Genomic DNA, 56,832 nt, shown 5'->3' on the forward strand with positions numbered 1-56,832 from the left:
GCGGGTGGTCCGCGATCTCGGTGACGACCTTTCCACCCTCGAAGTGATCAAGGACGAGGGGGTGTTCCGGTTTGATGACATCGATTGGACGGTCGGCAGCAAAACCCTGGAATGGTACTCCTACCAGGGCGATGATTTTGACTCGGTCCGGGGAGAGACCCTCTGGCAGCGCAGCTTTACCCGGGGCGACTGGGGTGTGCGGACTACCACCCGCACCGTACTGACATCCACCGAGAGCCATTTTGTCCTGCATGCCGAACTCGATGCCTGGGAAAACGACGAGCGGGTATTTTCCCGCAACTGGAAATACGAGATCCCCCGGGATCACGTATAATTGTGCGAAAATACCAACAGGAGCAGACCCGTGGCCGCAAAATACACCCTTTTGATCCATGCCGGCTGTGAAGGCATCACCCGGCAATATTACGGCCCCGAAGCCGAACAGGAGCATTTGTTGTTTCTGCGCAAAAGTCTTGCAGCGGGACGGGCGGTGCTGGACGTCGGCGGCCGGGGGTTGGATGCGGTCTGCGCCGCGGTCAAAGTCCTGGAAGACTGCCCTTTGTTCAACGCCGGACGCGGGTCCGTGTTTACCCATGGCGGAAAAATCGAGATGGATGCATCCGTTATGCGCGGCGAGGACCTTGCCGCCGGGGCCGTGGCCGGGGTCACCGGCATCAAAAATCCGGTGCGCGCCGCGGCCTTTGTGCTGGAAAAATCTCCCCATGTCCTGCTCATTGGCCCGGGTGCGGAGCGATTTGCCGAAATCCAGGGCCTGGAAACAGCGGATCCCGAGTATTTCCAAACCGCCAGGCGCCGGGAAGAATACCTTGCAGCCCAAAAGCCGGCCGGGGAGCAGTTCGGCACGGTGGGGGCGGTCTGCCTCGACAGGGCGGGAAACCTCTTTGCAGCTTCGTCCACGGGGGGGATCACCGGCAAGGAGTACGGCCGCGTTGGGGATTCGCCGGTGATCGGGGCGGGTGTTTACGCGGACAACGCTTCCTGCGCTGTCAGCTGCACGGGCGAGGGGGAATTTTTTCTGCGCCGGGCGGCGGCCAAGCGGATCGCCGCCCTGGTGGAGTTCGGCGGGTTTTCCCTGGAAGCAGCCGCTGCGGCGGTCCTGGAAAACATCCGAACGCTCGGGGGAAAAGGCGGTCTCATTGCCGTGGATGCGGCCGGCCGGGCCGCCATCTCCTTTACCACCCGGGGGATGTTCCGCGGCCTGGCCCGGCAGGACGAAGCCGACCGGGTGGCTATGTTCGGCCCGCCGCTCAATTGGCAGTAGGTCGGGCGCGCATGCGCGCCCCGAACAAAAACCAAAATAAGATAAATGAACCAGGAAATACCTGCATATCCGTCACGGCCTGGTCATATCCTGCACCCCGCCTGTCAACGGCGTGGACTCTTTCACCGGCAGCTCCACGGGAGAACTCAGCACCTGGATGGCGATCTGCGGGTCGGTTTCCGGCATAATCTGCTGGGCTTTTTCCGGCAAAAGCACCGGTATGGTAAGATCCTCGTAGGAAAACCGCAGCATCTCCCGAACCTTTCGGTATTTGTCCAGAAGCTCCTTCTGGCTGTCCGCGCCCAGGTAGATAAAGGCGGTGGCATAGCTGTAGCTGTCCTGCTCCGGAATCTCCGAGAGCCTCATCCCGACTTTGCCCTGGATATCGATCAGCATGCCCGGCACTTCTTCGTTGATTTGAAGGATATTTTCTTTGGTTGGGATCCCGGTGATCCGCTTGTCCTGGTATTCCCGAAGGAAAAATTTTCCGGACACCCGGAATTTCCCCTGCCGCTTCGGAAACGCAGGCTCCCGGTTGAGCGCCACGTCGAGCATGATCTGGTGGTTTGAGGCGCCGTCCACCTTCATGAAAAGATCGGAATGCGACTGGGGAATGCGGGTGTTGATCTCCAGAAACCAGATTTTGTCCCGTTTTTCATCCCAGAAAAATTCGAGGTTGAAGGCGGATTGGTCAAAACCGATGTATGTCATAACCTTTTCGGTGATTTCTGTCATTTTTTTTCGCACGCGTCCGGGCAGCGCCGATGGGTACTGATACCGGGAAAAAGTGGTCCGGTTGGAATCCCGGATGGAATCGATAATGCCGTATGTATGCACTGCACCGTTTCGGACGTAGCCTTCCAGGGTACACTGGTGCCCGGATATGATCTGCTCGGCCACGCAAAAGGAGGAATTCACCCGGGCCACTTCCTCGGGCAGCACCACCATGTCCAGCAGGTAGTCAAAAGGCTTGAATAACCCGATTTTCTCCCGCAGGATTCCGACAGCCCGTTTAAAGGCCCTTTTATTGTTGATCCGGAATCCCAGCTGGGAGGCGGTGGATTTGACCGGCTTGATCCAGAAGGGAAAATCAAGGGAGATTTTTTCAAGGGCGTTGTCGTCAAACGGGTCGAACGTGCAAAATCGGGGGATGTGCTCGGGTATGACCTGTTTTTGCTCCAGGCGGCTCCAGTACTTGTGTTCAGATTTCAGGACGCTTTCGAGACTCGGGCCGGGAACATTGAACTTTGCGCACAGAATCGGTGTCATGGTGCTTACCGGGAAATCCGTGTATCCGACAATGGCGTCAACCGGGCCGTCAAAGTTTTGCAGCTCCTTCTCGGCCAGCGCCAGCATGTCGGCCAGCCGGTACTGGCCGCTGTCGATTAAGTCATGAATATCAAGTAAGCCGATAAAGTTGCATTCATCGGCATGTTTAAGGGATTGCAGCATCTGCAGGTTGAAATCATCAAGGCCGATAATAAATACGTTTTTCTTCATTTTCTTCGAATTTTCTCCGATCCATTGTAAAAGACTCGTCAGCCGGTCCGGTACGGAACCAGTTTCCGCTCGGACAGGTAAAATACATCACCGGGTACCAGAACATGCAAGCTTAAATTTTCTATGGAGATGAGCTCTCCTTCGCTGATGGAGGCCAAATTGGTGTGCCGGATGCCCGAGCCGTCCACCACGATGATCAGGCCTGAACCGACGGTCTCCTGGATGTCGCCCTTCCGGATCAGCAGGCCCGTGTCTTCGCCCAGCCCGATGCCCAGGTAGGACGGATTGGCGGCAACCGCCTGGAACAGGCGCCCGATCCGGCTGCGTTTTACAAAGTGGGTGTCGATAATCACTTTTTGAATAAACCCGAAACCGCTGCTCAGCTTGACCTCTCCCTTTCTCAGCGCCTCGTGGCTGCTCCCCTCGTAGATCATGGTATCGGACATGGCCATGGCCCCGGCGCTGGTTCCGGCAATCACCACAGGCTCGTGGATATAGCGTTCATGGATGACATCCAGAAATTCCGTGCCGCCTAAAATCGTGGTCAGCCGCAGCTGGTTTCCGCCGGTGAACAGAAATCCTTCGGCTTCCCGGGCCCGCTGAACCATCTCTTCATGCAGCGCATCTTCCCGTTCCCGGATATCCATCACCCCGACGTTGTCAAACCCCAGGTTTTTAAATGCCTTGATGTACTGCTTCCCGGCTTTTTCCGGGATGCCCGATGCAGTGGGAATGATTTCGATGCGATGGGTGGCGCCGGTTAGCGACTCACAGAACCTCGTAATAATGGCGGATTCAATTTCTGGAATCTCTCCGTTGCCGATTTCCTCTTTGCCGTTGGTTTCGGAAGGAAGATAGAGATCGCCGCCGATAATGAGTAAAATGCCTTTTGTTTTTTTCATAAACTGATTATAATTACTTGTGTGGAGTAAGGCAAGAAAGTATTTTTTTATTTTTGGCCTTCCAAATGGCAGTTTAGGGGTTGAATTTGTATTAATCAATAAGGACAGTTGCAACAAAAGGAAAAGTCGTAATCATGAAAATTTTGGAAACAAGGGTCCTGCGCGGCCCTAATTACTGGTCCAATTGGCGGCACAACCTCATCGTCATGCGCGTTGACTTAGAAGAGATGGAACACTACCCCTCCAACACCATCCCCGGTTTTGCGGAGAGGCTTGAGAAGCTCCTTCCGTCCCTTTATGAGCACCGGTGCTCCCGGGGGTATGAAGGCGGCTTTCTGGAGCGATTGAAAGAGGGAACCTGGATGGGGCATGTAATGGAGCACGTGGCGCTGGAAATCCAGATCCTGGTCGGCATGCAGTGCGGGTTCGGGCGTACCCAGACCGATGTGCCGGAAGGGATCTACAATGTGGCCTTTGACTACGAAGTGGAGCCGGCGGGATTATATGCGGCGCAAGCCGCCTTTGACATTGTCCGGGCCATAATCGCCAAAGAGCCTTATGACGTGGAAAAGGACATCCTGCGCTTGCGCGAAATCCGGGAGGAGGAGCGGTTCGGGCCGAGCACCCAGTCGATTGTCGATGCGGCGAAAAAACGCAATATTCCGCTGCTTAGGCTCAATAATTACTCGCTGGTCCAGTTGGGCTGGGGGGTTTATCAGCAGCGGATTCAGGCCACCGTTACGGGCCGCACCAGCAGCATCGGGCTTGAAATCGCCTACGACAAGGAAGAAACCAAGAACATGCTCTACAACAACGCCTGCCCGGTTCCATACGGGTATGTGGTCTATTCCGTCGAGGAAATGGAAAAGGCCGTCTACCGGCTCGGCTTTCCCGTGGTCATTAAACCCGTGGACAGCCACCACGGCAAGGGCGCCACCATCAACATCCGGAACAAAGACGATGCGAAAACGGCCTTTGAAGCGGCCCGGTATCATTCCAGCCGGGTGATTGTCGAAAAATATATCCACGGAAACGACTATCGGCTGCTGGTGATCGACAACCGGTTCGTCGCAGCGGCCCGCCGCATTCCGGCCCATGTCACCGGCGACGGGAAATCCACTATCCGGGAGCTGATCGACGAAGTCAACAGCGACCCGCGCCGGGGGTACGGGCATGAAAAGATGCTGACCGAAATCACCGTGGACGCCATGACCCTGCGCCTTCTGGAGCAGGCGGGCTATACCGCGGAAACCGTGCTGCCGGAAGGAGAAATTTTCTACCTCAAGACAACGGCCAACCTGAGCACCGGCGGCGTCTCCGAGGATGTAACCGATACGGTGCATTCCTACAACATCTTCATGGCCGAGCGGGTAGCCCGGATTATCGGCATCGACATCTGCGGCATCGACGTGATTGCCCCGTCGCTTACCGAGCCCATCAGCGAAAACAAGGGGGCGATCATCGAAGTCAACGGCGCACCGGGATTTCGCATGCATCTTTCCCCAAACGCCGGCCAGCCGAGAAACGTGGCGGAACCGGTGCTGGACATGCTTTTCCCCGGCGGGCATCCGGCCCGGATTCCCATCATTTCTGTGACCGGCACCAACGGCAAGACGACCACGGTCCGCCTGATCGCCCATATTATGCGAATGAGCGGCAAAAATATCGGCTGCACCACCACAGACGGCATCTACATCCAAAACCAGCTGCTATACAAAGGAGACTGTTCCGGTCCGGAAAGCGCCCGGTTTGTGCTGCGGGATCCCACGGTGGACTGCGCAGTTTTCGAAACCGCCCGCGGCGGAATCCTTCGCTCCGGCTTAGGCTATGACATGGGCGATGTCGGTGTTGTCACTAACGTGACCTCGGACCACCTGGGTCTGAGCGGTATTCATTCCATAGAGCAGCTGACGCGGCTCAAATCAATCGTGGTGGAAAACATCGACCCGGCGGGATATGCGATTTTGAATGCCGATGACGAGCATGTATATTCCATGCGGGAAAATATTGGCTGCAATGCGGCTCTTTTCAGCATGGATCCGGACAATCCCCGGATATATGAGCACTGCGCCGCCGGCGGCCTTGCAGCCGTATACCTGGACGGGAGCATTGTCTTGCGCAAAGGGGACTGGGAAATTATCGTGGACAGGGTGATCAACATCCCCTTGACGTATTCCGGCAAGGCCGTCTTTCAAATTCAAAACGTCCTGGCCGCATGCCTGGCCGCCTTTGTCCGGGACGTGAAGACCGAGGATCTGCGCGCCGCCCTGCAGACGTTTTTTCCGTCATCAGCCCAGCTTCCCGGCCGGATGAATATTTTCGAATTGGAAGGCTTCCGGGTGCTCATCGACTATGCACATAATCCGGCGAGCATGGAAGCGATCGGCCGGTTTGTCGGCACGCTGGGCGTATCTTCCAGCGTGGGCATCGTGGCGGGAACCGGAGACCGGCGGGACGAGGATCTGCGGGCATATGGCCTGGTCGCAGCCCGGCACTTCGACCGGGTCATTGTCTGGGAGGACCACGACTATGCACGGGGGCGCGATAGCCGCGAAATCATGGATCTGGTGATAGAAGGCGCCCGAAGCGTCCAGCCGGAAACCGACCCGCAGATAATATTTGACGAGGATGACGCCGTCGACCACGCCCTCGGGCAAGCCGCCCCCGGTTCGATCATTTGCATTTTCACCGGCCGAATCGAAGAGATGACCGCCAAAATAAAAGCACTAAAGGAGCAGGAAGTGGATTTGACCATCACCCAGGCAGAAATCCCCAATATCGGATTTCAGTCGGAATATCGGCAGTAACTCTTTTGGGCCGCTTCGGTAAACGGTCGGCAAAATTTGCTTTCATAAAAATATAACCAATAAAAGGCGGCTTTACCATTATTTTAAAAAGAACAATGGTTTGTCTATCAAAAACCCCGGGAACCCAAAGAGTTCTTCATGTTCGGGGAACGGGGCATGGTGAAAAAGCATCTTGACCATTTAATCCAGCAGGGGCGTGCCGCCCGTTCCGGAGACCATTATTACCTGATATAGACGCCTGTAACTTCAATTTGCCTTTTGCCTGTCAAAACGATAGGGTAGGCAAAATGCCCTTTTCTGTGCTATACTATTTTTATGTCAATCGGTTTGGAAAGAAACAGCAATGCATGAACTGCCGGTAACCGAACGTATACTCAATATTGTGCTCAAACACGCCGAGCGCAACCGGGTCAGCCAAATTGTCTCGATCACCCTGACCGTCGGCGAGCTGAGTGAACTCGAAGATGAATGGATACAGCATTATTTCGATTACCTGAGCAAGGATACGATCGCCGCCGGCGCAAAACTGAAAATTGAACGCACGCCGATCGTGATTCGCTGTAATGCCTGCGGCCGGAGCGAATCCGTCAGCAAAGCGCAGCTGGGCGAAGTGGTTTGTCCGCAATGCGGGGCGAGTGCCGATTTTACCCTGGTCTCCGGCCGCGAGTACTATATCAAAGAAATGGAGGCCCAGTAATGGATAAGATCAAACTGATTGAGATTAAGGAAGACATTCAAGCAGACAATGCATTGGTGGCCCAGGAACTAAGGGATCGGCTGCTGCGGGAGCAGACCCTGATGATCAATCTCATGTCTTCCCCGGGCTCCGGAAAAACGAGTCTTTTGCTGCGCACCATTGAAGCCCTGAAAGATGAAATCAGCATCGGGGTCATTGAGGCCGACATCGATTCAGTGGTGGATTCCGAAAAAATCGCCGAAACCGGTATCCCCAGTGTTCAGCTGCGAACCGGCGGCTTCTGCCACCTGGATGCCACCATGGTAAAAAAGGGGCTGGATGGCCTGGACAACCCATCCCTGGACCTGGTATTCATCGAAAACGTGGGCAACCTGGTCTGCCCGGCCGAGTTTGACACCGGGGCCATTAAAGATGCGATGATACTGAGCGTTCCGGAGGGTGATGACAAACCGCTTAAATACCCGCTGATGTTTACCAAGGCCAATGCGCTGGTGGTTAACAAAATTGATTATATGCAGCTCTCGGATTTCGATACAACGCGTTTAAAATCCCATGTAAACCGGCTCAACCCGGATATAGCGCTTTTTGAAGTGTCCTGTAAGACCGGAGAGGGCATCAGCCAATGGACGGACTGGCTGAAAAAAACCATAGCCGAGTTCAACGGCACGGCCGGATAAGGGATAGAAAATACGTCGAATTTAAAGGTGTCGGCGGGGGTTGTCAGTGCAGCCCCTACATTGTTTGCATTTTCAATAGGATACTTGTTGTTCCGGACAGAAATTTACCTTGACAAACGGCTTGAGTTCATCTTTAATGCGCGGTAATAATTATAGATTCTTGAGAATCCGACGCATCTTCGCCCAAAACCCGAATTAAGATCAGGGGCCTTGCATGGATCAAAACAGCAATAATGACCGCAATGAATTGGAATTCGGCATCCATCTGGACAATCTGAGCGAATCCGAAACAGAATCCGACCGCCCTGCTGAAGCCACGGAACCGGCTGAGGCGGCGATCAGCCATACCGAATCGACGGAGCCGCACACCGCAGACACAACCGGAGCCAAAGATGCCCCGGATGCCCCTTATGAGCCCCCGGAAAAGGGTGTGGAACAACTGTTTCCGGCAATCAAGGGGATTGAGCAGCAGCTTGAAAATCTGGCCGACGCCTTTGAGAGCAAAATCAAATATGACGAGCACAAGAACAAGGTCATTGATGACCTGCACCAATCCCTTCAGGATTATCGGAACGGGCTTCTTAAAAAATATTTGCAACGAATTTTTACCGATGTCATAAAAATCATTGATGATGCGCGGAAACTGATCGGTCACTATCGGGAGCAGCCCCTTTCCGAGGAAAACAATGCCAAACTGCTCCAGTATTTGGAAGATATGGCCCAGGAACTGGAAGATATGTTTGCCTGGGAAGGCGTGGAGGCGTTTACCACGGAAGGCGATACGCTTGAACCCACCCGCCAGCGCGTGGTGAATAAAATTGAAACCGATGATCCGTTAAAGGATAAAACGATCGCCCAGCGGCTTCGCCCGGGGTATGAATGGGACGGCAAGGTGATCCGCCCGGAGATTGTTTCAATCTATATCTGCAATCGTGAATCCACGGCTGATAATGCTGATAACAAGGAGATCTGATGGAGAAAAAAGGTAAACGCATTTTCGGAATCGACTTGGGCACCACCTATTCTTCCATTTCTTACGTGGATGAGTTCGGAAAGGCAGTGATCATTCCCAATGCCGAAAATGAACGGATTACGCCCTCGGTGGTATTTTTTGACGGGGATTCCGTTGTGGTCGGGGATGTGGCCAAGGAAAGCTCCAAACTATACCCCAATGAAGTGGTCAGCTTTGTCAAGCGGGCCATGGGCGAGCCGAATTTTGTATTTGAATACAATAATGAAGATTACCGGGCGGAAGAAATTTCCGCCTATATACTGAAAAAGCTGGCCCAGGATGCGGAGCAATATCTTGGCGAGAAAGTCACGGACGTGGTCATCACCTGTCCGGCCTATTTCGGCATTAATGAGCGGGAGGCCACCCGGAAAGCCGGCGAGATCGCCGGATTCAATGTCCGTCAGATTATCAACGAACCCACGGCCGCGGCCATCGCCTATGGCACGCTGGACACGCACGAAAGCCGCGTGGTGCTGGTCTATGACCTGGGCGGCGGCACATTTGACGTCACCATGATCGACATTCAAAAGGATTCGGTGGAGGTCGTCTGCACGGGCGGGGATCACAATCTGGGCGGCAAGGATTGGGATGATCGGATCGTCGCCTATATGGTGGAAAAGTACCAGGAAGAGACCCAGAGCCAGGAGGATATCCTGGAGGACCCGGACACCTGGCAGGACCTGCAGCTTTCGGCGGAAAAGGCCAAAAAGATATTAAGTCAGCGGAGCAAGACCCCGATTTCGGTCACCCACGGGGGCGAGCGGGTAAAAATCGTTCTGGAACGGGAAAAATTCGAGGAAGTCACTGCGGACCTTCTGGAGCGGACCATTGATTTTACCCGGGATATGCTAAGCGCCGCCCGGGATAAAGGCCATGAAAAATTTGACGAAATCATCCTGGTCGGCGGCTCCACCCGGATGCCCCAGATTCAGGAGCAGATCAAGCAGGCATTCGAGGTTACCCCGAAGGTGTTTGATCCGGATGAGGCGGTGGCCAAGGGGGCGGCCATTTATGGCTGGAAACTCAGCCTAAACGACGGCCTGATCCAGCGCCTGGCGGAAAAGACCCAGAAATCGGTGGAGGAATTTGCCAATCTCTCGGAAATGATTGAAACCAAGCAGGTCAAACCGGAGGACTTCAAGGCTGCGGCCCAGCAAGTGGCCGATGATACCGGCTACACGCTGCCCACCATTCAAAGCGCCATGCTAAAGGTCAAAAATGTGACCAGCAAAAGCTTCGGCGTGGTCGCGCATAACCCGAAGAACGAAGAAATCATATTCAATCTGGTATTGCGAAATACGGCCGTTCCCATAAGCCGCAAAAAGAACTTCTTTACAGCGGTGGAAAACCAGCAGACCGTTCTCATCCGGATCATGGAGAGCGAAACCAGCAGCGTGGAAATTCCGCTGGACCATGCGGTTGAAATCAAAACCGCGGTATTGAATCTCCCGCCCGAGCTGCCGGCGGATCTGCCGATTGAAATCACCTTCAGCTTAAACGAGGAAGGGCGCCTGCATATCACCGCCCTGGAAACCAGTGAAACCCGGCAGGTGGAGGTGGTGCTGGATACGGCCTCGGTCATTCAGGGTGAGGCTCTGGAAAAGGCCAAGGCCCGCTCCCAGAGCCTGGTGGTTCATTAACGCCGCCCGCCTGTCTTGCAGGCAGATTTAAAATTAAACCTAAACACTAGAAACATTTCATGGAACGTGAAAATTTTTATATCCTGTTAGACCTCTCCATCGAACCGCCGGAGACTGATCCTGAAGTTATCAAGCAGCGGATCAAAAAGAAACAGACGGAATGGAGCAAGCTGCGCAACCACCCCACCAAGGGACTCCAGGCCCAGAAAAACATCAGCCTGATCCCTGAGATGGAAAAAGTGATGCTGGACCCGCAGCTGCGGGCCGAAGAGCTGGAAGCCGCCAAACAGGTCATCAAGCAGGGAAAAGAAAGCAAATATCCGGAGATCGACCGGCACATCGACATCCTGATGGGCAAGGGCTTTCTCTCACAGGAAGAAGTGATCAAGCTGGCCACTGTGCATGGCCTGTCCCAAAACGAGATCCAGGACCGGATCAATGCCAAGAAACAGGAAAAATTCGGCCATATCGACCGGGCCATCAGCCTTCGCATGGATAAAGGCTATATCACCGAGGCGGAGATCGCCAAAATCGCCAAACGGCATTCCCTGAGCGAGGATGATCTCCGCCGCCGGGTCCGGTGCCCGATAAAAAAAGACGACAAGGAACAAAACGACGTCAAGCCGCGCCACATTGATAAATCCCTTGAGAAAACCATCAATGATAACCTGAAAATCCTGGGCAAATCCTCACTCTATGATTTTCTGGGGCTGCCGGAAAGCGCCGACCTTGAATCCCTGCACGCCCAGGCCAACCGGAAAAAGAAAGAACTGGCCAACATCAGCCGGAAAGATGCCACAGTGACCGCCAGCAACACCCTGGCCGGGCATTGCATGACCATTTTCAAATCCGATGAAAGCCGGAATGCCTACGACATTTCACTGGCCCGCTCCCGGCTGGCCGCGCTTGACTCGGACATCGATATTGCCGCCACCAACGGCAAAGTCCGGCCGGAATACTATGATGTGCTGGTCCAGAAAGCCATGGAGTTCGGCATGGACCAGCAGGAAGCCAACTCCTATATCCAAAGCTACTGCAGCCGCAAAGGCTATAAAATTGACAAGGCCCCGAATAAACGCAAAAAACAGCTGATTATCGGCGGGGCTGCGGCCGCGGCAATCATCGTGGCGATTGTCGCGGGACTGTTTTTTTCGCACATGCATCAGACACAGGTTGAGGAAACCGAATTTCAGTCAATGATGGCCAATGTCCGCCAGCAGCAGAATCCTGAGGAAAAACTGAAGCGGCTGGGTAATTATCTGGACGCCAATCCATCCAGTGAATACCTGGAAAGGGTTCGGCAGGAAATACAAAAGGTACAGGACCAGATCAAAAAACAACAATACGTTGCGGCCCTGGAAAAGGCGGAGCCGCACAAGGCCGCAGAAGAATATGAAAAAGCAACCGCGGTCTACGAGACATTTATTGAGCGCCATCCCAACAATCCCCACGTCAGTCAGGCCAAAAAACAAATCAGTAAAATGGAATCACTTGCCGAAGCGCGGGATTACGAGGCCTTGGAGTCCGTCATGGTCAACGGGGCGCCGGATGAGAAGATCGCCGCGGCCCGGGACTATATCGAGAAGCATCCGAACGGGACGCATAGGGAAGAAATCGAGCAGCTGATCGATGACATGAGCAGCGAATATTTCATATTCGTCAAAAACCGGCTGAATGAATGCGAAAAAGCGGAAAACTGGGAAACATGCATCCGGCTATGCGAAACCTATATTGAATTGTATGATAACAGCCACACGGATCAGCTCAAGCAGTTGCTGCCCAAATATGAAAAACGTCACAGGGATGAACAAATTCTTGCGAATCTAAAGGATAAGGCGGCACAAAAAGGGAATGATTTCAGCGCGGCCAGGCAGGTCTTTCTGGATTACTTAGAAGCCTATCCGGACACCACGGTAAAGGAAGACATTCGCCAGGAATTGGCCCGGCTTGACCAGCGCATCCGGGAAAAACACATAAACGATGCCAAGGAAAAAATCCGTTCCGATCTGAGCCAGGCCGATGACCGGTTTGTTGAAAAAACTGAAGGGGTCGTTCTGGATAAAGAAACCGGACTGATGTGGACCCTGGTGGATTCCGGCATTAGCCGGCCGGATCAGTGCCTTACCTATGACATGGCCCGGCAATACGTCAAAGACCTGTCAACCGGCGGATATTCGGACTGGCGGCTGCCCACGCCAAAAGAGCTGACCGAGATCTATAAAAAAGAGCCATTTTTCCCTTCCAATAAAAACAAATGGTACTGGAGTTCGGAGAATTACTCCCGCTATTCAGATGGATGGCATAAGATCGTTGACACGGTGACCGGCCAAAACAAAACGAATGGGGAGGTTGTTCGCCGGGATGCTGCTGAATGCGGAACCGTTCGAGCAGTCAGAGCCCCCGATTAACAGGAAAGCTGCCCGGATTAGGCTATCCGTTGCCTGATTCGCGGTTTACCGCCTGCCATAGAAGCTCGATCAAGGGTTGCAGAAAATCGATGGCCTGCCCTTCCCGGATCATCTTTAACTCCTCCATCTCATTGGCCGTATTGATTTTATCCGCCTCAACCCCGACTGTGGCCGCCAGCTCCTCCGCATCTATGGCGCTGCGATAGAGCCGGGTGAGCACCAGACGCACGTTGCTGGAGCGCGGCAGGGACAATTTGTCCAAGGCCTGCCGCAGGGTTTTGGCATCCACGGCTTCCAGCCGGCGCACCGCATCTTCAGGTTCAGGCGGCCCGGTTTCTTCGCTTTCCAGAAAATCCGTGAGATCGATCTGTGCTTCATCCGCCTGGGCTTCGGGCGTTTCTGCCTCAGCCGTCTCCTCTTCCTGAGGTTCAGCCGGCAATGTCTCTGGTTCATCCGGTTGAATTTCCGCATCCTCCTCAACCTCAACGGAAACCTCTGATACCTCATAGGCTTCCGGCTCAGCCGCCGCTTCAGCCGACCCTCCGATCAAAATGGTCTCCTGATAAGCCGGGGTTTCGGATAAATCTACATGCGCATAATAAACATACGCCTCACCCATATCCTTGGTCAGCTTGAACCGATTGACTACAGCGATCTGGCGGGTGCTGTCTGAGAGCATTCGATAAATTTTTTCAATTTTTTCGCTGCGGGCCGCTTCCTCACCGAGGGTCGTTCGAACACGCGCCCGGACATGTGAGGGATTGGATTTAAGCGTATACACATCCACGTCATGGCCGTTTTCCAACTTTATCCGAAAGCCGTTTTGAATGCCTTTTAAAATAAAGCCCTGGGCTCTTAGCGTCTCGATCAGGCTTCGCAGTTTGGGATCAATTTTCGGCTTCTTCATAAGCGAAACATCATCAACAGTGGGTTCAGACGGATGCCATGCGGATTTCGCCTGTTACTCAAAATCAATACCCGCCGGCCAGAGATAGTAAAAACCGGAGCGCCCCAATTTAGCAGATTGGGGAAGGCCCAGGTCAATTAAGGATTGCCCGCCCGCCTGAAAGCGGGTTTGCGTATTATAAATATTGTCATTGGGGTATTCGCTCCGGCGGTAGACCACGAGCTTTGCATCTTCCGGCAGACCCGCCATGGCCCGGGTTTTTTCGAATGCATCGTTCAAATAGCCGATTTCATCCACCAGCCCGATTTCAAGCGCCTCATCCGCCAGGAAAATCCGCGCGGTCTCAACTTCGGCCAGGGCCGAATCAGAGAAATCCCGATGCTTTTTAACCAAATCGACAAAACGGCTCCCCAAACTCTCAGCCAGTCCCTGAAAGATCTGCGCCTCTTCTTCAGAGGCCTCCCTGAAGGGAGAGCCCATATCCTTATGCGTACCCGAAGTATGGGTAATGACATCCACACCGATTTTCTCCATCAGGCCGTTTACTTTCGGCCGAAGGAAAATAACCCCCACCGAGCCCGTAATTGATGTGGGATGGGCCATGATCATATCCGCCGGAAGCGCCATGTAATAGCCGCCGGAAGCGGCCACGTTCATCAATACGACGGAAACGGCTTTGCCGGTTTTCTCCTTAAACGCCTGGATCTCATGATATAAGACATCACTGGCTGTCACCGAGCCGCCCGGGGAATCGATCTTAAAGAGCACCGCCTTGATCTCCGGATCTTCTGCCGCCATATTCAGTTGAGAGACGACCTCCTGGACCATGCTCGGTTCTGTCCGCAACAGGCCTTTATGCGAAAAGTCGGATATCATACCGTTTACCGGAATCAAAAGCACCTTTGTATCCGCCCGGCCCTGTAAAGTAAACTCTTTCAAAGGATCCGTGGCATCCGTGAAAAGCTTGACTTGCGGGGACATACAGCCTGCCGCGCAGACAAATAAAACCATTAAGATCAGAATTTTTTTCAAAATCACCTCCATACCCGCCTCCCCCGGCTGAAACAACGGCCCTTTTTAATGAATAAACCGGTTACACCCAAATTGCGTTTAGTTTTAATTTATACTACATTCAGAATAGTCATGTCCATATCCAAAATCGAATAGCGGAGCAAACCATGCGCCTGCTCTTTCTTGAGCCCTTTTACGGGGGCTCGCATCGGGACTTTGCCGATAGCTTTATAAAACACACCAAGCATGATGCGGATCTGTATGCCCTGCCCGCCCGTTTCTGGAAATGGCGGATGCGGGGGGCCGCCCTGCACTTTATTCGTCAAATAAAAGAAATTTCCGCCTATGACGCCCTTATCTGCTCAGACTTAATGGCTCTGACTGACTTTAAAGCCCTTTGCCCCGGCAAATGCCCGCCGGTAATGGTCTATTTTCACGAAAATCAGTTAACTTATCCGGTTCAGCCGGGAGAAGTCCGGGATGCGCATTTCGGATTTACGGATATAACCACGGCCCTTGCGGCTGACCGCGTGGTTTTTAATTCAAACACGCATTTTAATGATTTTTTTGATCATCTGTCCGGATTTATCCGAATGATGCCGGATTACCGACCCGCCTGGGCCATTGAAAAAATCCGGGCCAAATCCGCTGTGTGTTATCCGGGCTGTGATTTCTCCATGGCGGCGGCACCAACGGGGCCGAAAACAGAAAACCCCCCGCTTGTGATCTGGAACCATCGATGGGAGTTTGATAAACAGCCGGACATCTTCTTCAGTGCGCTGGAAACAGTGGCGAAAAAAGGCATTGACTTCCGCCTTGCTGTGCTGGGGGAGTCATATGGCAGCATGCCCCCTGTATTTAAAAGCGTGGAAACCCGATTTAATAAAAAATTGGTTCACTTCGGATATGTCAAGGACAAGGCCGCCTATTTTAAGTGGCTTAGGGCGGGAACAGTGGTGGTAAGCACGGCCATTCAGGAAAATTTCGGCATCGCAATTGTTGAGGCCACACGTTTTGGGTGCCTCCCACTGGTGCCGAACCGCCTGGTCTACCCTGAACTCATTCCGGATGAAATGCACCATCTGTGCCTATACAACACGTTTGAGCAACTCACGGCCAAACTCTCGGGTATTCTAACGGCGCCCCAGGACTATGCAGCCATCCGCCGGCAGCTGGCCGGCAGCATGGCGAAATATGACTGGCGGGAGCGGATCTCCGAATTTGATCAAGCACTGGAAAAAATAGCCGGATAAACGCGTCAAGATAACCCTGGCGGGTCAACGGCCAATAAAAACAAAAACCGGCCACCTTTTCAGACAGCCGGTTTATGAAAAACTTTTTTGGTGGAGCTGAGGGGAATCGAACCCCTGACCTCTTGAATGCCATTCAAGCGCTCTCCCAACTGAGCTACAGCCCCGTTTGAAATAATCCCGGAATTTAATAAAACGTACGTGGGCTGTCAAGCCTTATTTTGAACCCCTATAATATATTGACAAAAAATCAGATAGCCATTAGAAATACAGGAAACCTACCCGGCCCTGGACTGCCGGGCGGGAACGTCTGAAACCTATCGAAATATCTAATCAAAATAAAAAAATTATATATAGTTGGGAGATTGTTAAATGCTTAACAAAATGCGGGAAAGCGCCGGCTCTTGGATGATCAAAGTTCTTCTGGGCATTATTGTGCTGGCGTTTGTTTTCATGGGGGCCGGCAGCTTTAATTCGGGCCGGACTACCAAAGCCGCCAATGTCAACGGCGAACCGATTTCCATTCGCGAATATCAACAGGCATACCAGCGAATGATTGAACGGCTCCGCCAGCAGTTCGGGGACCGGTTTAACAATGAGATGATTGAAATGTTCGATCTCAAGCAGCAGGCCATGAATCAGGTTATTGAAACCGAGCTTCTGCGGCAGACCGCCCGGAAATACAACCTTCAGGTGGTCCCTACTGAATTGGCCGAGACCATCACCCGTATTCCGGCGTTTCAGAAAAACGGGCAATTCAATCAGCAGCAGTATAAAATGGTTTTAAATCAGAACCGCCTGTCTCCGGAGTCTTTTGAGGCCCTCCAGCGGGAATCCATGCTTATCCAGAAATTCCGTTCCATTGTGTCCAGCGGCATCCAGGTTTCCCCGGCCGAAGCCCGGCAATGGTACAACTGGAAAAATGCAGAGATCAAAATCGATTATGCCCTGTTTAAGCCCGCCAATTTTTCTGATATCCCCATTGATGAGGCGGCAGTGAAAGCCTATTACGAGGCGCACAAGGAGCAATACAAAACCCAGCCCCAAATTAAGGCCAGATACCTCAAATTTTCGCCGGAGGATTATTTATCAAAGGTCGAGGTCTCAGAAGCGGAAATCGAGGCCTATTACCGCAATAACAAGAAAAAATATCAGCAGCCGGCAACCGTCCACGCCCGGCACATCCTCCTCAAACTCGATAAAACGGCCAGCCCGGAAGAGGTCGCCAAACGGCGGGAAAAAGCCGTGGAAATCATGGAAAAGGCCAGGTCGGGAAAAGATTTTGCCGGGTTGGCGCAAAAATACTCTGAAGGCCCGAGCAAGGAAAAAGGCGGGGATATCGGCACATTTGAACGCGGGGATATGGTCAAACCCTTCTCTGACAAGGCGTTTTCCATGGAACCCGGCGAAATCAGCGACCCCGTCCGGACCGAGTTCGGCTGGCACATCATAAAGGTCGAAGAAAAAACCGAAAAAAGCATCAACCCGCTGGCCGAAGTCAAGGATCAGATCCGCCAAACCCTTGCCATGGAAAAGGCCAAAAACAAGGCCTATGATGATGCGTTTTCCATGTACAACATCTCATTTGCCGGCGACGATCTGGTTAAGAACACCGAGTCCCGCGAGGACCTCTCGGTTCAGACGACCGATTTTTTCACGCGGGAGAAAGGCCCGGCCGGTGTTTCCGAATCCAAGGCCTTTGCCGAAGCCGCCTTTAAACTGCCTCTGATGGATGTCAGCGATGTCAAGGAACTGGGCAATGCATTTTTCCTGATACAGATCCTTGAAAAAAAGGAGGCACAAATCCCTGAATTTGAAACGGTTCGCGAGCAGGTAATCACGGACTGGAAAAAACAGGAGCGAAAAAAAGCGGCCAAAAATGCCGCCAAAGCATTCCTGACTGATGTCAAATCCGCAGATTCGATTCAAACCGCAGCAAGAGAGGCGGGCATTGAAATCCATACCACGGACTTTTTTACGCGCAACCAATCCATCCCTGAAATCGGCAGGGATCAGGCGCTGATGGATGCGGCGTTTAACCTGTCGGCGTCAGAGCCGCTACCGGATACGCCGATAGATGGCCAAAAGGGTTTTTACATTATTGCGTTTGCTGATAAGCAGATGCCGGATCCGGAAAACTTTGAAACAGAAAAAGAACAGGTGGTGCAACAGCTGCTGAACCAGAAAAAATCCCGCTACATGGATGCCTGGATCGCGCAGCTAAGGGAAAAAAGCGAAATCGAAATATCCGAACAGATAATAAACTAAGGGCCGCGGCCTAATCAACTCCAAGGCCACCCCCGCAACGTTAAAGGGGCACTGTTAACATCATTTAAATAGAGAACCCAGGAACTCGCCAATGGCGAAAATATTCGGCAAAAAAGCCGCAAAGACTGGGAGTCAGATCAACAAGAATCTTCTGGTCAAACGATGTCCCGAGTGCTTCATCAATCTGCCCATGGATGCCAGAGAATGTTTCTCCTGCCACACCAAGGTAGGCAGGGCGGATAAACATGGCAAGGCCAGAAAACGGGGGATGTGGGTTTCCTATGTGACCTGCCTCATCGCATGGGCCATCTTTATCGGCTACCTGAAGTGGGCGTTTTTTTAAGCTAAACGCCGCATTCACATTATTTGGCAAGCATGGCCCGCATCATGTCGGAGGCGTTTTCCGCGTGGTCGGCGATACTGCCGATGGTCTCGGCCAGCCTCACCAGATGAAAAACCGAGATCGGATCGGTTTCGTTGGCAAAAATTTTCTCGATCAGGGCATGTTCGAGCTGGTCCGCATCATGTTCCATCTGGCGGAGATTGCGGATAATTTCCTTCACTTTCCGGCGCTGCTTTTCTGAAAAAGTTTTAAAATATTTCCGTGCCTCGTCCACCATGTGGGCAAGCTCTTCGATGGGCTCGATCACCGCATCCACGAGCAAAAACAGCTCTTTTTCCACGGCCTCCGGAATGCCCGCATCTGAACGGAATGAAAGCCACTTCAACGACTCATGGACCGCATCCAACACGCCATCCTGCTCCCTCAGATAGCGAAACAACTGAAATTTCTCTATGGGCAGCATCACGCCTTTGGGCAGATGCCCGCGTATCCGGCGCTTGATCTCATCCGCCTCGTGTTCGAACCGGATGACTTCCTGGTGATGCTCGTCAAAGGTGTCGCATCGCGTGGATGCATAGCATTCCATAGCCTGCTGAAAGGCCCAGGAACATTCTTTTACTTTTTCAGCATGCTCCTGCAGCGCATCAAACGGGGAAGCAATAAACATATTAAAAAACGGAATTCGCATTCTGTATCTCCTTATATCAAAACAACCAGGCGAGGAATTTAAAGATGCCGACACAGGTAATGGCGGCTATGGGTACTGTAAGAACCCAATATAGCATAATTTTAAATATAATGCTAAAATTGACCGCTTCAAAGCCTCTGGCCATCCCCACACCCAAGACCCCGCCGACCGCCGCATGTGTGGTAGAGACCGGCAGGCCCAGCTTGGAGGCGACCAAAACGGTAGTGGCGGCTGAAAAATCAACCGAAAATCCCCGCGTATTGCTAAGGGTGGTAATCCGGCTGCCCACGGTTTGGATCACCCGGGCCCCGCCCATGGAAATGCCCAGTGCGATCCCCACGCCGCCGAACAAAAGCAGAAAAAAAGGCACCGGCACGGTAGCGCCAATCGTCCCCTTTTTCACCAAAAAATAGATGACCGCCAACGGGCCGATGGCATTGGCCACATCATTGGCTCCCTGGGCCAGAGCCACATAACAGGAGGTGCCGATCTGAATGCGGCGGAAAATGGCTTCCGCGCCCAGTCTAAGCTTCTTTTCTTCATCCAGCTTGTACACAATCAGGCGCCTTCCAAGAAATCCGAGGCTTAAGGCAATAATCAGCGAGATCAGGGCGGCAGCCGGTGTGCTCAAAGCAAGGTTCTTACCCAGCGGGGTTTTAAACAGAAACGACATGGCGATGATAAACACTGTAATGCTGATAAACCACGGCGCCCGCTTCAGGGCGATCACATAGGGATCGGGTTTGGACAACACCGCGCGCACGATCAGCTTGAACATCACAAACCCGATGATCAGACTGAATACCGGGGAAATCACCCAGCTTGCCACCACTGCCCCGAGCACCGGCCAGTGAATGACGGAAACTCCGCCCATGGCAATGCCAAAGCCCACCATGGCGCCCACAATAGAATGGGTCGTGGAGACCGGCAGGGACCGCCAGGTGGCAAATGAAACCCACAGGGAAGCGGCAAGCAGGGCGGAAAGGGCGCCCAGCAGGGCAATATGAGGATCGCTCATTACATCCGGCGATACAATCCCCTTTCGAATGGTGTCGGTCACATGGGACCCGATAAAGGCCGCCCCAACAATATTTAATATGCCGGCGATGAAGATGGCCTGGCGAAGGGTAATCGCCTTGGCGCCAACAGCCGAGGCCATGGAATTGGCCACATCATTGGCCCCGATATTCCAGGCCATGTAAAACCCCACCATAAAACCGACTGTAAGAACAACAATTTCAGTTGGCACGCTGTTCACCGTTTTTGGTCTGAATGGTTACAGTTATGTGACGGCTTAACACACCGACCCGAGCAGCGCAAGGCAAAATCAATGAATCGACTTTTCCCGGACAATCGCGGCAATTTCCCGCTCTCAGGGGGTTGACTCTTTATCATTTGTCAAAACCGATAGAATGTCTTAATTTAAGAATTCTAAAAATTTTTAGCCGGTTTGTATGTCTAACTGAAAAAGGATTGGAAATGCGATATAAACGAATGATTCAAAACCTGACGATCATCATTGGCCTCTCTGTTTGGCTCCTTATAGGCTCCTTGCTGCCCGCAGCGGTCACTACGGCACTGGCAAAAAGCCCCTCAAGCGATGAGACCGCTATTTTCAACCCCAGCAAAACGCTTGCGCACCGCCAGTCAGATCTTAAACCTGATCCGAATGTGACTTTTGGTGAATTCAAAAACGGATTCCGCTACATCCTGATGCCCAACCTAAAGCCCGAAGACCGGGTCAGCATGCATCTTTATATTCAGGCCGGCGCCATGCATGAAACGGATACCGAACGCGGCATTGCCCATTATCTGGAGCATATGCTGTTTAACGGCACGGAAAACTTTAAAGCCGGAGAGCTGGTGAAATACTTTCAAAGCCTGGGCATGCGTTTTGGTCCGGATGTTAACGGCCGCACCGGATTCTACAACACGGTATATGACATTGATCTGCCCGAGGGGGATAAAAAAAGCCTGGACAAGGGCCTGCTGGTGCTTCGCGATTACGCAGCCGGCGCCCTGATCGCCGCTGATGAGGTGGAAAAAGAGCGCTCCGTGATACTGGCGGAAAAACGGACCCGCGATTCGGTCGATTACCGAACATTTGTTGAAACCTTAAAATTTGAATTTCCGGAAGCACTGATTTCCAGCCGACTGCCCATCGGGACCGAAGAAGTCATAAAATCCGCGGACCGGCAACTCCTTAAATCCTTCTATGACAGCTGGTACCGGCCGGCGCGCATGCTTGTCATCATGGTGGGCGACTTTGATGTGAATACGGCGGCATCGCTTATCAAGAACAAATTTGCCGATCTTTCCGCCCGGGGCCCTTTGCGCGACTATCCGGATCCCGGAAAAATAGAGCATAACGGCACTCAGGTCTTCTATCATCATGAGTCTGAGGCGGGCGGCACCACGGCAAGCATTGAAGTGGTGCGCAAACAACCCCAGCCGCTGGATTCAAAGTCCATCCGGCGCAAGCGCCTGCTTTCCAACATGGCCAGCCGGATCATCAATTACCGGCTGGATGAACTGCTTGATCAGCCGGACACCCCGTTTACCTCGGCAAGCATCCATGCCGGCAACTATCTCAATTACGTCCAGGCTGCCGAAATCCGGGCGGACTGCCCGCCGGACAAATGGCAGCCCACGATAGAAACCCTTGAGCAGACCCTGCGAAAAGCTTTGGAATATGGATTTACAAAAAGCGAAATCGAACGGGCGCAAAAGGAATTGACGGCGGAACTGGACCGCCGGGTCAAATCCGCCCCCACCCGGGAAAGCAGCCGACTGGCCCGTCAGATTATAAACGCGCTAAACAGCCGCCGGGTGTTCCAATCCCCGGAACAGGAAAAGCAGCTTCTCGCCCCTATGATCGAGGCGGCGGATGCGGAAGGCATACATGCGGCTTTGAAAAAGGACTGGTCCCCGGAGCACCGGCTGGTATTAGTCACCGGCAATGCGAATTTAACCGGCAAGGATACAGAACCCGAACAACAGATCCGCGAAGTGTTTAATGCCAGCCGCAAAACCCCGGTTCATGCACCGGAAGAACAGGCCATCCTTGAATTTCCCTATCTGGATGCCCCTGCACGGGATCGTAAAATTGCAAAAAAAGAGGAGATCCAGGCCCCTGAGATGATTCGGGTGGAATTTGAAAACAATGTGACCCTTAATATTAAAAAAACCGATTTTAAGGCCAACCAGGTCAAGGCCGCCTTGGTTTTCGGCCACGGCAACAAGGCGGAGCCCTCGGATAAACCGGGGCTCTCCCAGCTTGCCCAAAAGGTGGTCAATTTAAGCGGCACCGGCCGCCTCACCCGGGACCAGCTCAAACGAGCGCTTGCCGGCAAAAACACAAGCACAAGCTTTCAGGTGGAAGAAGATAAGTTTGTGTTTAAAGGCCAGTCGGTTTCCGAAGAAATCCCCCTGCTCTTTTCTCTTTTATACACGCGCATAATGGATCCGGGATTCCGGGAGGATGCCTATAATCTGGCCATGCGCCAGTTCAAACAAAAATATGAATCCTGGCAGCATTCCATCCACGGCGCCCTGATCCTTGAGGGGCGGCGCTTTCTGGCCGGGGGGGACAGCCGGTTCGGATATCCAGATTTAGAAACATTTCAGCAAAATTCCCTGCTCGATGTCAAAGAATGGGTGGGCGGGGCCATGGCCGAAGCCCCGATTGAAATTTCAGTGGTGGGCGATCTGGATGTGGATGCTGTGATTGAAAATGCCCAAAAATACTTCGGCGCCCTGGGATCGCGGAAAGAGTCGTCCGCCTCTGCTGAAGAGGTGAGCGGGCCGATTTTTCCGGCCGGCAAATCCCGGCATATCGAGGTGGCCACCAAAATTAATAAGGGACTTGTCGATATTGCCTACCCCACGGATGATTTCTGGAATATCCACAAGACCCGACGGCTCTCCGTGCTCTCGGCGGTCATGTCTGACCGGATGCGGATTAAAATCCGCGAGAAAATGGGGGCCGCCTACTCGTATCAGGCCTACAACCATCCCAGCCGGGCATTTCCGGGCTTCGGCATATATCATGCGGTGGTTGAAATCGCCCCTGATGATGCGGAATCGATCATTTCAGCTGTTAAAGACATATCGACAAGCCTTGCCGAACAGGGGGTTGATAAAGAGGAACGCGACCGCGCGGTCAAGCCGATTCTAACCAGCATCAAGGAGCGCCAGAAGACCAACGAATACTGGCTCAATAGCGTGCTCAAGGGCTCATCCCGGCATCCGGAACAAATCGAGTGGAGCCGGACGTTTTTTGAGGACTACCAATCGATTACCCCTGAGGAACTGTCCAAACTTGCGAAGCAGTACCTCAAAAATAAAAAAGCCGCTGAATTGATTATCGCCCCGGCACAGATGAGTGTTGAGCCGTCGTTAACCACCCAAAGCGAGCCATCAAGCGCGAAGGATATGTGATGGCGCCGCAAACCGTTACTTTTTCAAACTTTGAGCAATCCGTGCCGGCTGTGCTGGATGCCGTGGGCGCCGGGGCGCACCTGGCCAAACAAGAAAAAATCCTTCTCAAGCCGAATCTGGTCACCTCCATGCCCCATCCGGTGACCACATCCGCGGCATGCTGCCGGGCGGTCATTGAATACATCCGCGCATGCAGTGCGGCGGATATTATTATCGCCGAAGGCACGGGTGATCCCTGCGAAACCACCTATGAGGTGTTTGACAAACTGGGATATACCCGGCTTTCAAATGAACTTGACGTGCCCCTGGTGGATTTGAATGCCGAACCGGTTGAGCAGCACACAAATCCGGATTGCCCGCGCCTCCCTGAGTTGTTTCTGCCAGCCATTGCCTTTACCCATTTTATTATTTCCCTGCCGGTTTTAAAAGTCCACACGCTATCCCAATTTACCGGCAGCTTGAAAAACATGATGGGGTTTGCCCCGCCATCGCACTATGCCGGCGCCGGCGGCATCTGGAACAAGGCCGCGTTTCATCAGGGCCTCCAGCAGGCGATTATCGACCTTAACCGATACCGGAGCCCGGACTTAACCCTAATGGACGCAAGCGTCGGTATGCCGGACCAGCATCTGGGCGGCCGCACTTGTGAGCCGCCTGTGGGAAAACTTGTGGCGGGCTTTGATTCTCTCTCCGTTGACCGCACATCCGCCGGGCTGCTAGGGCTGGACTGGCAAAAGATCGTTCATTTGAAGGATTTTGTGACCGCACAGGGGTAAGTAGCGTTACTTAATTGTTACCTATACGTTACCAAACCACCCCTGTAACGCTTGCCAGCGGCTCCCCCCAGATTTTATAACATATTAAAATAACTTCAAATTAAATGAATCCGACAAGGTTGGCATCCAGCTTGAATAGACACTACCGAGACAATTTTTTCGAGTATCCGATCAAACGCTTAAATAAGGAAAGGAGTGGTACAATGCGTCATCTGGTATGGATGTTTTTGGCGGTTATTTTCATATCAAGCCCGGCAGCGGCGGTGGATCATGGAAATTTCATGGTTGATGAATATGCGGATGGCCCTGCCGTGACCCAAGCCTGCCTGCAATGCCATCATGAGCAGGGCCAGGACTTTATAGAGACCGCCCACTGGCGCTGGAAGGGGCCAGCCCCCCATGTTAGCGGGATTAAAGCCGATAAAGAACTGGGCAAACGAATGCTGATGAACAACTTCTGAGTGAGCATCGAGTCGAACTGGTGCAGTTGCACCAAATGTCATGCCGGCTATGGCTGGCAGGATGAAGCGTTTGATGCTTGTGGAAAGGAAGACGGTTTCTGCTTCGATGACCCGTCAAGGGCCGATTGCCTGGTCTGCCATGACACCACCGGCACCTATGATAAAAAGAAAAATACCTGCGGCTATCCAAACGAATCCGTGGATCTCGGTAAAGTGGCCCGAAATGTCGGCATGCCGGATCGTTCCAATTGCGGGACCTGCCACTGGTATGGCGGCGGCGGCAATAATGTAAAACACGGGGATATGGGCGACGCCCTGGCTGATCCGTCTCCGGATCTTGACTTCCATATGGGGGCGCTTGATTTTACCTGCCAGGAATGCCACACCACCGAGAACCATCGCATCGCCGGCAGAAGCACCACGTCTTCCGTGAGTGAAGGCAAGGTGACGTGCACGGACTGCCACGCCCCTGCCCCCCACGATTCGGATTCCCCGGTGCTGGAGCAACTTAATTCCCACTGCGATGCCATCGCCTGCCAGACATGCCACATTCCGAAATATGCCAAGCAGACGAAGACCACAACGCGCTGGGATTGGTCCAGGAGCGGCGAGCCCGGCAAGATGCTGGAAGAGACTGATCAAAAAACAAAAAAGATAAACAAGAAAAAGGGATTTCTGATCAAAGAAAAAGGGCTAATTCCGTCCTATGACTGGTACAACGGCAAACACCGGCGCTATCTAAAAGGCGATCCGGTTAACATAGCCGGCGTTACGTATTTGAATCCGCCCATGGGCGACATCAATGATCCAGCGGCAAAAATCACGCCCTACAAATTAATGAAAAGTAAAGTGCCGGCGGATAAAAACCTCGAACACCTGATCGTCCCGAAACTCCATAACGGCTATTTCACCAATTATGACTGGCAGGAAGCGGCCCGAAAAGGAATGAAGACCGCCGGTTTGGATTTCAGCGGGGAGATCACATTCGTGGAAACCGTCATGCACTGGCGGCTCAATCACGAAATCGCCCCGAAGCAGGAGGCGCTCTCCTGCCTGGACTGCCATGGCACAGAAGGCGTCATGGATTTCAAGGCCCTGGGCTACAAGGGCGATCCGGCGGTTACCGGCGGCAGAAGCTTAAAATAGTTATTCGGGCCATTTTTGAGGGCATCAAAATCCGTCCATACTGTCATTTCGAGCGTCAGCGAGAAATCTTTACAATAAGATTCCTCGTCGCTGGCGCTTCTCGGAATGACAGTGGCGGAACGGCTTGGAATAACGACTTATATAACTGCAGCTGTGAAAAGAACGGTTTAATTCGTGCTCGTAATCGCCTTAAAATTGCCGCGCACGATTACGAGCACGAAACCCCCTACCTTACTTACACCTAATACCCTACACCCTACACCTTATACCTTATACCTTATACCCAACACCCTACACCTATATTCTATGCCACCTTCCGATCCCGGCCTTTCCATTCCTTGTCGCGCAGTTTGAACTTCTGGATTTTGCCGGTGGCGGTTTTTGGCAGATCACAGAACTCCACGATCTTGGGCGCCTTAAACCGGGCCAGGTGCTCTTTACAGAAGGCGATAATGTCTTCGGCCGCGGCGCTGCTTCCGGGCTTTAAGGTCACAAAGGCCTTGGGCACCTCCCCCCATTTTTCATGGGGCGTTGAGACCACGGCCGCCTCCAGGACTTCCGGATGCTTGTAAAGGGTGTTCTCCACCTCCACGGTGGAAATATTTTCACCGCCGCTGATAATGATATCTTTTTTCCGGTCCATGATCTGGATATAGCCGTCCGGGTGCCTTACCGCCAAATCTCCGCTGTGAAACCATCCGCCGTCAAACGCCTCCCGGGTGGCCGCCTCATCCTTATAGTAGCCCAGCATCACATTGTTTCCCCGCATCACGATCTCGCCGATGGTTTGCCCGTCCCGGGGCACCGGTTCATAGGTTTTGGGATCTACCACATCCGCATACATGGCATTGATATAGGGCACCCCCTGCCGGGCTTTGATGGTGGCCCGCTCTTCTGCTGACCGCTCATTCCACCTGGGCTGCCAGGTACAGATGGTGTGCGGCCCGTAAACTTCGGTCAGCCCGTAGCACTGAATCACCTCGGCGCCGGAGGCCTCCATATTCTGAATCACCTGGGGGGCGGGGGGCGCACCGGCCGTATTGATATTAAGCCTGTGGCTCAGCTTGATATCGTTCTCCTCCAAATAGCCGGACAGACCGATCAGAACAGTGGGCGCAGCGCACAGGTGGGTGACCTGCTCCTTTTCGATGAGATCATAAATCACCGCCGGCTCGACTTTGCGCAGACATACATTTGTCGCCCCCACAGCCGCCACGGCCCATGTATAGCACCACCCGTTGCAGTGAAACATGGGAAGCGTCCAGAGATAAATCGAATCCGGATCCAGGTTGAATTCGATGATCTCGCCCATGGCGTTTAGGTAAGCGCCGCGGTGATGATACATCACCCCCTTGGGTTTGCCGGTGGTGCCGCTGGTGTAATTCAGAGTGAGCACATCGCGTTCATCGCTTACCTCGCAGGGAACCGGTTCGTCTGAGCCGGTCTCCAGAAATTCCTCGTAGCTCATGCCGTCAAGCGGCCGCTCATCGGACACATCACAGATATTGACAAACTGCTCCACAGACTCGAGTTCATCCAGGATCGGCGAAAGCAGCCCGGCAAACTGGTTGTCTGCAACCACCACTTTGGCTTCGGAATGATTCAGAATATAGGCGATCTCAGGCGATGAAAGCCGGATGTTCACCGTGACCAGCGCCGCCCCGATCATGGGCACGGCAAAATGCGCCTCAAGTACCGGCGGAATATTCGGGGCCACGAATGCCACCTTATCGCCCTTTTTCACGCCAGCCGCCTTTAGGGCGCTGGCCAATCGGTTAATGCGGGCATAAAACTCCGCATACGTATACCGCGTATCCCCGTGGATGATGGCGGTTTTGTCCCGAAACACATCAGCGGATCGCCAGATGAATTTTACCGGGGAGAGCACATCATAATTCACACTATCCTGGTTCATAACCTATTCCTCCTAATCCAGATGATGGCCGCATCGCGTCATCCGTTTCTTCATCTGCTCGGAATAATCCGAGTTCGCTTTTACCAGCAGAATTTCCATTGAAAGTATTCCCCCCGGGCCGTGCGCCCGGGACCGAGCTAAAAATAACTTTAAAGGCACTGAGGCACGGTAAATTTGTTCTATCTATTTTTCGGCGGGCACGGTGGCCCGCCCTACGAATGGGGAAAAACCCGATTCATCGTAGGGTCGGCCACCGTGCCGACCATAAATTCTTGATTTCATTAACCTTACACCTTAAACCCTATACCTTAAACCGTGAAGTTACTTAGAAGGGCCTTTACGACTTAACCATCACAATAATTACCCCTATTCTTTACAAGTCCCATGCCAAGAGGTAGAACGAATATAAGTTAATGATTTTTCTTATTAATTTAAAAAATTTGAAAAACAGGAGGGATGCTATAAACGGGTTCGATCGTTCTCAAAAAGATGCATATGGCAGGTTTACTTACTGAGATTAATGGAAAAAAAATTTTGGGTATTATCGTTCTCAATTCAGGATCGATCAAGCCCATATTTTTTCATTTTTTTATACAGGGTGCGGCGGTTGACGCCAAGGCGGTCGGCCGCCCGGCCCCGATGCCACTTGGTATTTTCAAGGGCTGAAAGGATCAGATCCTTCTCATAACCCGCCAGCGCCGTATCCAGCTCAACCGGCGCATCCATTGGCGGCGGGGCCTGGCCGGATTCGGGCGATCTCAGGATATCAAACTGGTGCAGGGTAAAATACCGATGCAGGGCATTCTGCAGCTCCCGCACGTTGCCCGGCCAGTCATAACAGTAAATGGCATCCATGATTTCTCCGGTAATCGGCGGAAGCTCGGAATCCGCCGGATAGCTCTGCCGAAAATGCTCCACCAAGAGGGACAGGTCCTCTTTGCGCTCGCGCAGGGGCGGCAGATGAATCGGGATCACATGGATCCGGTAAAAAAAATCCTCCCGCATGCCGCCGGATTTAACCAGTTCGCGAAGCTTGCGGTGGGTAGCCCCGATAAACCGAATATGGGGATATTGCGGCTGGGTCGCCCCGACCGGCGTATATCCATGGCCTTCAAGAACCCGAAGCAGCTTAACCTGCATGTTAAGGCCAATCTCGCCCAGTTCATCCAGAAAAAGGGTGCCCCCGTCTGCCAGCGCCAGATAGCCGTGCTTGTCCCGTCCCGCGCCGGTGAAGGCCCCCTTTTTATATCCAAAAAACTCGCTTTCAAGCAGTGTTTCCGGGATCGCCCCGCAGTTGACCACCACGAACGGTTCATGCTGCCGGTCGCTGTTTTCGTGAATCGCCTTGGCCACTAGCTCCTTGCCGGTGCCGGATTCCCCGTAAATGATGATATTGGCATCTGTGGCCGCGGCATTTAATATCAGGTCATATACCGCCTGCATGGGCTGGCTCTTGCCGATGATGTCCCCGAACCGGAAACGCTCCCGCATGGAGGATTTAAGCCGCACATTTTCCTTGCGCAAATAGGCCGCCCGCTCGGCAAGGGCCCTTTCCTCCCGCTTTCGCTTGGTGATATCAATCACCAGGGCTTCCAGCTGGCTCACCGCATCACCCCCCTCATATATCGGAGAAAGGATGGCCTCATACCAGCGCCCGTCCATGGGGTGCTCAAATTCGACTCGCTCGGTTCCGCCGCCGAAAACAGACTTCTGACTGCACCAGGAACATGGTTGGCTCAGCCCATACAGGGCCTCATGGCATCGCTCGCCCGTGGCATCCCGGCCGATCTTGTCGATGAGCCCCCGGTTCATAAATGTAATCCGCAGCTCATGGTCACAGATATAGATATCGCCCTGAACCGCCTCAATGATGGTACGCAGCTTGGCCTCGCTTTCCTTAAGCGCCTTTTCCGTGTGCTTAAGGGAGGTAATATCCATAAACGAGGCAATGCTGAGCCTGCCATCCGGCAGCATCCCCACCTTCATAAATATATGGCGGAGCTCACCGGCCCGGTTATACACCCGGCATTCATATTCGGCCGGCGCCGCTTCGTCTCCTTGTCTTCGGGCATAGTGGTAGGCCTGCATCCGCTCCAGATCCTCCGGGGCGACAAACGCCGACCATTTCATGCGGTTCTCGATTTCCTGCTTGGAATAGCCGGAAAGCTTCTCAAACTCGGCATTGGCCATGGCGATGGTCATATCCGGCTCGATAATAATGGAGGCCGCCCCGGATTTTTCAAATGCGCTCAGGTAATGCGTCTGATTCCGGCCGCGATTGGCTGCTTCATGGGTATTTTTATTGGACTCCGCCATTTATCACCTTTTTTCAGTGCCCATCAGTGCCCAGCCGACTGGGCCGATCCCGGAGATTCTGCCGTTTCATCCGCTGAGCGCTCATGGCCTCCCATAACAGCCGCCCCCCCCTCTTATGGTAAAGTAGGTATACTGCCGAATAATCCGGAATGCCGCAAGTTTTATTGCCATCCCGGAATCTCTGATTGTCAAAGCAGGGACCTGCTTGGTTTTCGGTGAAAACGGAATCCGGATCAGGGTCCAGTATGCCGGAAGCGTCTGCCAGGCCCGGGTATCCGGCTCTTCCAGCACAAAAAAAGCAACCCGGATAAGGGCCTCCAGAAACGCATCATCGATATTCTGCGAGATCGCCTCCTTGGCCACCACCCGGGCGGTTTCTTTGGCAATAATTTGGGCGGCCCGCTCTTTGAGCGAAGCTTTTAGCACATGGGCAAGATCTGTTTTAACCCGAAGGCCGTCCATTTTCCCGCAAGCCCCGTAAATAATAGGGGCCTGATAGGCACGGGTCCGCTTCCTGTAGGTGGCGAAAGAAAACCGAATGGAGGGCGGGACTACGATATTCTGCGGGATCTTGACCGGCGAGCGGCCCTGGCTGACAAAAAGGATCACCGCCGGCCCCGGCCCGTATTCGAGAGCCTGGCGCTGTGCGGGGGAAAGATGCTTTTCATACTTTGCCGCCTCATCCGAAAACCCCAGCCGACGGGCAAGCATCACCAGGCGGTCCGCCACCGGCGCGGGGTCGCCCAGCGCCCTGGCGAGCTTCTTGTACTCGATATAGGCGCCGTTTACCTCTCCGTTGGCTTCAAAGCAGTGCGCGATAAGCGCGCGGGTAAAATAGGCGCCCGCCAGGGCGTCCGGATAAGCATCAAAGACCTCCAGGGCCTGTTTGGCCTCAACCATGGCATCCTCCGGGTCATGGCTCAACAGGTAGTTCATCATCAGGTAGGTATGCACCCACAGTCGCTCGGCATACTCACCCTTATAATTGGTCAGCCGCTCAGAGGTAACCAGAGATCCGGCCTGACGGCTGGCACTGATGACCTCCTGACGGTCAATCAGATCCGCAGCCTGCCGGAGCATCCGTATGCTTTGGGCATAATCCTTCTGATGATGAAGGATGACCCCCTTTTCCATAAAATAAAGCAGCCGGTCCCGCCGGGAGACCTCTGCTTCATCTTCAAGCACTTGAACGGCATAATCCAGCCGGCCGTCATAGAAAGACTGCCGGGCGAGCTGTAGCTTACCTGAGGCGCACCCGCCTGCCGTCAGCAGGAGCAGGCAGACGAGTGCCGCCAGGCGCCTTTTAAAGCCCCGATTCTGCATATATTTAAATCACTACCAGCCGATAAAGGGCTTGGCCGCTTCGCGCACAATTTCCACACTTTCAGTCCACTCAATAAGACCCGTCTCCAGATCCGTAAGCTCCAGGGTCAGGCTGTAATACTGAAGGGTTCTCCGCTTCAGCCGCATCTGCTTGGGCTGTTTTTTCTTGATCGAGCGCAGGGTGCCGGTCAGCATATACTCCGCGCCCACCTGCCGGGACCGCTTGATCCGGGTTTCCGGACTGACATTGCCGCTGTATTGATACCCCAGTTCCTTTTGAATACTCTGGCGCTGGGTTTTATTGACAAACCGGGCCTTGCCCGTGGCCAGGATCTCCTGCCGGATGTCATCGGTAATGCCGCTGGTATCAATATGCTGGCTGGTCCGGTTGGCCACATCATAGACCACGATCACTGGACGCCCCTCCCGGCAGCACAGCGGGGGCTTATTGGCCAGTGAGGTGACCAGTTCGTCCACAATCACCTTTTTATCCGTAAAATCATAGGCTTCATCATAATGGATGTCTGCCTCCGGCGATATATCCCGGGTGGTGGCCCGGCAGCCGGCAATGAGCACGGCGCACAGGCAGACAATTATATAAAGCCGCCATTTCCTCAACTGGATAATCATTTGTTGCCTTCCTTTCCTAAAATATTGATGGCTTCGCAATGAGCGATTTATTCCGCCGCGACGGTATTTTTGCAGAAAGTAACTTTTGATTCGTACTCGTAATCGTACTCGTACTCGTGCTCGTACTCGTAATCGGCCTTTAAATTTCCCGAGTACGATTACGAGCACGAGTACCGTCCCGCTCATGCGGGACTGAGTACGATCAGCTCCTTGAAAACGATGATTAAAATAAATGTTAACTCAAAGCGCTTTGATCAAGCAAGCATTTCAAAACGAATTCTGTTTGCTTGCCCTAAAATTATTTGTTATGAATAACCACTCTTTTCTGGATAAAGTATAACAGGCGGAAATAATGAATCAATCAAGTTTTACTGAAAACCTCACCAACAAGGTGTGGAAATTTTTTGCCTCCGTGAAACTCTCTGTGGTGGTGCTGCTCGCTTTGGCGGCCACCTCGGTCATCGGTACCATCATACCCCAGAACGCCAGTCCGATGATGTATCTGCAGAGGTATGGAGAGACCCTTTACAGCATCTTCAACGCACTGGACTTTTTTGATATGTACCATGCGTGGTGGTTTCAGCTGCTGATGGGGCTGTTGACCATCAATATCATCATCTGCTCCATTGAGCGGCTGTCCAAAACCTGGAAAATCATCTTTCCCAAAAAGATCAATTTTCAGGCCAATCGATTTCGCAAATCGCCGAATCGAGTGGAATGGACGGCGGATGCAAAACCGAATGGGCTGAAAACTCCCTATAAATCCTATCTCGCCAGACACTACCGGCACATCACTACCCAGGAAACCGACAGCGGCCTGCTGATATTCGGCGAGAAGGGCCGCTGGACGCGGCTGGGCGTCTATGCCGTGCATTTCAGCATCCTGCTTCTCGTCATCGGCGGACTGATCGGCTCCTTTTTCGGCTTTGAAGGGTTTGCCAATGTGCCCGAGGGGAAAAGCGTTCAGCAGATATCCCTGAGAAACCAGGATGAGCAAAAAAGGCTGCCCTTTGCCATCCGCTGCGACGACTTTTCCATCAGCCACTATGACTCCGGCATGCCCAAGGAATACCGTTCCTCGGTTGCCATCCTAAATGACGGGGAGGTCGTCCATAAGGCCGACATCCGGGTCAACGATCCGCTGCGCTACCAGGGCATCAATATCTTTCAATCCAGCTACGGCCGCACACCCGGGGAAAAGTTTACGGTGGTGTTTACGGATCCGGAATCCGGCATGACCTATGAAAAACAGGGCGCTATAGGGGCTCGCATCCCCATGCCGTCGGATAAAGGCACCCTGGTGGTCGAAGATTTCCGGAGTAACTTTAATTTCCGCGGCCACAACATCGGGGATTCCTTTATCTGCCGAACCATCCCCCCGGAAAAACAGCCTGATCCGGAAACCGGGAATTTCTTTGTCCTTCCGCTTAACCACCCGCGCTTTGACCGGATGCGGGGCGGGGATTTTGCGATTTCGGTCAAAGATATTGAATTCGGCTATTATACGGGGCTGCAGGTTACCCGGGATCCCGGTGTGCCGGTGGTATATGCGGGGTTTATCCTCATTATCATCGGCTGCTACATTACCTTTTTTATGTTGCATAAGCAGGTTTGCGTGGAGCTTGCGGAAAAAAACGGTCAGACGCAGGTCATGCTGGCCTGTGTGTCCGGCAAGAACCGGCCGGGCATGAAAGCGGCCGCCCGTCGACTGGCCGGGCAGCTGAAAAATATGCAAAATACCGATGAAAGGTAACCCATGATAACCAGTTCAGGTTTGTTTTCAATTATTACATTTATTTATGGGCTGGCTGTCCTTCTGTATATCAGTGCCTGGATATTTAAAAAGGAACTGCCCGGAAAACTGGCCACTGCGGCCACAATTACCGCGGTGACCGGGAATTTGATCGGGATTATCCTTCGCTGGATCGAATCCTACCAGATGGGCTACGGCCATGCCCCGCTATCCAATCTCTATGAATCCCTGGTGTTTTTTGCCTTCTGCATCGCCGCCTTGTACCTGTTTCTAGAATTTCGCTATAAACTCCGGATTATCGGCGTGGTGGCAAGCCCCATCTCTTTTCTGGCTATGGCCTATGCGTCGCTGCCCAAAGTGAACAGCAGCATTGAACCCTTAATCCCCGCGCTCCAGAGCAATTGGCTGATCGCGCACGTGATTACCTGTTTTATCGGCTATGCCGCTTTCGCCGTGGCCTTTGGCATCAGCCTCCTCTATTTTATCAAAGCCGGCCGCGATCATCAGACGGGCGGGGTTGCCGGAAAAATTCCCCATGTGGACATGTTAGATGAGCTGACCCATCAGATGGTCATGTTCGGATTTCTCTTCCTTTCGGCAGGGATCATCACCGGCGCGGTATGGGCCAATCAGGCCTGGGGCCGGTACTGGGGATGGGACCCGAAGGAGACCTGGTCGCTTATCACCTGGCTCATCTATGCATCCCTTTTGCATGCCCGGATGATGCGGGGCTGGACCGGCAAAAAGATTGCAGTCCTCTGCTGCGCGGGTTTCCTGGCGGTAATCTTTACCTATTTCGGCGTCAACCTGCTTCCGGGATTGCATAGTTATCAGTAATTTGACATTTTTATTGACATCCGGCTTCAAAATAGATATCCAATTTTTCTTTAAATATAATAAACGCAAATGGATATGCATGGATCAATACGGGGATAATCACACATCAACGTAGCATAACGGAGTATTCATGAACACCAACGATCAACAACATCCGGCCTCCCACCCGGCATCCCCGGAATCCGGCGATGCCCCAGAAAAGCGCAGCAACGGCTCCGGCTGGTTTATTCTGCTCTTTTTTATCATCGGTTTCATCGGCAGCGTTTTGAGCGGCTGGCTCCTGTTTCCCAACATGCTCTATTCGGAAAAAGAGCAGCCCATCGACTTCAATCATGAACTTCATATGGGCGTTGTTTATGAAGGCTGCCAGAGCTGCCACTACTTCCGCTCCGACGGCAGCTTCTCCGGTATCCCCGACCTTTACTCCTGTTCCGGCTGTCACCAGTTCGTCCAAGGGACCGACCCGGAAGAGGAAAAATTTGTCAACGAATACGTACTGCCCAATAAGGAAGTCCCCTGGCTGGTTTACTCCAAGCAGCCGGACTGCGTGTTCTTCTCCCATGCCGCCCATGTCAAGGGTGCCGGCATGGATTGCAAAACCTGCCACGGCGACATCGGCCATTCCACCCATTCCCGGCCCTACCAGGAGAACCGTTTGACCGGTTACAGCCGGGATATCTGGGGCTACAACATCGCCCGGCTGGGCGAAGCCAAACACGGCATGCGGATGAAGATGAACGACTGCGCCGATTGCCATGAAAAGGAAACCGGCCACAAAGGATACTGCTTTCAATGCCATCAGTAACTGGTATTGCCGAACTGGATATTGATATAAGGGGTTAAATCCATGAAAATTGATCGAAGAAGTTTTATCTCGTTGGGCGTCGGGGTGATCGTCGGCTCTACGCTTACGCCGGTGCCTTGGAAACTGACGGACGATATATCGATCTGGACCCAGAACTGGCCGTGGACGCCTGTGCCCAAAGACGGACCGGATTCTTACAAGACCAGCGTTTGTACCCTTTGTCCGGGCGGCTGCGGCATTCGGGTACGAAAAATCGTCGACCGGGCGGTCAAAATCGACGGCCTGCCGGAGCACCCGGTTAGTCAGGGTAAGCTCTGTCCGCTGGGGCATTCCGGTCTTCAGTTCCTCTATGGCCCGTCACGGGTGAAAGCCCCTATGAAACGCGTCGGCAAGCGGGGCGAAGGCAAGTGGCAGAAAATTACCTGGGAAGAAGCCATTTCAGCGGTCACCGGCAAATTAAAGGAACTGCGGGATGAGCAGAAACCGCATACAGTGGCCTGGGTGGCGGGCGATGATAGGGGCACCCTGCCCCAGCTGATCTACCGGTTCCTGACCGCCTACGGGTCACCGAATTTTATCCGGCCGCCGACGGTACAGGATGCCTATGAACTGGCCGCTTACCTGATGCAGGGCCAGCAGGGGACTGTGGGCTTTGATATCGAAAATGCCGATCATGTGCTAAGCTTTGGCACCGGCCTGTTCCAGGGCTGGAGCTCCCCTGCCCGGATGTTAAGCATTTACGGCAAGATGCATGACAATAAAAAATTTGTTCAAATCGAACCCCGGCTCTCGGATACCGCAGCCAAGGCCCATCAATGGGTTCCCATCACGCCGGGCACCGAGGGGGCCCTGGCTTTGGGCATCGCCCACGTGATGATCAGGGAATCCCTTTACAATGAAGCCTTTGTCAGCAAATGGGCCTTCGGATTCGAGGACTGGACCGATGATAGCGGCAAGCGCCACATGGGATTCAAGAACCTGGTCCTAAAGGACTATGCGCCGGAAATTGTGGCCGAGATCACCAGTGTGCCCAAACCCATGATCGAAAAGCTGGCCCGCCAGTTTGCCCGCGCCAAGAAGCCTATTGCCGTAAGCGGGCGCGGCCAGGGCCACCTGCCGGGCAGCCTCGATGAATGCATGGCGGTTCATGCCCTAAATGCCCTGGCCGGAAACATCAACCAGCCGGGCGGTGTCTCTGTTGTGGCTGAGCCGGATTATGCCAAATGGCCGGAAGTAAACATTGATAAAACCGCATCCAAAGGCCTTCAGAACGCGCGGGTGGACGGAGCCGGCAGCGACCAATACCCGAATGCCAGATTTCTGCTGCACCGACTGCCCGAGGTGATTAACAGCACCAAAGGGGACTCACCGGTGCAGGCGCTTTTGGTAAGTGACGCCAATCCCCTTTATACGCTTCCCGATACCCAGGCCACCAAAGCGGCCCTGGATAAAATCCCGTTTCTGGTCAGCTTCTCCTCCTTTATGGATGAAACCGCCAGTTATTCGGATTATATCCTGCCAGACCATGTTTTTCTTGAAAGCTACTCGGATGTGCCTACCCCGCCGGGCACCGTCCAGCCGGTCATTGGACTTTCCAAGCCCGTGGTCCGGCCGCAATACGACACCCGGCCCGTAGGGAATCTGGTCATCCAAATGGCCAAGGCCATGGGCTCGTTTGTTGAAAAGGCGTTTGCCTGGAAGGACTACCAGGCCTACTTAAAAGACGCGTTGAAGGATCACTGGGACCAACTGGAAAAAAAGGGCTTTGCGTTCATCAAGGGGCCGCAGGACATTCCATTTACCGATCAGTTCAATACGACCACCGGCAAATTTGAATTCTACCCTTCGGCGAGAAACAACGCAAACGGCAAGGATAAAGATATTCTGCCAAACTTCACCAAGGTGGCCATCGAAGGAGAATCCGGTCAGCTCCCGCTGATCCTGGTTCCCTATGATTCCATCCGGCTTGCCGGCGGAGAAATCGGCAATCCGCCGTTTATGACCAAAACCATCGATGAAACGGTGCTGCTGGATCAGACCGTTTTTGTGGAGATTAACCCAAAGACCGCCCGAAAGATGGGATTTTTTGAGGGCGACCGGGTGCGGCTGTCTACTCCGAGAGGCCAGGCAGAAGTCAAGCTCCACCTTTATGAGGGCGTCGAACCGGGTGTTGTCGCCATGCCCCGGGGCTTTGGCCATACCGCCTATTCCAAATACCTGACAGACAAGGGCGTCAATTTCAACAAACTAATCGGCCCGATCGAAGACCCGATGTCCGGGCTGAATGCGGCATGGGGCATCCGGGCGAATATAACAAAGGCCTAATTCCCGGCAATTCAGAGGCTCTCTAAAACCGGGAAAATAAACAGTCAGCGATGAGGTTGGGATGAAAGAACAACATGGATACACAAGCACCAAGCGCTACGGCATGGTCATCGATCTTGACAAATGCACCGGCTGTGGGGCCTGCATGGTGGCGTGTTACGCCGAAAACAATGTGCCGTTTAAAGAAAACGAGACGCACAAGCTTGACAGTCTCAACTGGATCCGGATCTTTCAGATAGACAACGGCAAACCCTATCCGGATACCGAAGTGTGCTATCTGCCGATGCCCTGCCAGCATTGCGACGGAATCGGCAAGCACGGCCATTCGCCCTGTGTCTCAGTCTGCCCGGCAGTGGCCACCGATTATGACTATAACACCGGCGTGGTCAGCCAGATCCCCACGCGATGCTTCGGCTGCCGATACTGTATGGCCGCCTGCCCCTATCATGCCAGAAAATTCAACTGGTGGGATCCGGTCTGGCCGGCGGATACGGAAAAATATTTAAATCCCGATGTATCCGCGCGGATGCGGGGCGTTGTTGAAAAATGTACTTTTTGTTTTCAGCGCTACCAGCAGGCCCGGGATAAGACCTATATGGAGGGCCGGGATGAAATCCTTGAATCCGAATACCAGACCGCCTGTGCCGAAGCCTGCCCGACAAGCGCGATTATATTCGGCGATCTGCATAATCCGGATCACGAGGTGGCCAAGTTAAAGGACAGCCCACGCGCCTTCCGGCTTCTGGAGCGGCTGCATACCAATCCCAAGGTCTATTATCTCTCCAGCAAATCCTGGGTGCGGCGCGCCGGGGACAATTATCTGGAAAATGAATCCAGGCCGCAGTCCGGCAGACAAGAGATTCACCATAAATAGTTAACCTATGGCAAGGAGCATGACAAATATGGAGACGACGCCAATAATACCTCCGGGGGTAAAACGCTGCTCAAAAATGCAATTCACCCTGTGGATGGCTGCTGCCACGGCCGTCCTCCTCTGGGGGGTCTATGCCATGTATCTGATCTGGTACAAGGGATTGAACCAGACCAATATGAACGATGCATATGGCTTTGCCCTATGGATCTGGGCCGACCTGGCGGTCATTGCACTGGGCGGCGGCGCCTTTTTCACCGGTTTTCTGACCTATATTCTCGGCAAGGACAAACTCAAAAACATTATCAATTACGCCGTGATCATTGGATTTATCTGCTACAGTTCGGCGCTTCTGATCCTGGCCATTGATATCGGCCAACCCCTTCGGGGCTGGTTTATCTTCTGGCACGCCAATGAGCACTCTATGTTAACCGAAGTGGCCTTCTGCCTGTCTTGTTACTTCGCCGTGCTGACCGTTGAATTTCTGCCCAACATATTTGAGAACCCGAAGCTGGATAAAATCCCGTTTCTGCATCACCTGGCCCATAACATGCACAGCATCATGGCGGTCTTTGCGGCCACCGGCGTGTTCCTCTCCTTCTTCCATCAAGGCTCATTGGGCGGTGTGTCCGGCGTCCTGTTCGGCCGACCCTTTTCCTACCGGGAAGGTATCAACGTGTGGCCCTGGACTTTCTTTCTGTTTACCTGGTCGGCGGCGGCCTGTGGCCCTTGTTTTACCATTCTCGTTACCTGGATTACCGAGAAGCTGACCCGCAAAAAACTGGTCAAAGACGATGTGATCCAGCTTCTGGCCAAAATCTCCGGCTGGATGCTGGCCACCTATATGATTGCCAAAATAGCGGATACCATCTATTGGGCTGTTGTGACCGCGCCCGGTATGGGTTTTTCATTCATGGATTTCTATACCAACAATCCGGTATACGGACTCTGGATTCTGATTCTGGAAATCGTGATCTGCGGGATCTTGCCGGCGGCCATTTTAATTACCCGCAAAGGCCGGGAGAACAAATCGCTGCTCCTGCTGGCCGTGGTTCTGGCGGTGATCGGGGTTTCTGTCAATCGATGGGTGATGGTGCTCCAGACATTGGCCGTACCGGTGGTACCGTTTGAGAGCTGGTTCATGTATTCTCCCAGCTGGCAGGAGGTGGCGACAACGATTCTGCCGGTAGCTTACGGGGTTATCGTAATTTCCCTGGCGCACCGCTATCTGCCGGTATTTCCCCAGGAACGCGAACTCAACCCGACCAATTAATCTGACGTAAGGAGAAAATATATGTTTCCTTTCAGCTTTGAGTGGGAATGGGATATACTGCATATGGTCTTTCACGGGGCCCTGTGGTATGCACTCTCTATTGTGGGGCTTGGATTGACCTATTGTGTCATCAAATCCGCGTGGGATACCTTCCGGGAGGATGATAACGGGCATCACCACTAAGAATAGGCATCATCCAATTATTGCTTTTTCAATCAAGCGTTATCCCGCTCTCACAGGTAAAATGGGGGCGGGTAACGCTTTTTTTATGATGAAACTTCCCTGATCAAAGAACTTAGATATGGATGAAATCCTAATTAAGGGCGGCAGCCCATTAAATGGCGAGGTAACGGTAAGCGGCGCGAAAAACGCGGCGCTGCCGATCATTGCGGCGACCCTGCTGACCGGCGGCCGCTTTGAATTTCATAATGTTCCGGCATTGAAAGACATTCTAAGCATTCAGGCCCTGCTCTCCGACATGGGGGCGGAGGTCGAATTTTACGACAATACCTTTGCCATTGACACCGGCAATTTGTCCCATTTTGAAGCCCCATATGAGCATGTCAGAAAAATGCGGGCCTCGATACTCGTTTTAGGCCCTCTGCTGGCCCGGATGAAGCGGGCCCGGGTCTCGCTTCCCGGCGGCTGCGCCATCGGGGCGCGGCCCATTGAACAGCATTTAAACGGGCTTTCGCGTTTGGGAGCCGATATTGAACTGGCCCACGGCTATGTGGAGGCCTCCGCCAAAAAGCTCATCGGGACGGAAATCTATCTGGACCTGCCGACGGTTACGGGAACAGAGAATCTCATGATGGCCGCTGTATTGGCCGAAGGCCAAACCGTCCTGCGAAACGTGGCCCGGGAACCGGAAATTACGGCCCTTGCCGAAGTATTGAACCTGATGGGAGCGGATATCTCAGGCGCGGGCAGCTCGGTTATTACCATAAAGGGCGTAAAAACCCTAAAACCGGTCACCACCCGCATTATCCCGGACCGGATTGAGACGGGAACTTTCATGGTGGCCGCCGCACTTACCGGCGGCGACATTCTTATCAAAGAATGCGAGCCCGCTCACCTTAAGGAATTGATCCTCAAGCTTGAAAAAACCGGCGCGGAAATCAAAAGCCTGGACCGCTCCATCCGGGTTAAAGGGCATTCGCCGATCAACAGCGTGGACGTTAAAACCATGCCCTATCCCGGCTTTCCCACGGATATGCAGGCCCAGTTCATGGTGCTGATGGCAGTGGCCAACGGATTTTCCGTGATTTCCGAAAACGTGTTCGAAAACCGGTTTATCCATGTGAGCGAGCTTCAGCGCATGGGGTCTGACATTACCATCTCCGGAAGCCACGCCATGGTCCGGGGCGTGACCCAACTTTCAGGGGCACCGGTGATGGCCACTGACCTTCGGGCGAGTGCCTCCCTGGTGCTTGCCGGCATGGTCGCTACCGGGGAGACCCGCATCAGCCGGGTCTATCATCTGGATCGGGGCTATGACGGTCTGGAAGACAAATTCAGCCGGTTGGGCGCTTCCATCAAGCGGGTGCCCGCCGCAAAATAGCCTGCCATGGCAAGGTTTATAAAAAACCCTTCCCGCTTATTTGAGCGCAGATATTATTTCCGGCCGTTAATCCCACTGCTTTTTGCCTTGATGGCCGGCATTTCCGCCGCCCACACCCTGCCCGGCTTTAACAAGCCCGCCCTTTTCCTATGCATCACCGCGGGCACTTTTATCTTTGGGCTGGTGTTTCTTGACCGGCCCGCCAGATTGTCACCACTTATTTTCTTTTGTGCCCTGGGCTATCTCAGCCTTGTCCCCTGGCAAGTTGTCCCGGACCAACCAAATCACTTATGCCAGTATAGCCGGGATGCGGAAAAATCATGGGAAATCACCGGCAGAATCGCCACTGACCCTATCCGGCAGAGCTATCGGGTAAAATTTTTATTATCCGATCTGAAAATTTCCAAGCCGAATCATCCGGAGACGCAAAAATGTGTGCGGGGCAATCTGCGGATGAAGGTGTACGGGCCAGAGCAAGAACTTCGCCGCCATGATCATATCCGATTTCAAAGCCGCATCCGGCCGTTTCATAATTTTAACAACCCCGGCGGCTTTGATTACAAATCATTTATGGCGTATCAAAATGTATGGGCCAGCGCCTATGCCTCGGGCAACCGGCTTGAGGTTGAGCAGACAGGCCCCGTAAACCCGGCTGTCGCCCTACTCGACCGGATGCGTCAGGCGGTCGGCCAATTGATTAAATCCGCCGTGGCAGGCGACAAGCAGGCGGTTTTATCCGCCCTGGTCCTTGGCCAGCGGGAGGCGCTTTCCCCGGCGCTTAAAACTGCCTTCAACCGGGCGGGCGCAAGCCATGTGCTGGCCATTTCCGGCCTTCATATCGGCATTGTTGCGGCGTTTGCCTTTTTCGTCTTCAAGCGGGCGCTGAGGCTTTGGCCGGCGATCCTGTATCGGGGCTGGAGCCGGAAATTCGCAGCAGTGCTTGCCGTGCTCCCGGTGTTAATCTATGGTCTGCTGGCAGGGATGTCCCCCTCTACCCAGCGGGCGGTGATCATGGTGAGTGTCTTTCTTTTCTCCTTTCTGATCGAACGCGAGCATGATCTCCCCAATACCCTGGCCATCGCGGCCATGGTCATCCTGATCCTTTATCCGCCGGCCCTGTTTTCCATATCCTTCCAACTCTCCTTTATGGCGGTGCTTACTATTATCATCGGCATCTCCGGCACACGGCACTGGCGGGCCGGATTTCAAAACCATCGACTCATGGCACCAGTGTTGTCTTTTATGATGGTCTCTTTGTTTGCCATCCTGGGCACCACCCCGCTGACCATGCATTACTTTAATCAGGCGGCGTTTTTCGGCCTTTTTACAAATCTTTTAATTATCCCGATTATCGGCTTTTTTGTGGTCCCGCTCTCGCTTTTTTCAGTTCTGGTGCTGTTTCCGCTGTATGCGCCCCTGGCGGCATGGGGGCTTAAAGCCGCCGGCGTTGGTATTGAGCTAGGCCTGGCGGTTATCTATCCCATCGGCGAATGGCCGTTTAGTGCGGCCAAAACCATCACCCCCTCTGTGCTTGAGCTGACCTGCGTCTATATCCTGCTGTTTAGTTTTCTATACCTGCTGGGACGGGCCGAAAGGCCGCTTTTAAGCCGGGCAGCCCTGAAGCAGCCGGCGGTCTTTATCATAGCGGCCGCATCTATCGTGCTTGCCGCAGACATCGCCTTTTGGTGCCATGACCGGTTCTGGAAAAATGAATTTATCGCAACAATCGTGGATGTAGGCCAGGGCAGCGCCGCCCTGCTGGAGCTGCCGGCAGGCTATCGGATGCTTGTGGATGGCGGCGGATTTACAAGCAATGCTGTGTTCGATGTGGGCAAAAACGTGCTCGCCCCGCTGCTATGGGACAGAAAAATCAGAACCATCGATACCGTGGTGTTGTCCCACCCGGATGCGGACCATTTGAATGGGCTCATCTATATTCTAAACCATTTCCATGTCGACCGGGTTATTTCCACGCATCAAAAAGCGGATAGTCAGGGGTATAAAGCCTTCCTTGAAGCCATCAGAAAACACAAAATAAAACATCTGCGGCTTGACCAAATTTCCCGGCGATTCCATATCAACGGGGTCACATTTGATATCCTCCACCCCCCGCCCGCCGATTCCAGCGGCTCTATCCAAACCGATGCCAAAAATAACCACTCCATTGTATTAAAAGCCGCCTATAACGGGCAGGCCCTGCTTCTGACCGGCGATATTATGAAAACCGCGGAAAAAAGGCTTGTCGCCGCTGCTGCTGAAAAGCTTCACGCATCAGTGCTGCTTGCCCCGCATCATGGAAGCAAGACATCAAGCACAAAGGACTTCCTGGAGGCAGTCAGCCCAAGGGCCGCGGTTATATCCGCCGGGCCGCAAAACCGGTTTGATCTGCCGGCGCCGGGCGTGATCAAGCGATACAAAAAAAGAGGGTGCCAAATTTTTCAAACCAATCAGAACGGGGCGGTAGAAGTGGTGTTCGGTGCGGATCATATGGACCTGATACCCGTCCGGGGCGAGACGCTGCGGCTCTTTGCCGGGGATCAGAACTGATACCTGCGAATATTATAGGATGGGGGGTATTTGGAATAAAAAAGCCCTGCCCGTTTAGTGGGTACTCATGAAGGGGGGAGAAAAAACGGGCAGGGCGGGGGTAAACCGGGTCAGAACAGATAACTAGGCAGAGGCTTTTTTCTTTTTCTCCTCGCCTTTCTGATTTTTGCCGGATGCGGCCGGCACACCGGTCAATTCAATTATGGAAAGCGAGGCGGCATCGCCTTTTCGGGGCCCCAGCTTGGTGATCCGGGTATAGCCGCCGGACCGATCGGAAAACCGCTCCGGGGCCTCGCTGAAAAGCTGGTGGACCACTGCTTTTTCCCGGATGATAGACATCGCCTGGCGGCGGGAATGCAGATCCCCCTGCTTGGCCAGGGAGACGATATGATCTGCCCAGCGCTTCATTTCCTTGGCCTTGACATCCGTGGTTTTGATTTTTCCGTATTTAAACAGTGAGGTCACCATATTGCGAAACATGGCCTTTCGGTGACTGGCTGTTCGGTTTAATTTCAGTCCGCTCTTTCGATGTCGCATATGCTTTATTCCTCTTGATCCTTATCCTCTTCAGGGGGTTCAAAGCCTTCCAGGTTCATGCCCAGGTAAAGGCCGAGTTCGCTTAACAGCTCCTTGATCTCATTTAGCGATTTCCGGCCGAAATTTTTGGTCTTCAGCATCTCGGACTCGGTCTTTTGGACCAGCTGATAAATTTTGGTAATATTGGCGTTGCGCAGACAGTTGGCGCTCCGAACGGAGAGCTCCAGCTCATCCACGTCCAGGTAGAGGTTTTCGTTAAATTGCGGGGTCTCATCCTCATCCTTAGCCCGTCTGATTTCCGGGACCGCATTTTCATCAAAATTGATAAAAACCGTCAGCTGCTCTTTTAAAATTTTGGCGGCATAGGCAATGGCGTCTTCCGGGACCACCGCGCCGTCGGTCCAGACCTCCATGGTCAGCTTGTCATAGTCGGTCTGCTGGCCGACCCGGGCATTGCCGATGGTATAGCTGACCCGTTTGATGGGCGAGAACACCGCATCAATGGAGAGCGTCCCGATAGGGGCTTCCGGATCTTTATGGTTTTCCGCCAGAGAATAACCCTTTCCGGCCTTGACCGTCATGCCCATACTGAGCTTGCCGTCCTCGGACAGGGTGGCAATGTGCTGATCGGGGTTCATGATAGTGACTCTCCCGTCCGGGCTCTTGATATCCCTGGCTTTGATCACGGTATTGCCGGCGGCATTAACTTCAAGCGTCTTTTCTTCCGTATCATCCATCTTGACACGGATATTTTTTAAATTCAGTATGATCTCGGAGACATCCTCCAGAACCCCGGGAATGGTACTGAATTCATGCATCACATCTTCGATTTTGACGGAAGCGATCGCCGCTCCCCATATCGAGGAGAGAATAATCCGGCGCAAGGCGTTGCCGATGGTAATCCCAAATCCACGTTCCAACGGCTCCCATACAAATTTGCCGTAGGTATCGGACTGGTCGTCGACCTGAACCTTCTCCGGTTTGATAATCTCCCGCCAGTTCATGTACATGAGTTCGTTTAGTGACATTTTAAATCTCCAGAAATTTCTTTATGATGCCCGGCTATGCGGCGCTGGTGTCAAGCCAACATGCTGATACGCGGATAACGCGAGGGGCACCGCCCCCCACACAACCTACCGCGGTCGGCGACCCTAATCATTATTTGGAGTAAAGCTCGACGATCAGATTTTCCTGGATCGGCATGGTGATATCTTCACGCGTGGGCAAGGCACGAATCGTCCCCTTCTTATTCTCTGAATCGAGTTCCAGCCAGGGGGGCGCCGTCCGCCTGACCACCGCATCAAGCGCATCAATGATCATCTGGACATTTTGACTTTTCTCACGAACCTCAATCACATCCCCGACTTTGACCTGATAGGAGGGGATATTGACCTTCCGGCCGTTTACCAAAAAATGGTTGTGGCGAAGCAGCTGCCGGGCCTGGGGGCGGGAGTTGGCCAGACCAAGACGATAGACCACGTTATCAAGCCGCATCTCAAGCATCAGCAGCAGATTGAAGCCGGTTACCCCTTTTTTCTGATCCGCCCGCTCAAACGCCAGCCTGAACTGCTTCTCGGAGAGGCCGTAGCTGCGTTTGACTTTCTGCTTTTCTCTTAGCTGAGTGCCGTAATCGGATATTTTGCCACCCCGCCGCTGGCCGTGCTGGCCCGGTGGATAGCTCCGGCGATCAAATGAGCACTTGTCCGAATAGCAGCGATCGCCCTTCAAATAGAGTTTTAAATTTTCCCGCCGACATATGCGGCAGACTGAATCTCGATACCTTGACAACGTATCCTCCCCTTAAATATCATCATGTCGTTCCGGGATGTTCCTTCGGACACGAACCGCCTAATTATAAATTCAAATAACCGCTTATCACGGCCCTGATGCATGGAGACGCTAAACCCGCCGGCGCTTTTTGGGTTTGCAACCATTATGCGGCACCGGAGTCACGTCTTTAATCATCACCACGGTAAATCCGACGCTCTGCAATGCTTTTAACGCGGATTCCCGTCCCGGGCCGGGGCCTTTGACATAGACTTCCACCTTTTTCATGCCGTGCTCCCGGGCTTTTTTCGCGGCGTCTTCAGAGGCCAGCTGGGCGGCAAACGGGGTGCTTTTACGCGACCCCTTGAATCCGTTCATCCCGGCAGTGGACCAGGAAATCACATTTCCATTGGGATCGGTAATGGTTATGATGGTGTTGTTAAACGTGGATTGAATATGGACAACCCCGCTCTCAATATTTTTTTTAACCTTTTTCCTTGTACGCGCTTTTTTTACCTTCGCCATGGTTTCGCCCTTGATTCGCTAAAATTATTTTTTCTTGGCGCCGCCCTTTTTCTTAACTGCGGATCGCTTCGGCCCTTTTCGGGTCCTGGCATTGGTGGAGGTCCGCTGTCCATGAACCGGCAGAGACTTGCGGTGGCGCAGTCCCCGATAACACCCCAGATCCATGAGCCGTTTGATATTGATGGAGATCTCTGAACGGAGCTCCCCCTCGACCTTAAACTCATCATCAATGATCTTCCGTATATTATTAATATCCGAATCGGTTAAATCATCGGTCGAAATATTCTCATCAATATTCAGGCGAGATAAAATATCCCGCGACGTGGACTGACCTATGCCATAAATATAGGTTAATCCGATAAAGATGGATTTTCTTTTTGGTAAATCGACTCCCGCGATTCTTGCCAAAGCCTGCCTCCTTTTACCCCTGACGCTGTTTATGGCGTTTATTCGTGCAGATCACCCACACGATGCCTCTTCGCCTGATGACCTTGCAGTTGCGACATCTTTTTTTAACCGATGCACTGACTCTCATTGTCTGACCTCACAAAAAAGCAGCTAAAATTCTGTTATTTGGACCGATAGGTAATCCGCCCCCGGGTAAGATCATAAGGGGATAACTCCACGGTCACCGTATCGCCCGGCAGGATCTTGATAAAATGCATCCGCATCTTGCCGGAAATATGAGCGAGTATCTGGTGCTTGTTTTCCAGTTCGACCTTGAACATGGCGTTTGGCAAGGTCTCGATTACTGTACCCTGAACCTTTATCGGTTCCTCTTTCGCCATCAGAAACGCTCCCTGTCCATATCCTTGGGTTTTTTAAGCGGCAAACCGATTCAACGATCTCTCCGGGCCCGCCGCTGAAATCATTGGGCTTCGAAATTATTTCTTGCCCCTGCCGGTAGTTAAGAAGCCTTCATAGTTTCTGGTAATCAGATGCGATTCGATCTGATTCACCGTGTCCATGGCCACCCCCACGACAATCAGCAGGGCGGTTCCCCCAAAGTAGAAGGGGACATTGAATTTGGTCATTAGCACCGAAGGCAGCACGCAGACGGCGGATACATAGATGGCGCCGCCCAGGGTAATTCTTGTTAAGACCTTGTCAATATAGTCCGCAGTGCGCTTGCCCGGCCGGATGCCGGGGATATAGCCGCCGTATTTTTTCATATTTTCAGCCACATCAGCCGGGTTAAAGGTAATGGCCGTGTAAAAGTAGCAGAAAAAGACGATGAATCCGACAAAGATTAACTCATAAATCACCGAGCCGGGCTGCATGGCCGAGGCCACGCTCTGCATCATGGGCACATCCTGGAAAAAACTGGCCAGGGTGGCCGGAAACATAATCAGTGAAGAGGCGAAAATCGGGGGAATAACCCCGGATGTATTGATTTTAAGCGGCAGATGGGTACTCTGTCCGCCGTACATGCGACGGCCGACCACCCGCTTGGCATACTGAACCGGAATGCGCCGCTGCCCCTGTTCCATGAAATTGATAAACGCGATCACCCCCACCATCAGAAGAATCAGGACAGCTACCGCAAACACGCCCATTTCGCCAGAGGACATCATGCGGAAAGTGTTGCCCATCGCCTGGGGCATCCGGGCCACAATACCGGCAAAAATGATCAGCGAGATCCCGTTTCCGATGCCGCGCTCACTGATCTGCTCACCCAGCCACATGATAAATGCCGTACCTGCGGTCAGGGTAATGGCGGTAAGCAGCCGAAACCCCCAGCCCGACTCGATAACCACCGGCATATCCCCCGGTGCAGCCATATTTTCAAGTCCGACACTGATTCCGAAGCCCTGAACAAAGGCAAGCACCACCGTACCGTAACGGGTATATTTGGTAATCTGGCGCCGGCCCTGCTCGCCTTCTTTTTTCAGCTGCTCCAGATGCGGAATAACTACCGTCAATAGCTGCAGGATAATCGATGCGCTGATATACGGCATAATGCCCAGGGCAAACACGGACATACGCTCCAATGCGCCGCCGGAAAACATATCAAATATGCCGAATATGGTGTCCTGATGGCGGGCAAAAAACTCCGCCAAAGCATCCGCATTCACTCCCGGCGTCGGTATATGCACACCGATCCGGTATACCACCAGAAAGCCAAAGGTAATCAGAATGCGCCGCTTAAGCTCGGGAATCTTTAAGATATTGCCGACACCGGCCCCAGTTACTGGTGCTGCCATAATTAGTTAACCTCTACTTTGCCCCCGGCGGCTTCGATTTTTTCTCTGGCGCTTTTACTAGCTGAGCCGACGTGCAGCGTCAACGCCACATTCAAATTTCCCTGGCCCAAAACCTTCACCTGCTTGGCCTTTCGGGAGATCAGCCCGGCCTCGGTCAGCAGGTTCTGATCCACCACAGAACCACTTTCAAAGCGATTCAGATCACGGACATTGACCACTTCCACGGGTGTTTTAAAAATATTTTTAAACCCGCGCTTCGGCAGCCGGCGGTGCAGCGGCATCTGGCCGCCTTCAAACCCCGGGCGCGTCCCTCCGCCGGAACGGGCATTGTGCCCCTTGGTGCCCCGGCCGGCGGTCTTGCCCAGACCGGAACCCACGCCGCGGCCTTTTCGTTTCCGATTTTTCCTGGCCCCGTCGGCGGGCGACAAATCATGCAGTCTCATGCTATTCCTCCACCTTTACCATATGTGGTACTTTCTCGATCATTCCGCGGGTTGCCGGATTATCGGGCAGCTCAACGGTCCGGTTGAGTTTGCCGAATCCCATGCTTCGGAGGATTTTTCGGTGCTTCTCAGGGCGCCCGTTCATGCTCCTGATCATTGTAATTTTAAGCTTGCCTGCCATCTGTACTAAATCTCCTCGAGTTCTAAACCGCGCTTGGCAGCAACCGATTCCCGGCTCTGCAGGCTCTGCAATCCTTGCACCGCGGCCTTGACAACGTTATGCGGATTATTGGTCCCGATACACTTGGTCAGGATATTCTCAATGCCAACCGCCTCAAGCACCGCCCGCACGGCCCCGCCGGCAATAACCCCGGTACCGCGGGCAGCCGGTTTTAACAGGACCCGGGCAGCACCGAATTTTCCGGTCACCTCATAGGGAATGGTCCCGTCGATAACCGGCACCTCAACCATGTTCTTTTTGGCTTTTTCAACGCCTTTGCGGATTGCCTCCGGAACTTCATGCGCCTTGCCCAGCGCATATCCGACGCTGCCTTGACCGTCGCCAACCACCACGATAGCACTAAAGCTGAAGCGGCGCCCGCCCTTGTGGACTTTTGCCACCCGGCTGATATGGACGACTTTATCAATATATAGATTCTCTTCCGTTTCCCTTTTGAGCAAGCCAACGCCTCCTTTTTACATTTAAAAATCAAGCCCTGCTTCGCGTGCACCTTCGGAGACCGCCTTAACCCGGCCGTGATACATGAACCCGCTGCGGTCAAAGACCACTGCCTGAATTCCTTTCTCCGAGGCCCGCTCCCCGATTCGTTTGCCGATAAAATTCGCCGCCGCCACTTTGCTTTCAAATTTCTGCCCGTCACGGATTTCCGGCTCCATGGTCGAGGCGGAGGCGAGGGTTATGCCCCGGGTGTCGTCAATGATCTGGGCATAGACGTGCCTGGTGCTTCGAAAAACGCACAGCCTCGGCCGCTCCGGGGTGCCGGTGAGCTTTTTGCGGATGCGTTTTTTCCGCTTGGCGCGCAGCGCTTTTCTAATATGTGGTGAACCCATAAGTATTTAATCCTTCATGCATCAAACGATTAATCAGTTCTATTAACTACTTGGCGGTCTTGCCGGCCTTGCGCTGGATGGTTTCCTCCGCATACTTGACCCCCTTGCCCTTGTAAGGCTCCGGCGGCCTCAGCTGCCGGATCGAGGAGGCTGTATAGCCCAAAAGCTCCTTGTCAATCCCGGATAACCGAATCACATTCTTCTCAATATTGGCGGATATGCCCTCAGGCAGCGAAAAATGAATCGGATGCGAATACCCGAGGTGAAAATCCAGCCCCTGGCCTTTTAACTCTGCGCGGTAGCCCACGCCGTTTACTTCCAGCACCCGTTCGAACCCCTGGCTGACACCGTGGACCATATTGGCAATCAAGGCCCGTGTCATGCCCCAAACAGCCTTGGCCCGCTGATCATTGCGGTGAACCCGAACCTTTAGTTCGGAATCGCTGATATCCAGGTCCGCATCCGGGTGCACGGTCATGGAAAGCGTCCCCTTCTCTCCCTGGACGCTTAACACCCGGTTATCATAAGTTATTTTCGTTTTTTCAGGTATTTGAATCGGTTTCTTACCCACTCGAGACATGGTCTTCTCCTTGCCTACCAGATATTACAAAGAACCTCGCCGCCGATCTTCTCGCTTCTGGCCTGCCGGTCTGTCATTACGCCCCTGGAAGTAGACAGAATAGAGATGCCGAGCCCCTTTAAAACCGGCTTGATTTCCTTGCTGTTCACATAGACCCGCCTGCTTGACTTACTCATCCGTTGAAGTCCGTAAATAACATGCTGATTGTTTTTGTCGTACTTCAAATATACCCGGACAATGCCCTGCTTGTTATCCTTGATGAACTTATAGTTCCGGATAAACCCTTCGTCCTTTAACACCTTGGCCAGCGCCGTTTTTAAATTCGACCCCGGCATATCCACGCTGGGATGTTTGGCGCGGCCGCCGTTGCGGATCCGGGTAAGCATATCCGCGATAGGATCACTCATTGTCATGAATCTATCTCCGTCCTGTTGACCTTTTTATGACTTATACTGCGATTGCCTTAAACTACCAGCTTGACTTTTGAACCCCCGGCAGCAGCCCCTCTGAAGCAAACTTGCGAAAGCAGAGGCGACAAATCCCGAATTTTCTGATATAGCCTCGCGGACGCCCGCATATCGGGCACCGGTTATGTTTCCGGACTGAGAATTTGGGATTTTTGGCCGCCTTCTCTCTGAGCGCTTTTCTTGCCAAACCTGCCTCCTTGGATGGTTAATTTCTAAATGGCATGCCCATTAACCTGAGCAGCTCTTTGCCTTCCTCATTGTTTTTGGCCGAGGTAACGATCGTGATGTTTAAACCCTTCAGGGTGTCGATTTTGTCGTAATCGATTTCCGGAAAGATGATCTGCTCCTTGATGCCCAGGGTGTAGTTGCCCTGTCCGTCAAACGCCTTTCCGGAAATACCCCGAAAATCGCGTACCCGGGGCAGCGCAAAATTGACCAGCCTGTCAAAAAATTCATACATCCGGCGGCGCCGCAGGGTGACCATGCATCCGATCGGCATCCCTTCCCGTACCTTAAAAGCGGCCACGGATTTTTTCGCCCGCGTAATCACCGGGGCCTGGCCGGTGATCTCTTTGAGTTCCTGTCGGGCGGAATCCAAGACCTTGATATTCTGGATCGCTTCCCCAAGCCCCATGTTCAGAACGATCTTTTCAAGCTTCGGAACTTCAAACCGATTCTTATAGGCAAAGGTCTCCGTCAGCTTGGGAACGACCTCGTTATCGTAATATTCCTTTATTGACATCGCAAATTCCTCCGGCAATCGCTCTTACGACGCATCGATAATTTCATTGCATTTCCGACAGATCCGCACCCGCTTGCCATCTTCGAGCTGATGCATTTTTATCCGAACCGGGGCCATGCACTTGTTGCATACCAGCATTACGTTGGACCAGTGGATTGCGGCTTCGCCTTCGATGATGCCGCCCTGCTTATTCTTATCACTCGGCCGGGTATGCCGCTTCACCGTATTGACATTTTCGACCAGGATACGGTTTTTATTGGGATGCACATCGATGACCTTGCCGATTTTTCCCTTGTCCTTGCCGGCCACCACTTTGACCTTATCGTTTTTCTTGATCCTGCACTTATCCTTATTCATATCGGACTTCTCCAACGCTTACAGCACCTCGGGTGCCAGCGAAATAATCTTCATGAACCGCTGCGCGCGGAGTTCCCTGGCAACGGGCCCGAAAATACGGGTTCCGATCGGCTCCCGCTGGGCATTGATTAATACCGCTGAATTCTCATCAAACCGGATAAACGAGCCATCCGGCCGTCGGATTTCCTTTTTGGTCCGCACAATAACAGCTTTGAGCACATCGCCCTTTTTGACCTTTGAGTTCGGCATGGCATGCTTGACCGATACCACAATGATATCGCCGATGCTCGCATAACGCCGCCTGGAACCGCCCAGCACCTTGATGCAGCTGACCTCCTTGGCGCCCGAATTATCCGCAACAGACAACCTTGTCTCCGCCTGTATCATTTTTCAAATCCCCTGCTCATCAGACCGCTTTTTCAATTATCTGGCTTACCCGCCATCGCTTGCGCCGGCTCAATGGCCGTGATTCGGTAATCAGTACCCGATCGCCCACGCCGCAGGTATTCTGCTCGTCATGGGCCGCATATTTCCCCCGTCTGCGCATATACTTTTTAAAGACCGGATGAATTACATAGCGATCCACGCGGACCGTGACTGTTTTATCATTTTTATTGCTTAGAACCGTTCCGACCACCTGCCTGCGTCTGCCTCTTTCTTTTTCTGCCATGACTCTATACCGTTTATCTGATGTTTAGTTCACGTTCCCGTTTAATCGTATTAAGCCGGGCAATATCGCATTTTACCTGCCGAAGTCGCCGCGGATTCTCCAGTTGGCCGGTTTCATGCTGGAACCGCAGATTAAAATAGGATTCAATGGTATCCTGAAGCCGTTTGTTCAGCTCATCACCGCTTAGCTCTCTGATATCCTGTACCTTCATTACATTTCGCTCCTTTCGACAAACTTGGTTTTGATCGGGAGCTTATGCGCCGCCAGCCGCAGCGCCTCATAGGCCAGTTCTCGGGAAACGCCTTCCATCTCGTAGAGGATACGGCCGGGTTTAATAACTGCTACCCAGCCCTCCGGGGCGCCTTTGCCTTTTCCCATCCGCACCTCAGCCGGCTTCTTGGTAAAGGGTTTATCCGGAAAAATCCGAATCCACATTTTTCCGCCCCGCTTGACCCGACGGGTCATGGCAATACGGGCGGCTTCAATCTGCTTTGAGGAAATTGTGCCGCACTCAACGGCCTGAAGCCCAAAGTCCCCAAAATTAAGCCGTGACCCCTTATACGCCTTGCCTTTCATTCGGCCTTTTTGTTTTTTACGATATTTTACTCTTTTGGGGCTTAACATTTATCCGATTCTCCTCGTATCCCTGGTTCTCGCGTATTACTGGCCGTCTTTGGCCATTTGCTCATCGCTTAATATCTCGCCCTTAAAGATATAGACCTTTACGCCAATGGTGCCGTAGGTAGTATTGGCATTGGTGAAACCGTAGTCAATATCCGCCCGAAGGGTATGCAAAGGGATCCGGCCCTCTTTGTACCATTCCACCCGGGCCATTTCCGCGCCACCGAGCCGGCCGGAGCAGATGATCTTGATTCCATGGGCCCCGAAGCGCATGGCTGAAGCGACCGCCCGTTTCATGGCCCGACGAAAGGCCACCCGGCGGACCAGCTGATTGGCGACGTTTTCGGCCACCAGCTGCGCATCGATTTCCGGCTTGCGAACCTCCTGGATGTCCACCAGCACCTCATGGGAGACCATCTTTTCCAGCTCTTTTTTCAACGCTTCGATTTCTGCCCCTTTTTTTCCGATAATGATCCCGGGACGCGCAGCGTGGATCTTAAGCTTGACCCGCTTGGTGGAGCGCTCAATCTCGATCTTTGAAACACCGGCATGATACAGTTTCTTCTTCAAATAGGTTCTAAGCTTATAGTCCTCCAGAACATATTTGTGATAGTCTTTGCCGGCATACCAACGAGAACCCCAGGTGCGGACAATCCCCAACCGCATGCTAATTGGATTGACTTTCTGACCCAACTTTCCTCCTTTTTACCCTTCGGCAACGATTACGGTAATATGACTCGTTCGTTTCAGTATACGGGTTGCCCGCCCGCGTGCGCGCGGCCGAAACCGCTTCAGCATGGGGCCCTCATTGACGATGATATTTTTAATCATCAGCGAATCGATATCCATTTCCCCCTGCTGATCCGCATTGGCTACAGCCGAGCGTAAAACTTTCTCCACAACTCCAGACGCCTTTTGGGGCATGAATTTCAATTGGTTCAACCCCGCCTCCACCGGCTGGCCTTTTACGGCCCCGACGATGCTGCGAACCTTCTGCGGGGAAATACGCATATATTTGCCTGTTGCCCGTGCCTCCATTTTAGGACATCCTAACCAAATCTATAAGGTTACCGTTTCATTTTCGTTTTCTTGTCACCGGCATGCCCGTAGAAAATCCGTGACGGGGAAAACTCACCGAGTTTATGACCCACCATGTTCTCCGAAATAAAGACCGGAACGAATTTCTTGCCGTTGTGCACCGCCAGCGTGAGCCCCACCATTTCCGGAACGATGGTTGAACGGCGGGACCAGGTCTTGATGACCTTGCTGCTTCGGGAAGCCTGGGCTTCGTTGACCTTCCTGAACAATTTGGGTTCAATATATGGACCCTTTTTGATTGACCGCGGCATACCTTAAATGCTCCTGATATTCCTGCTATCGATTAATCTTAAAATTTATCGTTTTTTCTTCCGTCGTTTCACGATCAGCCGATCGCTTTTCTTCCGGCTCCGGGTGCGCAGGCCCTTGGTGGGCTTACCCCACGGCGTACAGGGGTGCCGTCCGCCGGAGGAGCGACCCTCACCGCCGCCCATCGGATGATCCACCGGGTTTTTGACAACGCCCCGGACTTTGGGCCGCCGGCCGAGCATCCGGGTGCGCCCCGCTTTCCCCAAAGAGATATTGACATGATCCACATTGCCGATCTGCCCGATACTCGCCCGGCAGCTTTGCAGCACCATCCGGACCTCCCCGGAGGGCAGGCGGATTGTGGCATATTTCCCCTCTTTGGCGGTGATCTGCGCGTAGCCGCCGGCGCCTCGAACAATCTGGCCGCCGTTTCCGGCCCGCAGTTCAATATTATGGATCTGGGTACCCAGCGGGATATTTCTTAGCGGAAGCGCATTGCCGGGGCGAATTTCCGCATCCGAACCGGACATCAGGGTATCGCCCACTTTGACTTTGGCCGGGGCCAGAATATAGCGTTTTTCCCCGTCCGCATAATGGAGAAGGGCGATTCGCGCGGACCGGTTCGGATCATATTCAATGGCCGCGACTTTGGCCGGTACCCCGTCTTTTTCCCGTTTAAAATCGATCAACCGATACTGCCGTTTGTGACCGCCCCCGCGGTAGCGCATGGTCATCCGGCCATTCGCGTTTCTTCCCCCGGATCTGGTGAGCCTGCGCAAAAGGTGCTTTTCCGGCTCCTTCTTGGTAATCTCCTCAAACGTTGGGTACTCCTGGAAGCGGCGTCCTTGTGATGTCGGTTTTACTCGTTTTATTGCCATTTATATCGTCTCCTCACCTAAACGCCCTCAAAAAAGTTGATCCGACTGTTGGGCATCAACGTCACAATGGCTTTTTTCCAGTTCTTCCGCCGCCCGAGAATTCGGCCGCGGCGTTTGAGCTTGCCCCGCACATGCATGGTGTGCACGGACTGGACCTTGACGTCAAAAATATTTTCAACCGCTTTCCGGATTTCCACCCGGTTGGCTCTGGGATCCACCTCGAACGAGACCTTATTGAAGAACTCTTTCTGG

General features: G+C 53.2%; 60 protein-coding genes and 1 tRNA gene (2 of these 61 cut by a window edge). 24 read left to right on the forward strand and 37 right to left on the reverse strand.

Annotated features, from left to right (window positions below; translation table 11 throughout):
• On the forward strand, positions 1 to 334 hold the final stretch of the coding sequence (locus tag U5L07_04260) for a CocE/NonD family hydrolase (GenBank protein MDZ7830945.1). It extends 1,724 nt beyond the left edge of the window; 334 of the gene's 2,058 nt are visible here — the last part of the coding sequence; its start codon lies beyond the left edge, outside the window; it ends in the stop codon at positions 332 to 334.
• 30 nt (positions 335 to 364) lie between these two features.
• A complete protein-coding gene (locus tag U5L07_04265) occupies positions 365 to 1,282 on the forward strand; it encodes an isoaspartyl peptidase/L-asparaginase (protein MDZ7830946.1) in 918 nt (305 codons plus the stop codon).
• Between the two features lie 72 nt (positions 1,283 to 1,354).
• On the opposite strand, the gene U5L07_04270 is transcribed toward U5L07_04265, so the two are convergent.
• Together U5L07_04270 and U5L07_04275 are read right to left on the reverse strand one after the other, a co-directional pair.
• Entirely contained in the window at positions 1,355 to 2,782 is a 1,428-nt protein-coding gene (locus tag U5L07_04270; protein MDZ7830947.1) for an ATP-grasp domain-containing protein, read from the reverse strand.
• Between the two features lie 38 nt (positions 2,783 to 2,820).
• Positions 2,821 to 3,684: a cyanophycinase gene (locus tag U5L07_04275; protein MDZ7830948.1), complete on the reverse strand. Its 864-nt coding sequence runs from the start codon at positions 3,682 to 3,684 to the stop codon at positions 2,821 to 2,823.
• Positions 3,685 to 3,818: 134 nt separating this feature from the next.
• Here U5L07_04275 and cphA point away from each other — a divergent pair, with 134 nt between their 5' ends.
• The 6 genes from cphA (at position 3,819) to U5L07_04305 (ending at position 12,925) form a co-directional block, all read left to right on the forward strand.
• Positions 3,819 to 6,491 (forward strand): cyanophycin synthetase, encoded by a 2,673-nt coding sequence (cphA, locus tag U5L07_04280; protein ID MDZ7830949.1) that lies wholly within the window; start codon positions 3,819 to 3,821, stop codon positions 6,489 to 6,491.
• Positions 6,492 to 6,834: 343 nt separating this feature from the next.
• Positions 6,835 to 7,188, forward strand: a complete 354-nt coding sequence (hypA, locus tag U5L07_04285; GenBank protein ID MDZ7830950.1) for a hydrogenase maturation nickel metallochaperone HypA — start codon at positions 6,835 to 6,837, stop codon at positions 7,186 to 7,188.
• Entirely contained in the window at positions 7,188 to 7,865 is a 678-nt protein-coding gene (gene hypB / locus U5L07_04290) for a hydrogenase nickel incorporation protein HypB (GenBank protein MDZ7830951.1), read from the forward strand. Before hypA ends, hypB begins: the two co-directional genes overlap by 1 nt.
• A gap of 214 nt (positions 7,866 to 8,079) precedes the next feature.
• Positions 8,080 to 8,838 carry a nucleotide exchange factor GrpE gene (gene grpE / locus U5L07_04295; GenBank protein ID MDZ7830952.1) on the forward strand — a complete coding sequence of 253 codons (759 nt, stop codon included), beginning with the start codon at positions 8,080 to 8,082 and terminating at the stop codon, positions 8,836 to 8,838.
• A complete protein-coding gene (locus U5L07_04300; protein ID MDZ7830953.1) occupies positions 8,838 to 10,517 on the forward strand; it encodes an Hsp70 family protein in 1,680 nt (559 codons plus the stop codon). The genes grpE and U5L07_04300 overlap by 1 nt, the downstream gene beginning before the upstream one ends.
• A gap of 59 nt (positions 10,518 to 10,576) precedes the next feature.
• Entirely contained in the window at positions 10,577 to 12,925 is a 2,349-nt protein-coding gene (locus U5L07_04305; GenBank protein MDZ7830954.1) for a DUF1566 domain-containing protein, read from the forward strand.
• A 22-nt stretch (positions 12,926 to 12,947) separates the two neighbouring features.
• Here U5L07_04305 and U5L07_04310 read toward each other — a convergent pair whose 3' ends face one another.
• Positions 12,948 to 13,832, reverse strand: coding sequence for a hypothetical protein (locus U5L07_04310; protein MDZ7830955.1), 885 nt, complete (start codon positions 13,830 to 13,832; stop codon positions 12,948 to 12,950).
• A gap of 54 nt (positions 13,833 to 13,886) precedes the next feature.
• Positions 13,887 to 14,876, reverse strand: a complete 990-nt coding sequence (gene sppA / locus U5L07_04315) for a signal peptide peptidase SppA (protein ID MDZ7830956.1) — start codon at positions 14,874 to 14,876, stop codon at positions 13,887 to 13,889.
• Between the two features lie 134 nt (positions 14,877 to 15,010).
• Here sppA and U5L07_04320 point away from each other — a divergent pair, with 134 nt between their 5' ends.
• Positions 15,011 to 16,096, forward strand: coding sequence for a DUF3524 domain-containing protein (locus tag U5L07_04320; GenBank protein ID MDZ7830957.1), 1,086 nt, complete (start codon positions 15,011 to 15,013; stop codon positions 16,094 to 16,096).
• Positions 16,097 to 16,184: 88 nt separating this feature from the next.
• Here U5L07_04320 and U5L07_04325 read toward each other — a convergent pair.
• Positions 16,185 to 16,260, reverse strand: a tRNA-Ala gene (locus U5L07_04325).
• A gap of 205 nt (positions 16,261 to 16,465) precedes the next feature.
• Between U5L07_04325 and U5L07_04330 the strand changes: the two genes are divergently transcribed.
• Both U5L07_04330 and U5L07_04335 read left to right on the forward strand, forming a co-directional pair.
• Positions 16,466 to 18,361 carry a SurA N-terminal domain-containing protein gene (locus U5L07_04330; GenBank protein ID MDZ7830958.1) on the forward strand — a complete coding sequence of 632 codons (1,896 nt, stop codon included), beginning with the start codon at positions 16,466 to 16,468 and terminating at the stop codon, positions 18,359 to 18,361.
• A 91-nt stretch (positions 18,362 to 18,452) separates the two neighbouring features.
• A complete protein-coding gene (locus tag U5L07_04335; GenBank protein MDZ7830959.1) occupies positions 18,453 to 18,704 on the forward strand; it encodes a hypothetical protein in 252 nt (83 codons plus the stop codon).
• 19 nt (positions 18,705 to 18,723) lie between these two features.
• Here the strand turns inward: U5L07_04335 and U5L07_04340 are convergent, their stop codons facing one another.
• Both U5L07_04340 and U5L07_04345 read right to left on the reverse strand, forming a co-directional pair.
• The gene (locus tag U5L07_04340) at positions 18,724 to 19,392 is read right to left on the reverse strand and encodes a TIGR00153 family protein (protein MDZ7830960.1); all 669 of its coding nucleotides are present in this window, start codon (positions 19,390 to 19,392) and stop codon (positions 18,724 to 18,726) included.
• 16 nt (positions 19,393 to 19,408) lie between these two features.
• Complete coding sequence (locus tag U5L07_04345; protein MDZ7830961.1) at positions 19,409 to 20,641, reverse strand: inorganic phosphate transporter; 1,233 nt, start codon at positions 20,639 to 20,641, stop codon at positions 19,409 to 19,411.
• 230 nt (positions 20,642 to 20,871) lie between these two features.
• Between U5L07_04345 and U5L07_04350 the strand changes: the two genes are divergently transcribed.
• The 4 genes from U5L07_04350 to U5L07_04365 all read left to right on the forward strand — a co-directional run bounded on the left by U5L07_04350 (position 20,872) and on the right by U5L07_04365 (position 26,215).
• A complete protein-coding gene (locus U5L07_04350; protein ID MDZ7830962.1) occupies positions 20,872 to 23,832 on the forward strand; it encodes an insulinase family protein in 2,961 nt (986 codons plus the stop codon).
• The gene (locus tag U5L07_04355; protein MDZ7830963.1) at positions 23,832 to 24,608 is read left to right on the forward strand and encodes a DUF362 domain-containing protein; all 777 of its coding nucleotides are present in this window, start codon (positions 23,832 to 23,834) and stop codon (positions 24,606 to 24,608) included. Before U5L07_04350 ends, U5L07_04355 begins: the two co-directional genes overlap by 1 nt.
• A 203-nt stretch (positions 24,609 to 24,811) precedes the next feature.
• Positions 24,812 to 25,069, forward strand: coding sequence for a hypothetical protein (locus U5L07_04360; GenBank protein MDZ7830964.1), 258 nt, complete (start codon positions 24,812 to 24,814; stop codon positions 25,067 to 25,069).
• Positions 25,070 to 26,215, forward strand: coding sequence for a tetrathionate reductase family octaheme c-type cytochrome (locus U5L07_04365; GenBank protein ID MDZ7830965.1), 1,146 nt, complete (start codon positions 25,070 to 25,072; stop codon positions 26,213 to 26,215).
• Positions 26,216 to 26,519: 304 nt separating this feature from the next.
• Here U5L07_04365 and U5L07_04370 read toward each other — a convergent pair whose 3' ends face one another.
• The 4 genes from U5L07_04370 to lpoB form a co-directional block, all read right to left on the reverse strand.
• Positions 26,520 to 28,130 (reverse strand): acyl--CoA ligase family protein, encoded by a 1,611-nt coding sequence (locus U5L07_04370; protein MDZ7830966.1) that lies wholly within the window; start codon positions 28,128 to 28,130, stop codon positions 26,520 to 26,522.
• 555 nt (positions 28,131 to 28,685) lie between these two features.
• The gene (locus U5L07_04375; GenBank protein MDZ7830967.1) at positions 28,686 to 30,446 is read right to left on the reverse strand and encodes a sigma 54-interacting transcriptional regulator; all 1,761 of its coding nucleotides are present in this window, start codon (positions 30,444 to 30,446) and stop codon (positions 28,686 to 28,688) included.
• An 81-nt stretch (positions 30,447 to 30,527) separates the two neighbouring features.
• Positions 30,528 to 31,769, reverse strand: coding sequence for a hypothetical protein (locus U5L07_04380; GenBank protein MDZ7830968.1), 1,242 nt, complete (start codon positions 31,767 to 31,769; stop codon positions 30,528 to 30,530).
• A 12-nt stretch (positions 31,770 to 31,781) separates the two neighbouring features.
• Positions 31,782 to 32,399 carry a penicillin-binding protein activator LpoB gene (gene lpoB, locus U5L07_04385; GenBank protein ID MDZ7830969.1) on the reverse strand — a complete coding sequence of 206 codons (618 nt, stop codon included), beginning with the start codon at positions 32,397 to 32,399 and terminating at the stop codon, positions 31,782 to 31,784.
• Between the two features lie 352 nt (positions 32,400 to 32,751).
• On the opposite strand from lpoB, the gene U5L07_04390 reads away from it, so the two are divergent.
• The 9 genes from U5L07_04390 (at position 32,752) to U5L07_04430 (ending at position 44,371) form a co-directional block, all read left to right on the forward strand.
• Complete coding sequence (locus U5L07_04390) at positions 32,752 to 34,152, forward strand: cytochrome c biogenesis protein ResB (protein ID MDZ7830970.1); 1,401 nt, start codon at positions 32,752 to 32,754, stop codon at positions 34,150 to 34,152.
• Positions 34,153 to 34,155: 3 nt separating this feature from the next.
• Complete coding sequence (gene ccsB / locus U5L07_04395; GenBank protein MDZ7830971.1) at positions 34,156 to 34,989, forward strand: c-type cytochrome biogenesis protein CcsB; 834 nt, start codon at positions 34,156 to 34,158, stop codon at positions 34,987 to 34,989.
• Positions 34,990 to 35,119: 130 nt separating this feature from the next.
• Positions 35,120 to 35,794, forward strand: a complete 675-nt coding sequence (gene qrcA, locus U5L07_04400) for a menaquinone reductase multiheme cytochrome c subunit QrcA (GenBank protein ID MDZ7830972.1) — start codon at positions 35,120 to 35,122, stop codon at positions 35,792 to 35,794.
• A gap of 42 nt (positions 35,795 to 35,836) precedes the next feature.
• Positions 35,837 to 38,119, forward strand: coding sequence for a molybdopterin-dependent oxidoreductase (locus U5L07_04405; protein MDZ7830973.1), 2,283 nt, complete (start codon positions 35,837 to 35,839; stop codon positions 38,117 to 38,119).
• Between the two features lie 61 nt (positions 38,120 to 38,180).
• Positions 38,181 to 38,993, forward strand: coding sequence for a menaquinone reductase iron-sulfur cluster-binding subunit QrcC (qrcC, locus tag U5L07_04410; protein MDZ7830974.1), 813 nt, complete (start codon positions 38,181 to 38,183; stop codon positions 38,991 to 38,993).
• A gap of 28 nt (positions 38,994 to 39,021) precedes the next feature.
• Entirely contained in the window at positions 39,022 to 40,263 is a 1,242-nt protein-coding gene (gene qrcD / locus U5L07_04415; protein MDZ7830975.1) for a menaquinone reductase integral membrane subunit QrcD, read from the forward strand.
• Positions 40,264 to 40,284: 21 nt separating this feature from the next.
• Positions 40,285 to 40,446, forward strand: coding sequence for a hypothetical protein (locus tag U5L07_04420; protein ID MDZ7830976.1), 162 nt, complete (start codon positions 40,285 to 40,287; stop codon positions 40,444 to 40,446).
• A gap of 118 nt (positions 40,447 to 40,564) precedes the next feature.
• Positions 40,565 to 41,824: a UDP-N-acetylglucosamine 1-carboxyvinyltransferase gene (gene murA / locus U5L07_04425; protein MDZ7830977.1), complete on the forward strand. Its 1,260-nt coding sequence runs from the start codon at positions 40,565 to 40,567 to the stop codon at positions 41,822 to 41,824.
• Between the two features lie 6 nt (positions 41,825 to 41,830).
• Positions 41,831 to 44,371, forward strand: a complete 2,541-nt coding sequence (locus tag U5L07_04430) for a DNA internalization-related competence protein ComEC/Rec2 (GenBank protein ID MDZ7830978.1) — start codon at positions 41,831 to 41,833, stop codon at positions 44,369 to 44,371.
• A gap of 123 nt (positions 44,372 to 44,494) precedes the next feature.
• Here U5L07_04430 and rplQ read toward each other — a convergent pair whose 3' ends face one another.
• The 26 genes from rplQ to rplW form a co-directional block, all read right to left on the reverse strand.
• Positions 44,495 to 44,908 carry a 50S ribosomal protein L17 gene (gene rplQ, locus U5L07_04435; GenBank protein MDZ7830979.1) on the reverse strand — a complete coding sequence of 138 codons (414 nt, stop codon included), beginning with the start codon at positions 44,906 to 44,908 and terminating at the stop codon, positions 44,495 to 44,497.
• Positions 44,909 to 44,913: 5 nt separating this feature from the next.
• Complete coding sequence (locus U5L07_04440; protein MDZ7830980.1) at positions 44,914 to 45,912, reverse strand: DNA-directed RNA polymerase subunit alpha; 999 nt, start codon at positions 45,910 to 45,912, stop codon at positions 44,914 to 44,916.
• A 154-nt stretch (positions 45,913 to 46,066) separates the two neighbouring features.
• Entirely contained in the window at positions 46,067 to 46,696 is a 630-nt protein-coding gene (gene rpsD, locus U5L07_04445) for a 30S ribosomal protein S4 (protein MDZ7830981.1), read from the reverse strand.
• Positions 46,697 to 46,807: 111 nt separating this feature from the next.
• Positions 46,808 to 47,200 carry a 30S ribosomal protein S11 gene (rpsK, locus tag U5L07_04450; GenBank protein ID MDZ7830982.1) on the reverse strand — a complete coding sequence of 131 codons (393 nt, stop codon included), beginning with the start codon at positions 47,198 to 47,200 and terminating at the stop codon, positions 46,808 to 46,810.
• 24 nt (positions 47,201 to 47,224) lie between these two features.
• Positions 47,225 to 47,608 carry a 30S ribosomal protein S13 gene (gene rpsM / locus U5L07_04455; GenBank protein ID MDZ7830983.1) on the reverse strand — a complete coding sequence of 128 codons (384 nt, stop codon included), beginning with the start codon at positions 47,606 to 47,608 and terminating at the stop codon, positions 47,225 to 47,227.
• Between the two features lie 13 nt (positions 47,609 to 47,621).
• A complete protein-coding gene (rpmJ, locus tag U5L07_04460; protein MDZ7830984.1) occupies positions 47,622 to 47,735 on the reverse strand; it encodes a 50S ribosomal protein L36 in 114 nt (37 codons plus the stop codon).
• A gap of 34 nt (positions 47,736 to 47,769) precedes the next feature.
• Positions 47,770 to 47,988 (reverse strand): translation initiation factor IF-1, encoded by a 219-nt coding sequence (gene infA, locus U5L07_04465; GenBank protein ID MDZ7830985.1) that lies wholly within the window; start codon positions 47,986 to 47,988, stop codon positions 47,770 to 47,772.
• A gap of 96 nt (positions 47,989 to 48,084) precedes the next feature.
• On the reverse strand, positions 48,085 to 49,404 hold the full coding sequence (gene secY / locus U5L07_04470) for a preprotein translocase subunit SecY (protein ID MDZ7830986.1): 1,320 nt from the start codon (positions 49,402 to 49,404) through the stop codon (positions 48,085 to 48,087).
• A 2-nt stretch (positions 49,405 to 49,406) separates the two neighbouring features.
• Positions 49,407 to 49,847, reverse strand: coding sequence for a 50S ribosomal protein L15 (gene rplO / locus U5L07_04475; GenBank protein ID MDZ7830987.1), 441 nt, complete (start codon positions 49,845 to 49,847; stop codon positions 49,407 to 49,409).
• A gap of 1 nt (position 49,848) precedes the next feature.
• Entirely contained in the window at positions 49,849 to 50,028 is a 180-nt protein-coding gene (rpmD, locus tag U5L07_04480; GenBank protein MDZ7830988.1) for a 50S ribosomal protein L30, read from the reverse strand.
• A 5-nt stretch (positions 50,029 to 50,033) separates the two neighbouring features.
• Positions 50,034 to 50,528 carry a 30S ribosomal protein S5 gene (gene rpsE / locus U5L07_04485; protein ID MDZ7830989.1) on the reverse strand — a complete coding sequence of 165 codons (495 nt, stop codon included), beginning with the start codon at positions 50,526 to 50,528 and terminating at the stop codon, positions 50,034 to 50,036.
• A 21-nt stretch (positions 50,529 to 50,549) separates the two neighbouring features.
• Positions 50,550 to 50,918: a 50S ribosomal protein L18 gene (rplR, locus tag U5L07_04490; GenBank protein ID MDZ7830990.1), complete on the reverse strand. Its 369-nt coding sequence runs from the start codon at positions 50,916 to 50,918 to the stop codon at positions 50,550 to 50,552.
• A gap of 46 nt (positions 50,919 to 50,964) precedes the next feature.
• Positions 50,965 to 51,498 (reverse strand): 50S ribosomal protein L6, encoded by a 534-nt coding sequence (gene rplF / locus U5L07_04495; protein ID MDZ7830991.1) that lies wholly within the window; start codon positions 51,496 to 51,498, stop codon positions 50,965 to 50,967.
• Between the two features lie 14 nt (positions 51,499 to 51,512).
• Positions 51,513 to 51,911 (reverse strand): 30S ribosomal protein S8, encoded by a 399-nt coding sequence (gene rpsH / locus U5L07_04500; protein ID MDZ7830992.1) that lies wholly within the window; start codon positions 51,909 to 51,911, stop codon positions 51,513 to 51,515.
• Between the two features lie 55 nt (positions 51,912 to 51,966).
• A complete protein-coding gene (locus U5L07_04505; protein ID MDZ7830993.1) occupies positions 51,967 to 52,152 on the reverse strand; it encodes a type Z 30S ribosomal protein S14 in 186 nt (61 codons plus the stop codon).
• An 18-nt stretch (positions 52,153 to 52,170) separates the two neighbouring features.
• Positions 52,171 to 52,707 carry a 50S ribosomal protein L5 gene (rplE, locus tag U5L07_04510; GenBank protein ID MDZ7830994.1) on the reverse strand — a complete coding sequence of 179 codons (537 nt, stop codon included), beginning with the start codon at positions 52,705 to 52,707 and terminating at the stop codon, positions 52,171 to 52,173.
• A gap of 24 nt (positions 52,708 to 52,731) precedes the next feature.
• A complete protein-coding gene (gene rplX / locus U5L07_04515; GenBank protein MDZ7830995.1) occupies positions 52,732 to 53,064 on the reverse strand; it encodes a 50S ribosomal protein L24 in 333 nt (110 codons plus the stop codon).
• Positions 53,065 to 53,082: 18 nt separating this feature from the next.
• Positions 53,083 to 53,451 carry a 50S ribosomal protein L14 gene (rplN, locus tag U5L07_04520; GenBank protein ID MDZ7830996.1) on the reverse strand — a complete coding sequence of 123 codons (369 nt, stop codon included), beginning with the start codon at positions 53,449 to 53,451 and terminating at the stop codon, positions 53,083 to 53,085.
• 19 nt (positions 53,452 to 53,470) lie between these two features.
• The gene (gene rpsQ, locus U5L07_04525) at positions 53,471 to 53,734 is read right to left on the reverse strand and encodes a 30S ribosomal protein S17 (GenBank protein ID MDZ7830997.1); all 264 of its coding nucleotides are present in this window, start codon (positions 53,732 to 53,734) and stop codon (positions 53,471 to 53,473) included.
• Between the two features lie 13 nt (positions 53,735 to 53,747).
• Complete coding sequence (gene rpmC, locus U5L07_04530) at positions 53,748 to 53,945, reverse strand: 50S ribosomal protein L29 (GenBank protein MDZ7830998.1); 198 nt, start codon at positions 53,943 to 53,945, stop codon at positions 53,748 to 53,750.
• Positions 53,945 to 54,358, reverse strand: a complete 414-nt coding sequence (gene rplP, locus U5L07_04535) for a 50S ribosomal protein L16 (protein MDZ7830999.1) — start codon at positions 54,356 to 54,358, stop codon at positions 53,945 to 53,947. Before rplP ends, rpmC begins: the two co-directional genes overlap by 1 nt.
• 36 nt (positions 54,359 to 54,394) lie before the next feature.
• Complete coding sequence (gene rpsC, locus U5L07_04540; GenBank protein MDZ7831000.1) at positions 54,395 to 55,048, reverse strand: 30S ribosomal protein S3; 654 nt, start codon at positions 55,046 to 55,048, stop codon at positions 54,395 to 54,397.
• A gap of 12 nt (positions 55,049 to 55,060) precedes the next feature.
• Positions 55,061 to 55,393, reverse strand: coding sequence for a 50S ribosomal protein L22 (gene rplV, locus U5L07_04545; protein ID MDZ7831001.1), 333 nt, complete (start codon positions 55,391 to 55,393; stop codon positions 55,061 to 55,063).
• A 29-nt stretch (positions 55,394 to 55,422) separates the two neighbouring features.
• Positions 55,423 to 55,704, reverse strand: a complete 282-nt coding sequence (gene rpsS / locus U5L07_04550; protein MDZ7831002.1) for a 30S ribosomal protein S19 — start codon at positions 55,702 to 55,704, stop codon at positions 55,423 to 55,425.
• Between the two features lie 45 nt (positions 55,705 to 55,749).
• The gene (gene rplB / locus U5L07_04555; GenBank protein ID MDZ7831003.1) at positions 55,750 to 56,580 is read right to left on the reverse strand and encodes a 50S ribosomal protein L2; all 831 of its coding nucleotides are present in this window, start codon (positions 56,578 to 56,580) and stop codon (positions 55,750 to 55,752) included.
• A 17-nt stretch (positions 56,581 to 56,597) separates the two neighbouring features.
• Positions 56,598 to 56,832 carry the 3' portion of a 50S ribosomal protein L23 gene (rplW, locus tag U5L07_04560; protein ID MDZ7831004.1) on the reverse strand. 53 nt of this gene lie beyond the right edge of the window, so 235 of the gene's 288 nt are visible here — the last part of the coding sequence; the start codon falls outside the window, past its right edge; it ends in the stop codon at positions 56,598 to 56,600.

This window comes from Desulfobacterales bacterium, assembly GCA_034520365.1.
In the GTDB taxonomy this organism is placed as follows: Bacteria; Desulfobacterota; Desulfobacteria; order Desulfobacterales; family Desulfosalsimonadaceae; genus M55B175.

Bases quoted from the DNA above. Each gene is read 5' to 3' on its own strand.
- U5L07_04270 (MDZ7830947.1), bottom strand. From the start codon at position 2,782: ATGAAGAAAAACGTATTTATTATCGGCCTTGATGATTTCAACCTGCAG.
- U5L07_04275 (MDZ7830948.1), bottom strand. From the start codon at position 3,684: ATGAAAAAAACAAAAGGCATTTTACTCATTATCGGCGGCGATCTCTAT.
- cphA (MDZ7830949.1), top strand. From the start codon at position 3,819: ATGAAAATTTTGGAAACAAGGGTCCTGCGCGGCCCTAATTACTGGTCC.
- hypA (MDZ7830950.1), top strand. From the start codon at position 6,835: ATGCATGAACTGCCGGTAACCGAACGTATACTCAATATTGTGCTCAAA.
- hypB (MDZ7830951.1), top strand. From the start codon at position 7,188: ATGGATAAGATCAAACTGATTGAGATTAAGGAAGACATTCAAGCAGAC.
- grpE (MDZ7830952.1), top strand. From the start codon at position 8,080: ATGGATCAAAACAGCAATAATGACCGCAATGAATTGGAATTCGGCATC.
- U5L07_04300 (MDZ7830953.1), top strand. From the start codon at position 8,838: ATGGAGAAAAAAGGTAAACGCATTTTCGGAATCGACTTGGGCACCACC.
- U5L07_04305 (MDZ7830954.1), top strand. From the start codon at position 10,577: ATGGAACGTGAAAATTTTTATATCCTGTTAGACCTCTCCATCGAACCG.
- U5L07_04310 (MDZ7830955.1), bottom strand. From the start codon at position 13,832: ATGAAGAAGCCGAAAATTGATCCCAAACTGCGAAGCCTGATCGAGACG.
- sppA (MDZ7830956.1), bottom strand. From the start codon at position 14,876: ATGGAGGTGATTTTGAAAAAAATTCTGATCTTAATGGTTTTATTTGTC.
- U5L07_04320 (MDZ7830957.1), top strand. From the start codon at position 15,011: ATGCGCCTGCTCTTTCTTGAGCCCTTTTACGGGGGCTCGCATCGGGAC.
- U5L07_04330 (MDZ7830958.1), top strand. From the start codon at position 16,466: ATGCTTAACAAAATGCGGGAAAGCGCCGGCTCTTGGATGATCAAAGTT.
- U5L07_04335 (MDZ7830959.1), top strand. From the start codon at position 18,453: ATGGCGAAAATATTCGGCAAAAAAGCCGCAAAGACTGGGAGTCAGATC.
- U5L07_04340 (MDZ7830960.1), bottom strand. From the start codon at position 19,392: ATGCGAATTCCGTTTTTTAATATGTTTATTGCTTCCCCGTTTGATGCG.
- U5L07_04350 (MDZ7830962.1), top strand. From the start codon at position 20,872: ATGCGATATAAACGAATGATTCAAAACCTGACGATCATCATTGGCCTC.
- U5L07_04355 (MDZ7830963.1), top strand. From the start codon at position 23,832: ATGGCGCCGCAAACCGTTACTTTTTCAAACTTTGAGCAATCCGTGCCG.
- U5L07_04360 (MDZ7830964.1), top strand. From the start codon at position 24,812: ATGCGTCATCTGGTATGGATGTTTTTGGCGGTTATTTTCATATCAAGC.
- U5L07_04370 (MDZ7830966.1), bottom strand. From the start codon at position 28,130: ATGAACCAGGATAGTGTGAATTATGATGTGCTCTCCCCGGTAAAATTC.
- U5L07_04375 (MDZ7830967.1), bottom strand. From the start codon at position 30,446: ATGGCGGAGTCCAATAAAAATACCCATGAAGCAGCCAATCGCGGCCGG.
- U5L07_04380 (MDZ7830968.1), bottom strand. From the start codon at position 31,769: ATGCAGAATCGGGGCTTTAAAAGGCGCCTGGCGGCACTCGTCTGCCTG.
- lpoB (MDZ7830969.1), bottom strand. From the start codon at position 32,399: ATGATTATCCAGTTGAGGAAATGGCGGCTTTATATAATTGTCTGCCTG.
- U5L07_04390 (MDZ7830970.1), top strand. From the start codon at position 32,752: ATGAATCAATCAAGTTTTACTGAAAACCTCACCAACAAGGTGTGGAAA.
- ccsB (MDZ7830971.1), top strand. From the start codon at position 34,156: ATGATAACCAGTTCAGGTTTGTTTTCAATTATTACATTTATTTATGGG.
- qrcA (MDZ7830972.1), top strand. From the start codon at position 35,120: ATGAACACCAACGATCAACAACATCCGGCCTCCCACCCGGCATCCCCG.
- U5L07_04405 (MDZ7830973.1), top strand. From the start codon at position 35,837: ATGAAAATTGATCGAAGAAGTTTTATCTCGTTGGGCGTCGGGGTGATC.
- qrcC (MDZ7830974.1), top strand. From the start codon at position 38,181: ATGAAAGAACAACATGGATACACAAGCACCAAGCGCTACGGCATGGTC.
- qrcD (MDZ7830975.1), top strand. From the start codon at position 39,022: ATGGAGACGACGCCAATAATACCTCCGGGGGTAAAACGCTGCTCAAAA.
- U5L07_04420 (MDZ7830976.1), top strand. From the start codon at position 40,285: ATGTTTCCTTTCAGCTTTGAGTGGGAATGGGATATACTGCATATGGTC.
- murA (MDZ7830977.1), top strand. From the start codon at position 40,565: ATGGATGAAATCCTAATTAAGGGCGGCAGCCCATTAAATGGCGAGGTA.
- U5L07_04430 (MDZ7830978.1), top strand. From the start codon at position 41,831: ATGGCAAGGTTTATAAAAAACCCTTCCCGCTTATTTGAGCGCAGATAT.
- rplQ (MDZ7830979.1), bottom strand. From the start codon at position 44,908: ATGCGACATCGAAAGAGCGGACTGAAATTAAACCGAACAGCCAGTCAC.
- U5L07_04440 (MDZ7830980.1), bottom strand. From the start codon at position 45,912: ATGAACTGGCGGGAGATTATCAAACCGGAGAAGGTTCAGGTCGACGAC.
- rpsK (MDZ7830982.1), bottom strand. From the start codon at position 47,200: ATGGCGAAGGTAAAAAAAGCGCGTACAAGGAAAAAGGTTAAAAAAAAT.
- rpmJ (MDZ7830984.1), bottom strand. From the start codon at position 47,735: ATGAGAGTCAGTGCATCGGTTAAAAAAAGATGTCGCAACTGCAAGGTC.
- infA (MDZ7830985.1), bottom strand. From the start codon at position 47,988: ATGGCGAAAGAGGAACCGATAAAGGTTCAGGGTACAGTAATCGAGACC.
- secY (MDZ7830986.1), bottom strand. From the start codon at position 49,404: ATGGCAGCACCAGTAACTGGGGCCGGTGTCGGCAATATCTTAAAGATT.
- rplO (MDZ7830987.1), bottom strand. From the start codon at position 49,847: ATGAGACTGCATGATTTGTCGCCCGCCGACGGGGCCAGGAAAAATCGG.
- rpmD (MDZ7830988.1), bottom strand. From the start codon at position 50,028: ATGGCAGGCAAGCTTAAAATTACAATGATCAGGAGCATGAACGGGCGC.
- rplR (MDZ7830990.1), bottom strand. From the start codon at position 50,918: ATGGGTTCACCACATATTAGAAAAGCGCTGCGCGCCAAGCGGAAAAAA.
- rplF (MDZ7830991.1), bottom strand. From the start codon at position 51,498: ATGTCTCGAGTGGGTAAGAAACCGATTCAAATACCTGAAAAAACGAAA.
- rpsH (MDZ7830992.1), bottom strand. From the start codon at position 51,911: ATGACAATGAGTGATCCTATCGCGGATATGCTTACCCGGATCCGCAAC.
- rplE (MDZ7830994.1), bottom strand. From the start codon at position 52,707: ATGTCAATAAAGGAATATTACGATAACGAGGTCGTTCCCAAGCTGACG.
- rplX (MDZ7830995.1), bottom strand. From the start codon at position 53,064: ATGAATAAGGATAAGTGCAGGATCAAGAAAAACGATAAGGTCAAAGTG.
- rplN (MDZ7830996.1), bottom strand. From the start codon at position 53,451: ATGATACAGGCGGAGACAAGGTTGTCTGTTGCGGATAATTCGGGCGCC.
- rpsQ (MDZ7830997.1), bottom strand. From the start codon at position 53,734: ATGGCAGAAAAAGAAAGAGGCAGACGCAGGCAGGTGGTCGGAACGGTT.
- rpmC (MDZ7830998.1), bottom strand. From the start codon at position 53,945: ATGAAGGTACAGGATATCAGAGAGCTAAGCGGTGATGAGCTGAACAAA.
- rplP (MDZ7830999.1), bottom strand. From the start codon at position 54,358: ATGTTAAGCCCCAAAAGAGTAAAATATCGTAAAAAACAAAAAGGCCGA.
- rplV (MDZ7831001.1), bottom strand. From the start codon at position 55,393: ATGGAGGCACGGGCAACAGGCAAATATATGCGTATTTCCCCGCAGAAG.
- rpsS (MDZ7831002.1), bottom strand. From the start codon at position 55,704: ATGCCGCGGTCAATCAAAAAGGGTCCATATATTGAACCCAAATTGTTC.
- rplB (MDZ7831003.1), bottom strand. From the start codon at position 56,580: ATGGCAATAAAACGAGTAAAACCGACATCACAAGGACGCCGCTTCCAG.